Genomic DNA, 57,671 nt, shown 5'->3' on the forward strand with positions numbered 1-57,671 from the left:
AAATCACCTTCATTTACATCGAGATTGATATTTTCAAGGGATGGTGTAGTCGCCTTAGGATGATAGTAATTTACGTGCTCAATGGATATTTTAGCTTGGCGCTCAGGCAAAATAGTCAAGCGACTATGATCAGATGTCAATTGATCTGCATTTGGCAACATGCCACGTTTAGAGAATAAACGTTGTGCCGGAATATACAAGATTGGTGTAATGGCACCATTCAAGGCCCCTACAATGAGTACCAATGGCCACATGCCGTACATGTACACATTATTTGGCAACCCAAGCACTTGCCACAAAATAGTAACAAAGATACCCCCAGATACAACAGTTGCTAAAAAGCCAGACACGACAGGCGTTAAATCAAAACCACCAATTTTACGGAACTTCACAGACAACATAGCGCGCGTTACGAGAGCCGCCGTCAAAGCACCACCTGGCTCAGACAACAAGTTGCCGTAAGGGAACGCTGACTTAGACGTCAATACATTGATGAGGGCCGCCACGAGGCCAATCCCCAAGGTTTGACTCAAACTTGGACGAGTCAATAAAATAGCTACGCAGTACGTAGCAATCGTCCAGTTCGGCGTTACCCCAGCCACACTAGGGCTCACCAAATGCAAAATCGTGCCCAATGCGAGCATCAATGTGCTAACAGTAACCCATCTAAACTGGCCACCCTGCACATGCGTGTACACAAGATCCTGAATCCGTTCCATAATAGCCTCATTTCTATAAAAATATATATGGATTTATTTTATCATTCTTCGAGAATTTGTGAAAGCCTAGAGGCTATCAAGGGACGTCAAGTAAAGCCCATAAAAAAAGCACCATCTATTAATGATAGTGCTTTTAAGAACTAATGTACTTCATCTAATAATATTCTAAGATAATTACGTCTACTGTTTAATATTCTATCAATATAGATAGTCCGATCTAAATAACGGTAAAAACTTAAATAATTATGACAAAGTAAATATCTGTATTCAATTTTACTTCCTAGATTAATCAATAATCGCTGCCCCATTTCTGGAAATATACTCAACGAATCATTCGCAGTTACTATATCCAAAACGGTTTTCTTAGCTAACTCAATATCACCGGTTTCTTCTTCTATAAAAGATTTTATTTCTAGCAAATCTTCTCGTGCTTTTGGTGCATAGCTAATTTGATTATTCATAATTAAATCCCCAATTCAGTCTTTAGTTGCTCTGATGAAATCCAGCCTTGTTCTTCACCAGATTTACGACCTGTCTCTAAAGCGCCCATAAGTTTTATCGTAGCCATTAGACGTTCATAATCTTGAATATCCATAATTGCATATCGGCCTCTACCATTTTTAGTTAAGAATACGGGACTATCTATAGTAACATCACGTAAAACTTCAGAATAGTTTCGTAAATCTGAAATAGGTTTTATATTCGGCATACTATCACCTCCAGAGTACTTTAGTGATATACTACTCATTTTTCTAATATCTTATTACTATTGTAGTTAAATTATCGCGTAAATTCAACATTAAATTTTACAGTACCCTTTAAAATTACTATCAACATCTATGATACTTATATCTTCCTTTTCTTGTTATATACATATGATATAATGCGCATAGATACTTATTTACGAATAAAAAAGGAAATATCATGGCACAGGCATTAATCGTAATCGATATTCAAGAAGGCTTAGTTAAGGAAAACCCTTACAATGCGAAAAACTTTATCTCAAATACAAAAGCAATCATTCAACATTTTAGAGATCAAAATATAGAAGTCATTTTTATCAGGCATTCTGAAGATGAAGGCTTATTAGCAACGGGTAGTGATAATTGGCAAGTCTATCACGAATTAAAACCGCAAGAAAACGAAAAGATTTGGCGGAATCAATTTGCACAGCTAAAAACAACAAATGAAATGTTAAGCATCAATTAAATTACGAAAATAATACAAAGATTTTTATAATTTTTTCTCACGTATTTGTCATATATGTATGTTAAAATTTCATTAAATATTTATGCCCGAACATAGGAGGTCTTTTTTATGTATAAGTATATTACGATTTTAGGAGCTGCGGGCCAAATAGCTCAAAAGTTGACTGCTACACTATTAACATATACAGATATGCACATTACATTATATGGTCGTCAGTTGAAAACACGTATACCTCCAGAGATTATCGACCATGAACGCGTTACAGTGATTGAAGGTTCGTTCCAAAATCCTGGAAAATTAGAACAAGCTGTAACAAATGCGGAGATTGTATTTGTAGGTGCTATGGAGTCTGGCAGTGATATGGCGTCCATCGTGAAAGCGTTGAGCCGCAAAAATATACGCCGTGTTATCGGTGTGTCCATGGCTGGGCTTTCTGGTGAATTCCCTGTAGCACTTGAAAAATGGACCTTCGACAACTTACCGATTAGCTATGTTCAAGGTGAGCGCCAAGCACGCAACGTATTGCGCGAATCCAATTTAAATTACACCATCTTGCGCCTCACATGGCTCTACAATGATCCAGAGAAAACCGATTACGAACTCATCCCTGAAGGGGCTCAATTCAACGATGCCCAAGTTTCACGCGAAGCAGTGGTAAAAGCTATCTTTGATATCTTACACGCTACGGATGAAACGCCTTTCCACCGCACAAGCATCGGTGTAGGTGAACCAGGTACACACTATGACAAACCAAGCTTTCACTAATATATAGTTATATTAACAATAAAGGTCTGATAGATTATGAAAATAGATAAAAGCTACAGTAATACAATAAATATTGACGATAATGCAACTAATATTTTACAAGCTAAGGTAGATATATTATCTGCTCTTGTACAAGGCCAAAATGACATCATTCAAGGTCGTATTCTATCTTTAGAGAAATCTTTTGATAGTATAGATAAAATGTTAGATAAAATATAAATAGTATAATATATTAATTCTTTAATAATAAGGTATATCCAAGATCTAAAGAGTACATTTTTACTCATGTAACATAGATTTTGGGTATACCTTTTTTATTCCTACATTTTATAGATATTTATATAGATAAACTCACGTATTTACGCTATACTAATAAATGATTAATATACACTTATAGGTATGTGAAAGCAAATGCCTCTTAGATTATCAGTTATATTTATATATACATTTCGTTGTATAAAATACGCAAGATTCTATGTATAAAAATAAATGATAGTTATTTTTAGTCCCAGTTAGGGCAGAGGCTTATTAAGGAGTTATTATGAATCGCATTGTTGTTATTGGCAGTTGCAACATGGATATTGTAGTCCTCGCGGATAAACGCCCTACTGCGGGCGAAACAATTATGGGCAACGAATTACACATCGCGCACGGTGGCAAGGGTGCAAACCAAGCGGTGGCTGCGGCTCGTCTAGGTGCAGAGGTCACGATGGTCGGCTGTATCGGTGAAGATGCATACGGCCAAATGATTTTAGATAATTTAAAAGAAAATTTCATCAATACAGATTACATCGTTACGGTACCGAATACTACAACCGGTACAGCACACATTACATTAGCTGAAGGCGATAATAGCATCATCGTGATTGCAGGTGCTAATGCTAAGGTAGACCAGTCCGTAGTAGATAACGCTTGGTCTGCTATCGAGCAAGCCGATCTCGTAATGGTGCAAAACGAGATTCCTATTCCAACTATTGAATACATCGTTCGTCGTTGTCACAAGGCGAATGTGAAAGTCCTCTTAAATCCTGCTCCTGCAGCCAACCTCGATTCGGAATGGTTAAAATTAGCAACCTATATTACGCCAAACGAACATGAGCTATCTGCGCTCTACCCTAACCAATCTACAGAGGAGACATTACTAGTTAACGAAAACAAAATCATCGTTACCCTTGGTAGCAAGGGCGTAAGATATGTGGACAACGGTGAAATCCACATCGTACCTGGCTTCAAGGTTGAGCCCGTAGATACAACAGGCGCTGGCGATACTTTTAACGGCGCCTTTGCAACGGCTATTGTTAATGGCAAAAGCTTAGCCGACGCTCTACACTACGGCAATGCAGCAGCGGCCCTCTCCATCCAACGCTTGGGAGCTCAAGGAGGCATGCCAACAAAGGACGAGGTCGCCGCATTCCTAGCAGAACACATATAGATTGAAAAGGAGATTACCATGCAACGACACGGCATTTTAAATAGCCATATCGCTAAGGTATTGGCAGATCTTGGTCACACAGATACAATTTGTATCTCTGATTGTGGCTTACCGGTACCTGAAGGGGTTCAAAAAATCGACTTAGCCTTAGATTTTGGTGTACCTAGCTTTGAGCAAGTAGTATCCATCATCGCTAAGCATATGAAAGCCGAAGCGATTCATGTGGCTACAGAAATTAAAGAAAACAATCCTAAGGCTTATGCCTTCTTGGAGTTCACCTTCCCATCCGATCAATACGAATGGATTGAAACGAGCCATGAAGCTTTCAAAGAAGCCACAAAACAATGCAAGTGCATCATTCGAACTGGTGAAGCATCTCCGTATGCAAACATTATCTTGCGTGCCGATTGTATTTTCAGCGATCGTCCATAGAATAATAGATTAGAGATACTTTTACCAATCATATAGGAGTAGTTATGGAAATTGTTATGTCAGGCATTGCGAAGGCATTTGGTACGAACCAGGTACTGCGCGATGTGAGTATTACCCTCAAGGAGGGCGAGGTTCACGCCTTGATGGGCGAAAACGGAGCTGGCAAGTCCACCCTCATGAACATCCTCACTGGTATTCATAAGGCGGATGCCGGTACGATCACCATCGACGGTGTAGAGCGCACCTTCTCGAACCCAAGAGAGGCCGAGCTGAACGGTGTTGCCTTTATTCACCAAGAGCTCAACATTTGGCCTAATCTAACATTGTTAGAAAATCTGTATTTAATGAGACCAAAGCGCAATAAATTCGGTATGCTCGATAAAAAGGCGATGCTCGCCGAGGCAGAAAACACCTGCCGCGAGTTGGGCATCGAATTACCGCTCACAACGGAAGCAGGTCTTTGCTCTGTCGGTCACCAACAGATGACAGAAATCCTTCGTATCTTGATGTTAGATGCCAAGGTTGTCATCATGGATGAACCGACAGCAGCCCTTACAGAGCGTGAAACGGCAACATTGTTCAAAATGATGCGTAAAATGAAAGCCCGCGGCGTTGCTATCGTATATATCTCTCACCGTATGGAAGAGGTATTTAGCGAATGTGACACTATAACGGTTATGCGTGATGGTCACACAATCATTACAAAACCAACTGCTGAAATTTCTGTAGACGAAGTGGTACGCCACATGGTAGGTCGTTCTATCGACGAGTTCTACCCTGCTCGCACGACAACACCGGGCGACGTGGTTATGAGCGTGGACAACCTCAAACCTGAAGGTTTTGACAACGACATTTCCTTCTCCTTACGCAAAGGGGAAATTCTCGGCGTAGCAGGCCTTATGGGTGCTGGCCGTACAGAAATTATGCGTGCCATTTTCGGTGTAGATAAACACAAAGGCGGTACTGTAACAGTTAACGGCTCCGTTCTAAACTGTAAAAAACCAGAAGATGCCATCAAAGCCGGCATTGCTTTCATCACAGAAAATAGAAAGAGCGAAGGCTTGATCCTCGATTTCTCCATCGGTTCCAATATTACATTGCCGAATCTTGGTGACATTTGCCCATCTCATGTACTAGATAAGGGCAAGCTCAATTCCTTTGCTGACGAATTGTCTAAAAAACTGGGCGTTAAAACACAATCTATTCACGAACCGGCATCGTCTCTATCCGGTGGTAACCAACAAAAGGTGGTTATCGCGAAATGGGTTGGTAAAAAGCCATCCATTATCATCATGGACGAACCGACACGCGGTATCGATATCGGCGCGAAACGTGATATTTATGATTTAATGAACGAATTAACGAACGATGGTGTGTCCATTATCATGGTGTCCTCTGAGTTACCTGAAGTGCTGGGCATGAGCGACCGCGTTATGGTCATTCATGAAGGCCGTGTAGCAGGCATCTTGGACCGCAGCGATGCAACACCAGAATCAATTATGACATTAGCCACAGGAGGACAATAATGGACAGCAAAGCTCTGCAATATGTAAAAAAATTAGGCCCCCTCATCGGCCTCATCCTATTATTTGTAATTATCTCTGTCATGAACGACAGTTTCCTTGAATTTTCTAACTTGCGTAACTTGTTACGCCAAGTATCCATCAATGCAATCATCGCCTTTGGTATGACTTTCGTCATCTTAACTGGCGGTATCGACTTATCCGTTGGTTCCATCCTTGCCCTCTCTAGTGCAGTGATGGCAAACCTCATCGTAACTGGTACTGACCCTGTATTGGCTATCGTATTAGCCGCAGGTGCAGGCCTTGTATTGGGCGGTATTAACGGTCTCGTTATTACTTATGGTCGCGTAGCTCCATTTATTGCTACCTTGGCGACCATGACCATCTACCGTGGTGCGACATTGGTATTCACCGATGGTAACCCAATCTCTGGCCTTACGCAAGATCCTCTATTCCACGGCTTTGGCCAAGGGGATATTGCAGGCCTTCCAGTTCCAGCTATCACAATGTTCCTGGCTTTCATAATCCTCTGGTTCGTATTGAGCCGCACATCCTTAGGCCGTAAAACATACGCCGTAGGTGGTAGTGAAAAGGTTAGTTACATTGCTGGTATCAAAATTGACCGCGTTAAAATCTTCGTGTATGCCTTAACTGGTATGCTCTGTGGTATCGCTGGTGCAATCATCACATCTCGTCTTAACTCTGCACAGCCTACAGCAGGTGCAGGCTACGAACTTGACGCTATCGCAGCGGTAGTTCTTGGCGGCACAAGCCTTGCTGGTGGTCGTGGTCATATCGTTGGCACATTAATTGGTGCCCTAATTATCGGTACCCTCAACAACGGGTTAAATATTCTCGACGTTTCCAGTTTCTATCAACAAGTTGTAAAAGGTATTGTCATTTTATTGGCGGTTCTTGCAGACCGCAAGAAAGCCTAGGAGGTTTCTATGAAAAAACTATTGTTACTGTTGGCGATGGCTATCATGGTTATCGGTCTTGTAGCAGGCTGTGGTAAAAGCGCTGATAACGGCGGCGACAAAAAATCCAGCACAATCGGCTTCTCTGTTTCCACATTGAACAACCCATTCTTCGTAACTATGAAAGAAGGAGTTGAGGCTCAAGCTAAAGCGCTTGGTCTTAAAGTTAAAATCGTTGATGCTCAAAACGACCCAGCTAAACAAGCAAATGATATTTCCGACTTGCTTGAAAGCGGCGTTTCCGTATTGATCATCAACCCTGTAGACTCTGCAGCTATCTCTACTTCCGTAGAAGCAGCAAATGCTAAAAACATTCCTGTAATCACTGTTGACCGCTCTGCTGACAAAGGCAAAGTAGTAGCTCATATCGCTTCCGATAACGTAAAAGGCGGAGAAATGGCAGCTCAACTTATCGCTGATAAAGTAGGCAAAGCTGCAAAAGTAGCTGAAATCGAAGGTATCCCTGGTGCTTCCGCAACTCGTGAACGCGGCCAAGGTTTCCATAACGTAGCTGACAAAGACTTAACCGTAGTAGCAAAACAAAGCGCTGACTTCGACCGCACAAAAGGTTTAAACGTAGCAACAAATATCTTGCAAGCTAACCCAGACGTACAAGCTATCTTCGCTCATAACGACGAAATGGCATTGGGCGCTATCCAAGCAGCTAAATCCGCAGGCAAAACAATCTTCATCGTAGGCTTTGACGGTACTGCTGATGCAGACAAAGCTGTTAAAGACGGCACATTGGCTGCAACAATTGCTCAACAACCAGACCAAATGGGTAAAATCGCTATCGATACAGCTCAAAAAGTTATCAAAGGCGAAACTGTAGAAGCTAAAATTCCTGTAGATCTTAAAGTTGTTACAAAATAATCGTAAATAGAAACTGGGTACAGAAAAAGAGTCGCATCCTTTGATGCGACTCTTTTTATTTCAGCTCTTTCTCTAAAAATACTTTAAAAAACTCAATAAACTTTGGCAAATACGTTTGATCTAAACTTTCAATAATCATATGACATTTATAATTATAAATGGTACAGATGTTAATCTCCATCGTTAGAGCACCCTTTTGATCTAACGAGAATGTAAGCGTATCCCCTTCTCCCGTCAGAATATATGTAAAGGTTGCTTTGCCTTTACAGTTTTCATACAAGGCAACTAATTCTTTATAACCAACGCGAATTCCAGACCAATCACTAGGGTCAATATATCCAGAACAGATATTATAGCCCTGTTTAATATATATGCCAAACACACCAAATTGAGATAACTCTGTATCCATATCAAAGGCAATTATTAAATTTGGTTCATTTACGATTTCATACATTCTATGTCACACTCCACAAACAACAATTTTTATTTATTATAACACTGTGTTTGTGAATAAAATAGAAATTATAAGTTTTTCCGGAAATTAGACAGAACCAATCCATCCATATCCTTGTACTGCCATATCCATAAAATGGTTCATAAGTAAAGACACCTTAGAGTCAAAAGATACTTTATCATAACTTTCAGGCAAATCATCATTTAAGGATAGTTCCACCTCATATTTTAGCTTAGCAATTGGCTGTTCATCCTTATACCAATCTACTACAAGAAGATTATTACGATTATCGACTAGCTTCTTATAAAGATTCTTGGCAGAGAGTTTTACTTTTTGCTCTTCATCCTTTGTCACCTTTTTTCCAGCAATAAGCAAATCAAAGATTTCTAATTCTTCTTCTGTAAGGCCTTCTGTATTTGCACGATTATCTTCCTGACGAAGTTCTTCAAGAAGTTTTACAAGCTGCTCATAGTAATCCTCATTTTCAGTGCCACCTGCATTATAGGAGTCAATAATTCGCTTAAAACGTTCGGAGAATTTAGTTCTCGTGCAGTTTCTATTAAGCATCTGTTCGAGTGCTTGCTCAATGTATTCCTTCAAATCATTAATCTCAATAGCTTTATACTGAGCAACCTTGATTTCTTTTCTCAATTGCTCAACATCAACCTTAGAAAGATCAATAGCCTTTGTGCCTTTTATCATGTACTGTGCAGGTTTTTCACGTACATAGTTAACGAACTCTTGACTTGCTGTAACACTGCCATCCAGAATCTGATTCATTTTTTGTCTAGCACGAGCAACCTTTTCATCGTTAACAGTGTTATATAAAAGACCATGCAAATACACAAGCGGTGCGAATTTATCATTATTCCAGTTCTTTTCAAAGATTTCCGGCTTGGATGCTTCGTAGAGATTTGTCAAAGTATTAAGGATAACTTTAAACTTCTCTTTGTCATCATCTTTTGCAACGATATTGTCATAAGCACTTCTTAATGCATCTAATTGATCCAGTGTATTAGAATCAGCAATTATCTTTTCTAAATCAATATCAAGAGACAACAAGAAAGAATCTGCTTCATCAATTGTACCGTCAATGTAGCTGATTAATTGATCAATATCTTTTGCAGGGAATTCTGTTCCATCATCACCAGTGGCATATTCTGTTAATGCCTTCTTCATGTATTTAAAAACATTAACATAATCTACAATGATTCCGGCAGGTTTTCCCCGATACACTCTATTAGCACGAGCAATTGCCTGCATCAGCGTGTGGCCTTTCATTGGCTTATCAAGATAAAGTGTAGATAAGTTTTTTACATCAAATCCTGTCAGCCACATGGCACAAACGAACACAAGTTGTAGTGAGTCATCAGGATCTTTGAATCTATCCTCAATATCTCTACCGTCCGGTGTGATTTCTTTCATCTTTGCACGATGTTTTGTAATATCTAATCCTTGCTTAGCAAACTTCGTTTCTTCATCATTTTCCTCTGAAATGATAACGGCCTTTTCAACCTTATTCATATAAGCAAGAATACGTGTAAGCTGATCACATTTTTCCTTAGTGTCAGCTGTATTTCGCTCTTTCATGATGTTCTGCTTTTCTATAGCCCAATAATGCTGAACCTTGTCATACATTTTGACAGCAGTATACTTATCAACAGATACAACCATACCTTTTCCAAGGAATCCACGTCTTGGGAAGTGGTAAGCAATATCCTGTGCCACTTTATCTAAGCGGTCATCTCGCTTGATAACTTCAAGGATACGTGATGATGCATTCTCTAAGAGGCGAGTTTCATCCTCGTTAAGATTTTCCTCTTCGATAATATCCACGACATCATCATCAAGGAAATCATTCTCTAGCCCTACTTCCGGAACTCGTCTAGAATAGAACAATGGTACAGTAGAGCCATCTTCGACAGATTGTGCAAAGTTATACTCTGAAACATACTCACCAAACCATTGATTGGTAAGGCGTTTAGATCCAAGAAGAGGTGTCCCTGTAAATGCGACAAAATTTGCGTTAGGAAGTGCAGTTCTCATGTTCTCTGCTAAATCCTTATACTGTGCTCTATGTGCTTCATCAACAAGAACAATAATATCGTCACGAGTAGAAAGCACTGGATATTTCTTTGTCTTATCATACCTGAACTTATGTATCAGCGTGAAGATAAAAGCCTTATTGGTAGTCAAGAAATCTCTTAACTGCTTGCTGTCCTTTGGCTGGCATTCTTCTTTAGAGCCAATAACCTCTGTACGCACAAAGTTCTTATGAATCTGTGTATCCAAATCTTCACGGTCTGTGATAATGAGGAACGAAAAGTTACCTTGAATCTTACGCTTCACTTTACGTGCAAACATAACCATAGAATAGGATTTACCTGAACCCTGTGTATGCCAAAAAACACCAAGTTTACCGTTAAGCTCTTTTCTGTTCTCCACTGATTCCATTAGATTATTTACACCTAAGTACTGGTGGTTCTTAGCGATAATCTTTATTCTCTGGTTTTCAAAGAGAATGAAGTTTTCAATATAGTCAATCAATCTATCTTTGTTGAGAAGACCATCTACAAAATATCTGACAGAGCTATCCTTAACATTATCCGCAGCAAGAATGGTTTCTCTATCCAGTTTTTCTTTTTCGCTATCAATTTTAAGCCATTCAAAGAAATAGTCATAAGTTGCATTAAATGCACCAAGCTTCGTCTCCAAACCATTTGAAAGCACACAAATCTGATTAAATGCAAAGATATTAGGAATGTCCCGCATATAATCTTTGAGATTCTTGTTGTAGGCTTCTTCAACCTTAACAATGCTATTTTTCAGTTCAATAAACACAAGGGGCATACCATTGACAAAGATAAGAATATCCGGTCTTCTGTAGTAGACCTTTCCCTGAATCCACATCTGAGATACTGCTGTAAAAGTATTATTCTCCGGATGTTCAAAGTCTATCAATTTTACAAAATCGAAATCTTCCTTACCGTTTCTACGAACTGTGATTTTTATATTATTACGGATTTGTCTATATAATTTGTAGTTCGTATCTACAATGTCCGTTCCTGTAAAATCTTGCTTTAACGTCTTTGCGATCTCTTTAATTTTATTTTCTTCGATAGTGGGATTGATACGCTTCAGAGAGGTCAGCATCACATCAGGAAGGATACATTCCTTCTTAGAGTTTCTGCCTGTACCATCAGGCAATACATCTCGTTTATCCGGTGAAGCATCACAGATGAGGATATCATATTTAAACGGTTCAGCTTTTAATTTTGAAAGTATAGCCTGTTCTATATCGTCTTCAGATATAAAATTACGCATATGAACACCTCCTTAAACTTCAAGTTTTCCACTCATCAAGCGTGGTAATAGCGCGTCTCTTTGTTTGATAAGTTTATCATTTTGCATCATCAATGCTCGGATTGTTTGATATAAGGGTTCTTTTTGCTTATCAAATTCTTTTATTAACTCAGCTGGCGGAATAACTATTTTTACTTTTTTTATTAAATCCTGACTTAGATTCTGTTGTGCAGCTCCAAATCCAATGAGCAACAAATAATCACGAATCGAATAAAGATAATGAAACAAATAGTGCCTAGAGTTAATTTCATTTTTATCGTTAAAGACACAGCAAGCCTGATTGCAAGTCATTTCAGAATCCAAATATGCTAACATTCCAATGTTTACTCCGTACATTGCCATAACAACCGAACCTTGTGGTAACAACTTTGCGGATGACCCTTTTACTCCTGCTTCTGTTATACATTCGTCAGTATGAATTATTATTCCGTCTTTTATTTCTCCAGTCTTCACCCAAGGAATAGTTCCCTCTGTATAATATTCCTCGTGTGTTCTACTTGGAGTTCCACCGGAGCAGGTATTATAATGAAGACCAATTTTTTCTCTTACCCAACCTCTAGGCATTCCATCTTCAAACTCCGTATCCTCATATCCCGGAAAGCGAAATCTTATAAACCATTCCTTGTAAAGACTTTCAGCCATTCGCTCTAAGAGGTGGATACGTTTGTTATTGTTTTCGATAAGATTGTCGTAAGCTGAAAGAATATCAGCTATTCTTTTCTGCTGTTCATCGGTGGGAAGTGCTATTTGCAAATTACCAATTTGCTTAAGGTTAATATTGGGTTGTGCTGCTTGAGCACTCATACAATTCACATAGGCATTGAAACTTTTTTGAACCATAAAGTAATATAGATAGTCAATATTTACACCTTTGTTAAATCGAATAAGTGCTACTGCTTGATTAATATTAGCTGGAACATCTTCATCTTTTACAATTGCAAGTTTGCCAAGGTAAATTCCTGCCATCGAAAATAAAATATCATCCGCCTCAATTTGAGATCTTTTGAGTTTATTATGTGTGCTCTCTGAAATGAACATCATTCCACTAGACTTATCCAAATACTTAGCCTTTCCTAACATTTCAGAGCGAAAATAATTTATTCCTTCATCTGTAAAGCTGGCACCTATATTAGATGGTGTTGTTCCCTTTGTTATTTTCGTCGTTATATCCTTAAGTTTTACATATTCCATATCACTCACCCAACAATTCTTTCAGATTATTTGCGATGAGTTCTTCCAAGGATTTTGCCTCGACACTTAATGTAGTGAACTCAGAATTTAAAGAATACATTTCTTCTTTGAATTCTTCATATGTTAAACCATCATCTTCAATAACTACTCCGACATAACGTCCTGCATTAAGAGAGTAGTCTTGGTCAATAATTCCATCCTCTCCATCCATCGGTGCAGCTTTGCAAAGGCCGATAACATCAGTATACACACCATCAGGGAATCTTTCAGTTAACCAGTCAATTTGTGACTGCCAATATGCTTTTGTAAGAACTTCCTTATCATCAGAAGATTCTAGAGCATTGGTAAGTTCTGCTTTATACTCATCAATCAAGTCAACAAGAGCTTGTGTATCTTCTTGATAAAGCTTGGTAATAACACCTAAGTTCTTAATCTGCTCATTAGAAAATTTTCTGTGGGCACGGTCAATCTGTGTAAATACATTTCTTGCATCAATAAATAAGATTTCATTTTTCTTATCACTGTTTGGCTTCTGCTTATCAAAAAACCACAGAGTCGCAGGAAGGGTAACTGATGAGAACATATTAGAAGGAAGGGTTACCATCTGTGAGATGATACCTTCTTCAATCATTTTCTTTCTGATTTCATATTCTGAACCAGATGCATCAGATGCAGAATTAGCCATGACAAGTGCCGCCTTACCATTCTCATTTAACGCAGTAGCAAAGTAGCCAATCCACAAATAGTTGGCATTTGGTACAGTTTCTTTCTTGTCAGATTTTTTCTTTGTTGATTTGCTTTTGTTTCTTGGTACTCCATATGTATTGAAACGTGCATCGTCAGAAACCTTCTCAACCACAACCTCATCGACGTTAAAGGGTGGATTCGCCATTACATAATCAAATTGTCCGAATGCATTATATGGATCAGAATAAAATGAGTTAGCTTGTATAATATCACCTCGGATATTATTAAGGAGCAAATTCATCTTTGCTAGTTTTACTGTATCAGGTTCCTTTTCAACACCATAGCAACGGAATTTCATTTGCTCACTCTCGCTGGCATTGTGATTATGCATGTATCTTGCGGCCTGTACGAACATACCACCAGAACCACAAGCCGGATCTAAGAACTTCTTTTCACCGGGCTGAGGATTTAATACTTCAACCATATATTTTACAACAGTTGCAGGTGTGTAGAATGTTCCTCCATCCTTACCTTCTGCAAGTGCAAAGTTACCTAAGAAATATTCATAGATTTCACCAAAGATATCGACTGTACTATTTTCTGGAATATCTTTGAAAATACGTACGATATTAGAAAGAAGTTCTGGCTCTTCTTCTGGTACAAGCTGAGCATATACTTCTTTTGGTAGGACACCATCCATTTTAGGGTTTTCAGTCTCAATTGCTTCCATAGCTTTCTTTACAAGAGTAGCTTTACTAGCATCATCTGGTGCATCATTGATAAAATCATAATAAGCACATTCAGGAAGATAGAATCCGCACTTCTCGATAGAGATTTCTTTGATGGACTTTTCCATACGTCCGCCTTTAAGACGATTATACTCTTCCTCAATATTTTCCTTATGTTGTTTGTATAAAATATCTGCATATCTAAGGAAGATAAGTCCAAGAATAGGCTGACCATATTTATTCGCAGCTAAATGAGCACTAGCTCGAAGCACATCAGCAGAGTGCCATAGCGTATCTTTTAACTGTTTTAATTCTTTATCTGTCATAACAATAGTGCTCCTTTATTTTTCTATTTTATAGTCAAACCAAGACTCTTCTAGTACTTCATAAGGAATGTTATTATCTACGCAAAATGTATTGATACTTTTCATCGCTTTTAGGTTTGGCTCTGAACGTCCAGATTCCCAACGATTCACAGTAGAAAAAGCCACACCTATTACATTTGCAAATTCCTGCTGTGTTAAAAATGAACGTTGTCTAATTCTTTTTATTTCTTTAGGAAAATCCATATATATGCATCTCCTTTTCATCCATTAATATAGCATTATTATAGCAAACAAATATATATTTTTTTAATATCTATCCACTAGGCATTCTAATCTATCGGTATTTATCGGTATTTACCAATATCAAAATTAGATAATATGATAACCATATATGAATAACTCCAAAGTAATCTTGAAATTAATACTGTGATAGTAATATCTTATAGAACAACAAAGAGCCGCACCAATTAGGTGCGACTCTTTTAGTTAGAATATCAAATTAATACTAATTTTCTTATCTTTATAACGTTTTCTTAAAGAATATAGTGGTATGTACTTTCCCGGGCAGTTGTACTCGCTTATATTCTTTAAAGCCAAAGCTTTCGTACATTTTCGCCAGCCACGGGTGTTCTGCGGCAGTACCGAGGGTTACAGCCGGTGTCTTATATACATTACGCAATAAGTCTTCTGCTTCGGCGAGAACTTCTCGAGCATAGCCCTTCCCCTTGTGTTCAGGGGCCGTTACAAAGTGTGCAATGTGCGGATATACATCAGGTGTAGCCTTTGGAATCCAAGGCATGCGGAATGAAATAGAACACACCAAGGAGCCATCTACGTAGAGGCCGTATACAGGATATTTTAAGATCCACGCGCGAGACTCTTCTTGGCTAAAGTTGATAGCATCAAAAGATATAGGGTAGTTCTTATTCTCCGCATATCCTGCAATTAACACCTCGTGATATTCAGCCGCATCATCTACGGTTAATTGTCTAAATTCTTTCATATGTACCTCGTTTAAAGCGACCTAATTCTAAAAATATTAGGTCGCCATGAATTTCTATATTACTATGATAGCACGTATTTATAGAGCAGTATTTTTATAGAGCAGTACTATTTATAAAGCTGCGCTATCTAGAGGCAATTCGCTATCGAGTGTAAGGTAACGGCTCAAAAATTTACGTGTTCGTTCTTCTTTTGGATGTTCAAGGACAATCTTAGGATCCCCTTGTTCTACGATGACGCCACCTTCCATGAATACGACTTGGTCTGCCACTTCTTTAGCAAAACCAATTTCATGGGTTACGATGATCATGGTTACTTCTAACTCTTTAGCAATCTTACGGATAACAGCCAATACTTCCCCTACGAGTTCTGGATCGAGGGCAGATGTAGGTTCGTCAAAGAGGATAACCTCTGGGTCCATCGCAAGGGCGCGAGCGATGCCAATACGTTGTTGTTGGCCCCCAGATAATTGTACAGGATAGTAATCATCATACCCTTCCATGCCTACTTCCTTAAGGAATCGTTGAGCAATGTCACGAGCCTCAGATTTTTTCATTTTCTTAACTGTTACGAGGCCTTCCATGATGTTTTCAATAACTGTTTTATTAGAGAACAAGTTATAGGACTGGAATACCATGGATGTATTGCGACGTATGTTTAGGATTTCTTTGTTAGACGCTTTATGTAAGTCTACAGAAATATCATTTAACTGCATTGTTCCTGCATCGGCCTTTTCAAGGAAGTTAAGCGTTCTAAGGAACGTCGTCTTACCACTACCGGATGGGCCAAGGATAACCGTTACAGACCCCGTTGGTACATGTAAGTCGATGCCCTTTAAAATTTCACTGTTCCCGAAAGATTTGTGAACTTGTTTAATATCTATCATAATGCATTACCTCGTTTATACTTGCTTGCATAGATTTCTAAACGATGGAAGATGAATTCAAAGACAATCCCCATCACCCAGAATAGTCCGGCCACTACAATGTAGGCCTCAAAATACTGCGAATTTTCCTCTGTATATAACTTTGCAGCGCCAAACAATTCAATAACCGTGATGACGAATACGATACTAGTACTCTTCATGGTGTTAAGGAATTGGTTCGTAAATAGTGGCAACGCAAAGACTGTCGCTTGCGGCAATACGATGCGACGGAACGCTTGGAACCAAGTCATACCGATGGCTTGAGCCGCTTCCATTTGACCTTTCGGTACAGATTGCAAGGCAGCCCGGAAGATTTCACTCAAATACGCCCCTGTATGCAAGGTTAAGCCTACAACGGCTACGAATGTAGCTGGCACCTTTTCAAAAGGTACATGCACCCCTGTTTGATCCTCTACGGCGAGGAATAGAATTGGCAAGCCATAGTATACGAGGTATAAGAGAACCATGTTCGGAATACTACGGCACAACAATACGTACAAGTAGCTGAGCTGACTGAGCACGGGTACTTTATTTTGTTGTAGCACGCAACTTAATAACCCTAGGATTGTACCCAAACCAACGCTGAGGAAAGTAATCATGAGGGTTACTTTCACATAAGGAATGACAGCAAAGAAGGTGCCATAAATATAGGTTGAATCGATTATATGTCCCATACGCCCCTACTCCTCACTGATCAAAATGCGTTGCGTTTCCTTGCCCGCAACGGTAAAACGTTTTTCAAGCAATCGGCCCAAGAGGGACACGATGATAATTAGAATGCCATAAATGATGGCCGCATCGACGAATAACTCAAGATAGCGCTGACTATTGCCGCCCATAAGATCCGCCTTACGCATCATATCCACAACGCCGACGTTAAAGATGAGCGCCGTTCCTTTCAACATGCCGATAACGAGGTTCGTCAACGGTGGAATACTCATGGTGAAAGCCTGCGGCAAGATGATGCGCACATAACTTTGGAACTCGGTCATACCAAGACTTTTAGCGGCTTCTTTCTCACCAGGAGAGACCGCATCGATACTGGAGCGCATGATTTCAGCGCTGTAAGCTGCAATATGTAAGGTAAACACGGCATACACAAATACGAGGCCTGGCACATTTTTCATGTTAAGCCCCATGTGGGACATGATTTCTGGTACCCCAAAGTAAATGAGGAAGAGCTGTACCAAGAACGGCGTACCGCGCATAAAGGAGATAAATACAATAAATAATTGGTTTAATACTGGTACCTTCTTGAGGCGAATGATGGCTATGATAGAGCCCAAAATAACACCTAAGATGGCAGAAATAACGGTGATGAGTACCGTTACATGTACATAATTCAAGAGCTGTGGAAATGCTTGAATCATGTAGGACACATCAAAATACTTGCCCACAGTAGCACCTCGCTTCTAGACATAATAGAATAAGGCCGCCAAGGCGGCCTATTCGTTATTTTTGTGTTGGATCGAATGTGTAATCCCCACCAAGATATTGTTCAGAAAGTTTTTTCAACGTACCATCTGCACGCATTTCTTTCATAGTTTTATCGATTTTTTCGTTTACTTGTTTCATGTCATCTGTACGTTTAGACAAGAAATAAGTTGGTACTACGGCCAATACATCACCTACAGCTTTGAGTGGCAAGCCACGGTCTTTAATAGCAGAGTTAATTACGTATTCATACTCACCTGCTGCATCAGCACGGCCTGTAGCAACGAGGTTTAATGTTTCTGCACCTGCTTTATCTGTATAGATAACTTCGATTTGAGGATTTGCTGTTTCGTTGAATTGTTTTACTAACTCGTTGAACTCAGAGGATGTAGTAACGGCGATTTTCTTGCCTTTCAAATCATCCAATTTAGAGATGTCGTTGCGATCGTTTTTAACTACTAATTTACGTGTAGAGTAGTTGTTAACCTCATTTGTGTAGTAGTATTTTGCTTCACGTGTCGGGTTGCGACGCATTTGGTTTGCAATCATGTCCACTTGGCCTGCATCCATCGCTACAAAGGCAGCATCAACGGCCATTGGTTTGAAGTTGAAATGAAGGTCAGGATTACGACGTTCAATTTCTTTCAACAATTCTACGTCAAAACCAGTAAGGTTGCCGTTATCATCTGTGTAGGAATACGGGCGAACTGTACCGCGTGTAGCTACGTTAATCACTTTAGCATCTGGATTTACTTTCGCTTCCTTAGATGTGTCGTCGCCACAACCAGCTACAACGAGCACGCCTAGTGCCAATGCGCCGATGGCGAATAATTTCGTTAATTTCTTTGTATTAAACATGTAAAACTCCTTCTTTTCGCAATGTTTGCAGGAATGACTCTACCTTATCTGTATTGGTAAAAGCCACAATAACTCTATCTATTTGGTCAGCCTCCAAGGTGAGGCCTAATTTAATGCGTATATCCTCCATAGTAAGAGGATTCTTCGGCGATCCTTTAGGATTATTCACCGTTTCTGTGAAAGTATCTCCATTTTTCAAGGTAACGGTTACTTTCGTAATCCGCTCTGTTTGAGATACCTTCGGCAAGTCATAGACACGCTCTATGCGCGACATACAGTCTCGCACTGATTGGTCTATGGCATCTATCTTAAACAACTCGTCCTGTACCTCCCCATAAGCGAGGACTTGGTACACGACATACTCAATAGAAAACTGCCCTTCTCGACCTGTTTTTGGCAATGTGTAACGCAATGCCGCATCAGCACCAGGTGGAAAATGAACAGTCACTCGATTTATCTCATCCCACAAGAACGAATCAGATGTATATAGTCTATGTGCCACGATTTCTGCTGCTTCAGCGCCACAAATGGCTGCCGAGCAATAAGGGTGGACTTTCATCCACAAACCAGGATCAATGAGTTGTCCTGGTGCTAGCCAACGGCTAGCGATGTCATTTGATGTAACGGTAATATTACCGATAGTTTTAAACCAACCCCGTTCGGGGTCAAATGGTTTTGTACTTGTTCGCAGTGATGTATGTTGTAACAGTTCGTAAGCCCATACGCCATTGCGTGCCGCCAGTCCCGCATGGAGCGGCTTACCATCTGTGCCACTTTGAAAGAACATGCCCGCCGATTGAGTAGCAGCCAAAGACAGGAGCTGAGCCAAGCTTTCACCATGAAGGCCTCGCAAAGCGCCTATAGCGGCCGCCGCCCCAATAACACCAACGGTCCCCGTAGAATGCCATCCTTGGGTCCGATGGGCAGGATTGATAAGGGAACCAATAATCCCTTCTAACTCGGCACCGATGATATAGGCCCGAAAGAATTCGTGCCATGTATCCGTCGGCTCGAGCACTGCCAGTAAAGCAGAGTATAAAACAGTACTGAAATGACCTGCTAGATTTGCCTGGGCGTCATCAGAATCTAAATAATGGGAGGCAAAGCCATAATATAAGGCCTTATCAACCTTAGATACATTCTCTATTGCTAAGCCAGTATTGCCCGCTGATATAACCTTGCCACTGAAAACAGAGGAGTTCATATGACGGCCAACATCCAATCCTATAGATGACTTAGCTCCTATGAACCGAGCCAAGTCTCGAACGGCTTGTTTGTTCTCTGCTGGTGCTAAGGATGCTAGATAATCTAGGAAGGCAATGCGAGCCACTGACAGGAGGTCCTCACGGTTCGTCACATCCGTTTGTTCTATGTAGTTCACAATCGTCTGTGTTACGGAATCCATGGAGCCTTCCTTTCAGTTATCTATAATTAAATATATTGATCGATTCGTCAGTAATGTATCAGATTTCATAGTAAAAGATGTACTAAATACGGCTCATCCAACATATGAATTTACCGTCTATTTTATTTACCAAATTTTTCAGCCCGGTCATTTGGTTCTAACCAAATGGAATCGTCTGGTCCTTTTGGAACGAGGCGTGGTAGATCCTCAAATGGCGTATGATCTACATAGTAGAAGCGTTTGCGCATGGAGTCGAAGTCCGTTGTGCCACCGAAGGCTGGATTGGAGTACAAGTCCTTCGCATAGTTCCAAAGATTGGGATAGTCTACGAGGCGTTTCTTATTCACCAAGTATTTTTGGTAGAATACAAGGTCAAAACGAGCCAATGTAGGGAAGATACGAATATCTGAGTCTGTAATGGTATCCCCCATCAAGTAACGTTGCTTGCTAAGGCGTTCTTCAAGCCAGTCTAAGCGAGCAAAGATACGGTCGTAGTAGTACTCGTAGTCTTTTTGATTTGTTACGAGGGCTGCTAGGTTTACAGCCAAGTTGAAGTCAGCGTAGATGATTACATTCAATGCGTCTATGTCGGCACGCAATTCCTCAGGATAAATATCTGGCGCATCAGGGGACACAAAATCTTTAAAACCTAATGCTAATTCTGTAGTCAACGCATGGTAGTCATTATTTACAACAGCACCTGTTGTAACATCTACGATAGCTGGTACTGTGGAGCGTGCATCGTAGTTAGGGTCGCCTTTGCGGTACGCTTCACCTAAGGAGTGAATACCCAATACAGGGTCCTTTTCATCCTTATCAAGGGTAAAGAACCAGTCTGCAATTACACCTGCAGGACGCAATGGATCAACCGTGCCTTTTGAAATCACTTTATCTAAGCCAAGTAAATCGATGGCAATTGCAATGCGATGGGCCCAAGGACAATGCTTAGACCATACAAGACGATAACGGTCTTTCTCTACAGGTAGAAACCCTGGTTCACTGCCAAAAGGTGTTGTGAATTGAGGTTCTTCGCTATCAGAATATTTTTGACGACGGTTAAAATTCGATGCATCTTTACCTTCATACTCCTTCTGCTCCCCTTGAGAACGAGGGTTACTAGATTGAAACTCAGAAAAATCGATAGGACAAGGATTCATAGCGCGTTGAAACTCAACTTCTTTTCGAGCCGCCGCAATGGTAGGATCCTTGATTTTACTTACATCTACGTGTTCACTCATTCTATACTCCTTATAAAGGTCATCTCCATTAGCTTTATTCCACTTTTCATGGTGAAAGCTTCTGTGATATTCCTCAATTATTCCTACTAACTTAATATGAATATAAGCCTATATTATATTATTTAAAAACCTATGTCAATAGTGGGTATTTAAAATTTATAATATCTATTACAAACAAAAATCTCGAGTTATATCGTTTCTAGATATAACTCGAGCTTTATTTAAATTATGTGTATTAAACAAACACTAGTATTGGTAATATTTTTATTCGTGAGGTGTTGTATAGTTAATATCTTGTGCCTTGTAACTTTCACCATGAGCTAATACATGAACGATGGTTTCCAATGTGGCACGTACAGTTTCAACAGCCATGCTTGGTTGATTTGGTTTATCCACCACTTGGGATGGCAAGTATGGGATGTGCATAAAGCCCGCCTTAATATTGCCCTTTTGCGCGGCATAGTGACATACACCATACATCAAGTGGTTGCATACGAAGGTTCCCGCTGTATTGGAGACCTTAGCAGGAATACCGTTTTGATGTAACGCATTGACGATATTTTTTATGGGCAATGTCGCAAAATAGGCACTAGGGCCATCGGCTACAACAGGCTCATCTTCCGGTTGGTTGCCCCCATTATCTGGGATGCGAAAATCGTCGCAGTTAATAGCAACGCGTTCCACTGTAATATCAGGACGACCACCTGCTTGACCTACACACAGGATAAAATCTGGTTGGCACTGTTCAGCTGCTGCTTTTACAGTATCAACAGATTTATAACGAATGGTAGGAACCATTTGTGTCACTACCTTGTAATCACCATCGGTATAACCATCCATTGTTTTGACCGCTTCCCAAGCCGGATTAATAGGTTCACCGCCAAATGGATCAAAACCGGTAATTAAAATTGTTTTCATCACACTACCTCATAACGATATCTTATGGTTCATTAGAATAATCAAGCATGATACATAACCTTACAAGATATATCATATAGTTTCATAAGCATATCGTACTTTCACAAAAGGGTTAAATAAAGTAATACATTAATAGAATATTCAATACGAGCATGATTAATGCAATTGGAAGTTGTGCTTTAATAACGCCGTATTGGTCGCGCATTTCAAGGAGCGCTACCGGTACGATGTTAAAGTTGGCAGCCATAGGTGTCATCAAAGTACCGCAATAGCCTGCAAGCATTGCTATAGCACCGACAGCTGCTGGGTTCGCACCATGAGCTACAACGAGCATTGGGATACCGATGGCACTTGTAATCATCGCAAATGCGGCAAATGCGTTACCCATGATCATTGTGAAGATAACCATACCGATGCAGTAAGCCACAACAACGAGGAATACATTATCTGCTGGTACTACACTTGCGACTGCACTGGAGATAAGTTTACCAACGCCAGCCAAATTAAATAGATACCCAAGAGCCGCTAATAACTGGGACAAAATAGCAGTCCAACTGATAGCATCGATAAGTCGACGGCCTTCATGGAAACCTTGGTTAAGTTCGCCCTTTGTAATAAAAAGAGCAGCACACATAGCTATGATTGCGGCAATACCTAGACCAACAAGAGCGCCTAACTTAGTAAAGAAACCAATGAAGAATGTAATAATACCAACAAGTAACGCTGGTACGAAGATAACATTACCAATGCGAACCGCTTCGCCTTTTTTAAATTCAATAGGAGATTCAAAGTAATGGCCTTTGCCGAGTTGTTTTACTAATACAATAGCCGCCATAGCAATGACAAGCCAACCATTAATTTCCTTGGAGAGATAAGAACCAAAGATAAAGGATACGCTATATAAGAGCCAAAATAAGCCTGTACCAATGCGATATTTATGTTCTTTATCTAGAAATGATTGAATAGCAAAGATAAATAGAATAATCCCTACGAGAAGATATACATAATCTAAGGGCTGCATTTTATAGAATATTTCTAACATATTATTCAGCCTCCTTCTTCAATTCTTCTGGTGTAACAAGAATATTTAACTCATTAGGTACTAATTTACCAGCTTTCATATCCGCTTCGTCACGAGCTACAGAGGCTTGAATTGTTTTATCAAAGATAATAAAGCGAATAAAGTTAACGATATAGGCACAAACAGCAGTTGGCAATCCGTACAATACCATATCTGTTAACTCTACAGAATAACCTAATTGTTCCATAACGCCTTTGATGAGTAATAACCCACCAGCAGCAAGGAATAAGTTTTGACCGAAGAAGTTACCTATATTATCTGCAGAAGCAGCCACACCGCGCACCTTATCAAGCGTACGTTGAGATACTGGACGGCCTTGAGCTACCGCAGCTTCACTCATAGGAGCAATCAATGGACGAACCATAGCAACCATACCGGACATGTTAATGCCAAAGGCTACAGTTACTTGACGCACAAATAAGTAAATCATAAAGATACGACCTGCCGTAGCAGCGTTGATCTTGCCAATCAAAATTTCTGCCCGTTCACGCAAGCCGTGACGTTCCATAAGACCGATAACAGGTAAAATCAAAATAAATAATGACATATAACGATTTTTAACAAAGGCCTCTCCAATAGCACCAACGATATCGTTAATACTGAGACCACCTGCCAGGCCCGTTACAAAGCCTGCGGCTACAACAACTAACAAGGCATTAAAGCGCAGCATCAGACCGATGACCATCACTAAAATACCAGACAAAATCAACATATGGACACATCCTTTCTACAAATCATCCATAACACATATAACCATAAAGATACGTTATATGTATATATTATATACTGAATAGTCATAATCTTACACAAAAAAATACCTTGTATCTAAATTTAGTGAATGTCCCTGATCTGCGATCAGAGCATAAAACACTCAAATAGAGTACAAGGTAATTTACGTAATTAATATAACGCTTTCTTAATTAATTTAATTCTTTCTTGAATAATATAGTTGTATGCTGTTTTCCTCTAAAATGAACCTTATCATACGCCGTAAACCCAAAGGATTCATACATTTTAGGCAACCACGGATGCTCCTTAGCCGTTCCTAATGTAACAATATGTGTTTTAAACTGTTCTTTTAAAAGCTCCTCTGCATAGCCCAAGACTTCCCGTGCATATCCTTTGCCTTTGAAAGCTGGTGCCGTTACAAAATGAGCAATATGCGGATATTTATCCGGCGTTGAGTATTTCACCCACGGCATACAAAACGTAATAGAACTAACTAATTGCCCATCAATATACAAGCCGTATACAGGATAATTTTCAATCCACTCCTTAGATTCCTCTTCCGTAAAATCAATAGCGTCGAAGCTAATAGGATAGTCTTTTATAGCTGCATAACCGTCGATTAATACCTTATGATATTCTGCTGTGTCTGCTACTGTTAATTGTCTAAATTCTTTCATGGTCTTTCCCTCATATCTATATTTTATTCACAAACTACGTATATTAATTCACTTTGTGAAAGTAATTATACACCTATATGTATTTATTTGCAATATATTTACATAAACATTATATGAAATCATAATATCTATAAAGGAAATCTTATATGCAATAATGTAATATATAGACCAACCCTCAACCATACTAAGTATCAAATAAATAAAAGGTCCAAATTCTCAACCGAAAGAGTGTTTGTATAAAAATAAGCAGAATACAATTTAAATTTCAGTCAATGATTTCATTCCGTCTAACCATAATTGACGAATTCCTATAAAATAAGCACAATACCACAAAAAAATTTAGACAAAAAAACAGGATGTATCAAAGATACATCCTGTTTTGAACTTTTACAAACGCTAGAAAAGTTAATTCTATTGATTATTGTATATACGGGAACCGTATACGTCACGTTCGTTTTTAGGTTCGTTGTTAACGCGAACACGTTCAGTTTTATGACGATCGTTATCATCACCAGAAATACGGTCAACACGGAAGTGGTTAAGACGAATATTTTGTAATTCAGGACCGAATTCATTCAATGCACGTTTCATGTTTTCGTCAATAGGAGCACCATTTTGAAGTGCACGGTACAACATTGTAGCGAATTCGTAACGAGTCATCTTAACATCGCCTTTGAATGTGCCATCAGGGTAGCCAACAAGGATACCATTACCAGCCAATTGGCTAATATATTGGTAAGCCCAGTGGTTACGAGGAACGTCTGGGAATTCAGCAGTTTTGCTTGGATCAATTGCATGTGGAGTCAAGATTTGTAACAAGTTATTATATTTGTTTTCCATATCTTGAAGACGTGCGTTCAATTCAGCAATTTCACGACCCATAGCTACGCGGGAACGGGATTCAGGGGAACGTTTACCAAGGCGAATAGATACACCTGCGTTCAATTGAGTTTCACCAGTACCTACAGTGCCACCAACGGAGAACATTGTATCTTCGTTAGGACGGTAGAATGCGCCCAATGCAGCGGAGTTAGCATTATGGTAGTGACCATAGCCAGCAGCAATTGTCCATTTGTCATCTGGGTTGAAGTCCAATGGATGCAATGCAGCCAATGCAGCGGAACCTGCACCTACTTTGTTAACCCGTCTTTCAACAGTACCAACACGATTAGTCAAGATTTTGATATTGTTATTAATTTGACCAGGTGTGGAATTGTTGATTTGTGTTTGTAAATCATTGGCTACGGAATATAATTGGCTACCGTTTACAGCATCTGTAGAAGTAGCGGAGATTTCCCCAGCCGCAACATTTTTAACTTGACGTTCAGCACCAGCTTTACCTACGGACACGGAACCATTAGCTGCGGAACCTACGCCAGCAAAGCCACCGAATGTATGACCAGCAATTGTCGCACTACTTTGTGCTGTAGCTTCACTTGTAGTGGAACCTGCACCTAAAGCGATAGAGTTCAAATGGGTTGCATTTGCATGATCACCAATTGCCATAGCATAATCTGCTGTAGCCTTTGCATCGGAACCAAACGCATTAGAACGCACGTTAGTTGCCTGTGCACCAGCACCAAACGCTTGAGCGTGGTCACCAGATGCAAGGGCAGAGGAACCCATAGCAACAGAATGATTATTAGTTGCTTGTGCGCTAGAACCAATCGCATTAGATTTATAGCCAGATGCTAACGCTTCATAGCCAATAGCTTGTGAGCGAACTTCGGAAGCCTTTGCACGTGTACCAATAGCAGTAGACCATGTACGTTGTGCTTCAGCAGAATGACCAATAGCAATAGATTCATTCATCAACGCTTTGGAAGAATTACCCATTGCTAATGCAGAGGTACCTGCTGCAGTATTATTAACACCAATAGCGACAGAATTACTTTTCCAGTCACCAGTTTTCTTTGTAGCATCATCTGGCTCATTTTCATAATCACGATCACGGAAGTTTGCATCAGATTCTTTTACAGTATTACCGCTACCATACGCAACTGCATTATTAGCACCTGTAACAACATTAGTGTTGTCCATTACAACAGAAGCAGCGTCTACCGGATTAACATTCGCACCAACAGCAGTGACAGCAGCTAATACAGCAAACGCTAATTTTTTGGAATGTTTCATTTCTCTCATCTTACACCCTCACTAAATTAAAAAATCATCCAAATTACAATACAATTTTTCATTCTCTCTATGTTCCGTCTCTCACCTCGGACTGAACAGGTGATATTCTAAATTAGCATAAAGAAATACCCCTATATCAGTTTAAGAAAAATTTATATTGTCGATTACTCGCATAGAATATCAAAGTTTTACGATATACACAACCCTTTTTTCTAACACAAATCAAATTAACAAGTTTCTATACCTATCAAAATCCGCTTTATTCCTAGCTTTATAGGGAAATAAATTTTACTCATTATTTTCCCTTATGAGTTAAATTTTTCGCAACTTTGTAAACTTTTCTCATGTAACAAACTGTATAACTTATAAATAAATAACCACCTTATAAGTACGCAAAATATACCTTTTACCCTTATTATATCCCATTCACGCTTAATTCATGAATTATATGTGAATTAAACTATTTTGTATATTTAATCAGTAACTTTTCATTTTATTATAATTTTATATTTCTATAGTATCAGCATCTATCAATGCAAATCGGTGCCCCAAAAAACGCTAACGAGAATGTTATGAGAATAAACATGACAAATACAATTTATATTGACTAATATTTTATGTATATGTTTAAAAAAAGAAGGCCCCTATTCTTCATGAAAATACCCCTTTTACTGATTATCCAGTAAAGGGGGTACATATCAAAAATAGGGGTTTTATAACAAGAATCTTTCTTTATTATATGTAATTATGCTAATAAGGCGCTTACAAGTGCTTCTGCTTTATTAAAATCGGATTCTTCTGGGTTCCAGTTGCATTTGATTTCAGGTTCTACTACAGAGAATCCATATTTAGTCAACTCTTCACGGAGTACCTTTGTAGATTCACCAGACCAACCATAGGTACCGAATACAGCGGCTTTTTTATTTTTAAATTTCAACTCACGCAAGAAATCGAGCCAACCAGCTACGGAAGATAATACGCTATTACCTACTGTTGGAGACCCTACAGCAATAGCTTTAGACTTAAAGACTTCTGTCATGATGTCATTTTTATTGGTTTTACTAATATTGAAAATCTTAACACGTGTATCAGGGGATTGTTTCGCAATTTCTTCAGCAATCTTATGTGCCAACTTCTTGGTGCCGTCCCACATAGTGTCGTATACTATTGTGATTTGATTCTCTTGATATGCTTGCGACCATTCATAGTATTTTTCTACGATTTGCATTGGATTTTCACGCCAAATCGCTCCATGACTCGTAGCGATGATATCGATTGGCAAATTAAGCTTTTGAATTTCTTCAACTTTAGCTTTTACCAATGGAGAGAACGGATTCAAGATATTCGCGTAATACTTCATCGCCTCTTCCCATAGACGGCATTGATCGGCCTTATCTGCCCATAATTCCTCTACGGCAAAATGTTGACCAAATGCATCGTTAGAGAACAAGATATTATCCCCTGTCATATAAGTCGCCATGGAATCAGGCCAGTGGAGCATGCGCATTTCTACGAACACCAAGGATTTTCCGTTTCCAATATCTACGGAATCCCCTGTTTTAACGGTTTTAAAGTTCCATTCAGAGTGATGATATTGACCAACCAAGGACTTAACAGCATTTTCTGTACAATAAATAGGCGTATTAGGGATTTTTTCCATCAATGCAGGCAAGGAACCGCTGTGATCTACTTCGCCGTGGTTACATACGATAAAATCAATCGTATTCAAATCAATTTCAGATTCCAAGTTATCGATGAACTCAGAGGAATGAGGTTTCCATACAGTATCGATGAGGACCGTCTTCTCCTCTTCAATCAAATAGGCATTTTGGCTAGACCCATTATTAATGGTGTAATCAGAACCGTGAAACTCTTGCAATTCCCAGTCGATTTTACCAACCCATGATACGTTGTTTTTAATGTGCTTTCTCATAATAACCTCCATGTTCTGTGAAAGTAAATATACTCACCTCATATCTTTTAATGAGTCTATAAAGGCCCACAGATGAGAGGCGCAACTTTCACCGGTATTACCCAATATATGGCCCCATGTTGTATCAATAGATACAACACAAATCGGTCATTAACTATGGTTCTATTATACGGACATCACATAATGAAGTCTGTACCTGTAGGTACAGATTTGAGAATTATTATAAAAATCACTCATAGGTAATCACATGCCGTACATTAGTACACATCGATTTCCCATGAGTGGTTACGAGTATATGTAATTATATGATTATTTATTACCCGATTTAGATAGTCCAGGGATAGCTTTATAGATATATAATGCAATATATCCATCAACCAAACTATGAACGATGGTGCCGCCGCCTACAAGAACAAATACAACGTAGATGAGATCAATGTTCGGCATCGTAGTTGTAGTATAGAACAATAGGCATGCTAGTACCTCACCAATAGCGTGAACGATAGCACAAGCAAGGTTAAACGCAACAAAGGATAGAGCCCCTGTTAATACTCCTGGATGATGTTTAATATAGTAAGCCCCCATCAAGGCAAAGATGATATGAGATGCAGCACGCATAACGATAACAATTGGGAAGCCTGCTACAAAGAAGCCGAGTGTAGAACCTATGACAACACAAGCCGCCATCTTTCTAGATAAGAACATAGCCAGGAATATAGGAACGTGACTCGCCAATGTATACGATGCCGGTGGAATCACAACTTTCAAAGGCATCACAATAGGAATCATAATGGCTAATGCCATCAATAAAGCAGTAATGGTTAAATTTCGATACATCGAAGAATTCATAAAGGCCTCCTTAAAGAATATCTTGCCATACATCTACCAATATAGCACTCTAATATATGAAGAGCAACTACACATACCGCTAGGCGTCCCACAAAAAAGAGAGGGCCTTACAACCCTCTCTTATTTAATTAGACAAATATATTATAATATCTGTATTTTAACACTTATGGTACGATTTTGAAAATGACGTAACTCACGTTAATAACTTTGAGGAATCTTAATTCATTGCTTTTATAAACGTTCGATTACGGCTTGTGCCATTTCTGTGGTACCAACTCGTTTTAAGCCTTCGCGGTAGATATCTCCTGTACGGTAACCATCAACGAGCACTTGTTCTACAGCTTTTTCAATAGCGTCAGCCACTTGAGGTAAATCAAGGGAGTGACGGCACATCATCGCAGCGGACAAGATTGTACCCAACGGATTCGCCAAGTTTTTGCCCATGATGTCCGGTGCGGATCCGTGGATTGGCTCGTACAATGCAGTACCTGTACCCATAGATGCAGATGGTAAAAGCCCGATGGAACCAGAGATAACAGCACCTTCGTCGGACAAGATATCGCCAAATAAGTTCGTTGTAACGATAACGTCAAACTGTGCAGGATTTACAACGAGTTGCATTGCTGTATTATCTACATAAAGGTAATCTGTTGCGATATCCGGATTAGCAGCGGCTTTCTCTTGAGCGATTTTACGCCATAAACGAGAAGAAGCCAATACATTTGCTTTATCTACGGATACAACCTTTTTGTTACGTTTACGAGCTGTTTCCATAGCGATGTCCATGATGCGCTCTACTTCATAACGGCTGTACGTTTCTTTATCCCAAGCGAACTCGTTAGCACCTTCACCTTGTGCCTCTTCCCGTTCACCGAAGTAAATACCGCCAGTTAACTCACGAACGATAACGAAATCTACATCTTGCACGAGTTCCTTTTTAAGTGGAGAATACTCTTGCAAGGATGGATAGATTTTTACAGGACGCAAATTACAGAACAAACCAAGCTCCTTACGAAGACCTAGAATTGCTTTCTCAGGACGGATAGAAGGATCGACATTATCCCATTTAGGACCGCCTACAGCACCGAGCAATACAGCATCAGCCGCTTTACAAGCCTCAATCGTATCCTCAGTCAAAGGCACACCATACGCATCGATAGACGCACCGCCCGCTTTCTTATCAATCCAATTAACCTTTACACCGGCTTTCTCAAAAGCCACACCACACACAGCCTTCGCTGCCGCAATAATCTCAGTACCGATACCATCACCAGGAATCAATACGATACACTTTTCGCTCATCTTACCTCTCCATATAGTAAAAGATTGTAAACCTCATGCTCTTCCCCCAGTGTCCTTTGCGAAGAAATCGCAATAGAACTTAATGGGACAAGAGCTGGCATATGCCTTGAGACCGACTTAGCTCGCTCCTCATTCCCCCTCTGCCACAAATCCATTCAAATATTGTTAGCTAGAGGAATTTTAAGTTTTGCTACACAAAAGTAGAATGATTGGAAACGAAACACGTGTCGAAACCGACTTAGCTCGCTTTGGAGGCTTGAGATACGTGTTTCGTTTCATCCTGCTACTTACGGTTTTTAGCAAAACTTACAAGACCACCGGCTGCCGCAATATCTTGAATGAATTGTGGCAACTCAGTCCCTTGGTATTGTTCGTTTTTCGTCAAGTTGTACACGATACCTTTAGACAAGTCTACGCCTATAGCATCGCCTGCATCGATACGATCAACTTGTTCACCGATTTCCACAACTGGTAAACCGATGTTGATAGCATTACGGAAGAAGATACGTGCAAAGGAGTGTGCTATGATAACAGGCACGCCTTTGGCTTTAATAACGCCTGGTGCGTGTTCACGGGAGGAACCACAGCCAAAGTTTTTACCAGCTACCATGATTTCGCCAGCTTTCACATTGGGAGCGAAAGTAGTATCAATATCTTCCATCGCATGTTCCGCCAATTCGTTCCAATCGGCAATCGCCAAGTAACGAGCCGGAATGATTACGTCTGTATCTACATCGTCGCCGTAGCGCCAGATTTTCTTGCTTTCAAAATCCATATTAAACCTCCTCAGGGCCTGCAATGCGGCCTAATACAGCACTTGCTGCTGCCACGTATGGGCTTGCCAAGTATACCTCAGAATCAACGTGACCCATACGACCACGGAAGTTACGGTTTGTCGTGGAAACGGTGCGTTCCCCTTCGGCCATGATGCCCATGTAACCACCTAGGCAAGGACCACATGTTGGCGTAGACACTGCGCAGTCAGCTTGAATGAAGATATCTAAAAGGCCCTCTTTCATAGCTTGGTCGTACACATCTTGGGAACCAGGGATTACGATACAACGAACGAATGGAGCCACCTTGCGACCTTTGAAGATCTCTGCAGCTGCTACCAAGTCTTCATAACGGCCATTTGTACAAGAACCGATGATAACTTGATCGATTTTAATATCCTTGTCGATTTCGTTGATGTAATGCGTATTGGATGGCAAATGAGGGAATGCTACAACTGGCTGCAATTTGGACAAATCGATTGTAATAGTTTGGGCATATACCGCATCAGCATCTGGAACGATTGGCTCAACAGGGCGATTTACGCGCCCTTTAATGTATTCTTCAGTAATTGCATCGTAAGGGAATACGCCACATTTACCGCCCGCTTCGATAGCCATATTACAAATTGTAAGACGGTCAGCCATAGTCATATGCTGTACGCCATCGCCGGCGAATTCAAGAGCCATGTAACGAGCGCCGTCTACACCGATTTGACCGATTAAATCGAGGATTACGTCCTTACCAGTTACCCATTTATTAGGTTTGCCGATAAGTTCAACCTTGATTGTTTCAGGCACTTTGAACCAAGTTTTACCTTCTGCCATAGCAACGCCCGCATCAGTGGAGCCTACGCCTGTGGAGAATGCATTCACCGCACCATAGGTACAAGTGTGGGAGTCAGCGCCAATCATCATTTCGCCAGGACCGATAAGACCTTTTTCTGGCAAAATAACGTGCTCGATACCCATTCTACCTACTTCAAAGTAGTTCGTAATGCCATGTTCGCGTACGAAATCGCGCATTACTTTTGCTTGTGTAGCGGATTGAATATCTTTATTTGGTGTAAAGTGGTCAGGCACCAAGTAGATTTTATGACGATCAAATACAGGTTTGCCGATTTTTAAGAACTCTTTGCGAGCCGGTGGGAATGTGATGTCGTTCATCAATACCGCATCCAAATGACACTCGATGATTTGGCCTGGCTTTACAACATCAAGACCCGCATGACGAGCCATATTCTTTTCAGTAATGGTCATACCCATATTATTCTTCCTCCTGTTGTTCTAGCTCCATAGCTAGGAATACTGAGTTTACTGCATTAATATATGCATTTACACTTGATTTAACAATATCGGTGCTGATACCACGACCATGGTACAAACGACCGTTATATTCTACCTTGAGAGTTGCTTCCCCAAGGGCATCTTTACCAGCTGTTATAGCGCGGATTTGGTAATCTTTCAAACTGATTGGCAAGCCAACCACACGTTCAACCGCTTTAAGGGATGCGTCTACTGGGCCATCACCAACGGCTGCATCGGCTTTTTCACCTTCTGGAGTCATGAGACGAACATCAGCATAGGCATAGCCTTTTTCGCCCAATTTGTAGTATTGAGCCACGAGTTCAAATGCTTTTTTGTGGTGAAGATTATCTACTACAAGGGCTACGATATCATCATCGTATACTTGTTTTTTGCGGTCCGCCAATTCTTTGAATTTACCGAAGAGGTCGTTGATTTTCTCTTCTGTGAAAGATTGGAAACCAAGTTTTGCCAAATGATCAGCAAAGGCATGACGGCCAGAGTGTTTGCCTAATACGAGGTCTGTTTTTTCAGCCCCTACGGACTCAGGAGTCATAATTTCGTAAGTTTCAGGGTTGCTCATCATACCATGTTGGTGAATACCAGACTCATGAGCAAATGCATTGGAACCAACGATTGCTTTATTTGGAGGCACCGCTACGCCTGTCAAACGGCTTACCAATTTGGACAATTTAGTGAATTGTTTTGTATCGATGTTCACTTGAAGGTCGCCGAAGTATTCATGGCGAGTTTTAAGCGCCATTACTACTTCTTCGATACCTACGTTACCAGCGCGTTCACCAAGACCATTTACTGTACATTCAACTTGACGAGCACCTGCTTCGATAGCTGCCAAGGAGTTTGCATTAGCAAGACCTAAGTCGTCATGACAGTGAACTGAGATGATTGCTTTTTCGATACCAGGTGTATGTTCTTTGATGTAACGAATTTTGTTAGCGAATTCGTTAGGGATCATATAACCTACTGTATCTGGTACGTTAAGAATAGTAGCGCCACCAGCGATAGCTACGCCAAACACTTCGCACAAGAAGTCTAAATCAGAACGAGCTGCATCTTCACCGGAGAACTCGATTTCGTCGAATTTGCCTTTTGCAAATTCCAAAATAGATTTAACGCGGTCCAATACCTCTTGGCGAGTCATTTTCAATTTATATTTCATATGGATTTCGGATGTAGCGATAAACACATGCAAACGGCTGCGTTCTGCATCTTTCAATGCATCAACTGCCTTTTGAACGTCCTTTTCATTAGCGCGTGCCAACGCACAAATTGTTGCACCTTTCACTTCACGTGCAATCGTTTGTACTGCTTCAAAATCCCCAGGGGATGCTGCTGGGAAGCCAGCCTCGATTACGTCGATGCCGAGGCGTGCAAGGCCTTTCGCAATTTCAACTTTTTCTGGTGTTTGCAATGCTACGCCAGGTGTTTGTTCCCCATCACGAAGGGTTGTATCGAAGAAATATACGCGATTTTGATCCATAATCTTCACCTTTTCTGTACTAATAAAACATAACGCTGTATTATATCTATCTATTGTGAAAGTTTAGTAAAATCGCCGATTCCAACGCTATTTCGGCTGAAGCCAACGTAGATACATCAAATCAGTAATTTTACTAGACTTTTACAATAAAAAAAGCCCCTCAGAACAACTGTCGTTGCTCAAAGGGGCGTTATATTCATAACACGGTACCACCCTAATTGGGACTCGTTTCGGGTATAATGGAACCACCGTCAATGACTACTGCTGTATTCGCCATCAAAGCTCACGGGAGAGTGTCAGCGTACAACCTCTATTGCCTCGCACCAGCCGGCAACTCTCTGAAAGCAGGATTTGTAAACCTTTATACCCGTTCATCGCTTGATTTAAGATATAAAAGTATTATACGGCATTCTATAGAACTGTGTCAACAGGATGGACATGTGAGTTTTGTGAAAGCACAGTTTTATCGTTACAATTTGACATTCCCCATGATTTCACGCATACTGAAAATAGGCAGTACCAATGATTGGAGGAATTATTATGAGTGGTTCAAGCAAATTCTTCTTTATTGTATCGGGTATTGTAAGCATTATCCTGGGGATATTCTTACTATTAAACCCCGTTATTAATCTCATGGCTTTTGCCTGGCTTTTTTCTATTATCTTTTTCGTCAATGCGGTCAGCTCCATTATAAATTATTTTATGTTACCGGCTGAATTACGTAGCGGCTGGTATCTCATCAGCGGCATTATCAATGCTCTATTCGGTATCTTTCTCGTATGCGGCGGATTTGCATTCCTACCGTTAGTATTCCCGATCACAATCGGCATCTGGATGGTATTTGAAGCCATCTTTATTTTCATTAAATCAAGAAAGTCCGACAGCATGGTATCACTCATGGGACGTAATGCAAAATGGCTTGCACTAATTCTTTTACTATTAGGCCTATTACTTATATTCGAGCCGATCGCTTTTGGTGAAGCATTTATCTATTGCATCGCTTTCGGCTTCTTATTTGACGGGATTTATTCCATCGGTGAGGCTTTCAGAAAATAAAATAACAATACACTGTTAGATTGACCATGTACTGCCAAAGCAGCTGTCATAAATTACGATGTCTATTTCGTATTTGTGACAGCTATTTTATTTGAAAATATCTATCCAAAAGCATACCTCTAGGCAATCAATCTTAAAAGCGTATCCACTCTAAATTCACAAAATTTTTTAGAATTCGTTTATCCACTTTTACAACTTGATTAGTAAGCTCTATTCGATTATTAACAAATGAAATATCTGTATACCATCCCTTTAAACTAGCATACACTTCATTCTCTAAATCAATAATGATGGATTCTATGGGATTCCATGTTTTGCATCTTACAGACTCTACCATAACCATACTACCTATGAAAGTAACATCTCTACCATAAATCCAAAATGGCAATACTTTGCCCTTTATAGAAATAGAATATATAGCATCTCCATGAGGCGGTTCTGTTTCATATTGCGCTTTTATATTGTACTTTTCCATTATCTCATTGCTAGCATTTTCTATATATGGCAACGTTGAAATCTTATAATTATCTGCGTTCATATAAGCTCCGTTATTTTTAATATGAAGCACACCAAAGAGGACTGTATATCGCTATTTGTGTAAAGAGTATTTTGCTATACTTATTACGAAGAGAGTCTGTTGACGTGAGTTAGGTTCATCTCCGCGAGGAGGTGATACTATGACAAATCATGAAGTTACCTATGTAATTATCATAGTTCTGTTATCAGTAGTCACTATCATTGCACTAGTTAAGTAGTACAACGATAAACGCCTAACGTATAGAGGAGTGCAGTCCTCTAACACGTTAGGCGTCATCATAATTTTGTTCAGTTTTAGATGAGCCTAACGCCCTAATCACGTTAATGGGCTCTCTTTATATGTATATTATAAGCTAATCAGGCTTAAAAAGATAGTACAGCAATAAACTTAATTAGTACCTACACTGTTAATCATTTCTCTAGCACGCTCAACAGAAACTGGCTCATTAAATAAGAACACATGATTTTGTCCTTCATGTTCCCAAGATGCTAAGTAAACAGCGTCATCTACCATTCGATAGGTTATCGTCATCCCATTTATAATCTCTGTTTTCTGAGGTACATAATCCTTATAGTCACCTGCGATATTACCTGATACGGTAGATACTCGGTATTTAATATACTGCGGCATATCATCTACACGGTCAAAATATGTTCCTTTTAAAAGCTCATGATAGGCATACACAACTTGTAATACATCGTGATCCACAATAGATACATGTACGGGACGTAATCCCTCTAAACCACTTGGCAACTGCGGTTTAAAGTTCAAATGTTGCTTAGCCTCATATAGGGTATCAAACACCTCTAGAGATTGACCTTTACGAGTGCTTCTATAATCCTCATCAGTTATAGTACAACTACCAAGTCCATTGGGACATGGGAACTCATTTCGATCACCATAAGGCTGATCATAAATAGAATTACCATTAAGACGGAATCTCATCAACTCATCTGCGGACACAACATTGATGGAACCTATAAAAGCTAGCGTAGCTAACATACATACAACCTTTTTCATGATACAATCCCCTGCAAACAAACTATATATAGTAAGTTAATTATATCACCTAAAAAGCTAATATTTTTTATATTCATAAGTATTTTTCGTCCAGGAAAAGATATATATTATGCTTGCAATTCGCAGTTATAAGATTGCAATTATATAGCATGTGCATTACAATAGAAGTAACAGGAGGTGATACTATGGCAAAAACAGCCTCTATCAGTTTGCGTATCGAGCCAGCTGTAAAAGCACAATTAGAAGCACTATATGCTAGCTTTGGCATATCCGTAACTGATGCGATTAATATTTTTCTCCACACATCACTAATGGAAGGCGGATTTCCATTTCAACCTAAACAACCTCGTTATAATGCAGAAACAGAAGCTGCTATTCAAGAAACGAAAGATATATTGGCAGGAAAAGTAAAAGCAAAATCATATGCTAATGTAAAAGAAATGATTGAGGATTTAGGATTGGAGTAATCAGTTATGTTGAGATTAGTGCTTAGCAGTAAGTTCAAAAAGGACCTAAAGCGCTCAAAAAAACGCGGTAAAGATCTCAATAAACTCTATTCAATCATCAATAAATTACAGAATCAAACGCTATTAGATCCTGGTTATAAAGATCATCCATTAACAGGAAACTACGAAGGCTTTAGAGAGTTACATATCGAGCCAGATTGGCTTCTAATTTATGCAATTAAAGATGACATATTAGTATTATCTTTAACTCGCACGGGTAGCCACTCAGATTTATTCTAACTAAGCTTAAGAGGAATGTGAAAGCATTCCTCTTTTCTATTCCCCAAAAAATTTATACCAGTTATTATCATAAATCTATCCTATTTGATAGTATCTATCGCAAATCATTCTACTATTCAAAATTATTGTAAGTGCTATAATGAACTTATAAAAATGAACAGGTGTTCCTATGATAGTAAGTGCATCTTTCGAAACTCATATTTACTAGTTATATTAAGGAGATTATCATGACACATACACAATTAACACAACTCGTACAAGCTTTATTAGATGCACCTACAAGCAATGAAACAGTAAAGGAATTCGCTCAATCTTGGATTAATGCAGAAGGTACACCTAAACAAGAAGAACTCACGAAACAACTCGTATCTGTAGCAGAACAAAATATTGCACTTATCGACGAAACAATTGGCTTTGCTGGCTCTGAACTCGCTACACAAATCCTTGGCGCAGAAAGCGCAGCTAACCTATTACAACACGCTAAAGACATCAAAGCTGAAGGCGCCAAATTCTGTGACTGTGATGCATGCGTAGCTGCTAAAAACATAATTGATTTGAAAGCGGAAATTGAATAATATAAATGAATAGAAAGAGGCTCCTTAAAAGGAGCCTCTTTCTATATGTTAACTTATTTATACCCTTATATAATCACCTTGAGCTTCACCATTTTCATAAATTTTAGCTTTATCGTCTAATCTACTTTGCTCAATAATTAAACTCAATCCGTATTTATATTTAAATTCATTATCCTGGTTTGTCAAATATGCTAGCTTATCCTCATCTTTTATCACATCATCACGGTTCCACCAAGGCTTTATCTTTATAACAACAAAATTTTTCTCATTATTGCCACGTTTATGAATAATAATATCTGGTCTAATACGACTCTCCCCCATACTTTTTTTATCAGCTACATTTCGATTATATTCACAATCTACATGATATTCAGTAACAAACAACTCCAAATAATGACTAAGTTTATGTGAAATAGATAGTTCACTAACATGTTCATCATTCTTCACCGGTTCATCAGCCTCATAATTTATTAAATACTGATCATTATTATGCAACATATCTAATGACTCCCTCAACACCGCTAAGAACTCATCTATCAGCTCCATCATATATTCTCCTAACAATATAATCTCTCCAACAACAATTTAACTTATATTATTTATTATTCTCCCCTTTTATATAAACTCCTCTATCAATACAACTAATTTATTGATACCAACAATTTTATCTTAATCTACTTAAATAAAAAGACCCTTTATTGTGATATGTCCCCCTTTACTGGACAACCAGTAAGGGGGGGACATATCAAAGCATAGGGGCTTTTTTTCTACTCACTCGCTTCCACAAGTGATTTTGTATATGGGTGTACCGCTTCTTTAAGTCGTTTTGATTCGATAGTTTCTACGATTTGCCCATCTTTCATAACGATGATTCGATCTGTTACGGCTTGTAACAGGCCAATATCATGGCTGACGAATACGTAGCCGAAGGGTTGTTCCGAATGGAGTTTTTGTAATAGGTCTAACACTAGTTTTTGATTCACCGCATCAAGGGCTGATGTAGGTTCGTCAAAGAGTACTAGCTTGGGGTTCATCAACATGATCCGTGCCAATACGACACGTTGTAACTGACCACCGCTGACTTCGTGAGGGTATTTATACACCGTATTTTCTGGCAAGTCTACTCGTTGCATCCATTTACGGATATCGTCCTTTGCTGACGCCACATCCATAAGCCCATAGTTGATATATGGCTCTAAGAGAAATGCTTCTAAGTTCATCCTTGGAGGAATAACCGCCAAGGGATTTTGGAACATCATCTGCATAGAGCGATATATTTCTGTATGATTTTGAATGGAATGGATTTCCTCACCAAAGAGTCGCAAGGTGCCAGATGTAGGTTTTTCTAACATAGCAATCAGCCTAAGCAGCGTACTTTTACCGGAACCACTGCCACCAGCAATACCTACGCGTTCATTGGGAGCCACGGAAAAGGATACGTTATCAACGGCGTGGATCGTATGATTGTGGTTCGTATATTGTTTACATATATTCTCGAGTTGAATCATACTACACCACTTTCATTACGGAATCTAACAAAATACGAGTATACTCATCCTTCGGATGGGCCATAACCTCTGTGGTGGATCCCACTTCAACGAGTTGCCCCTTATTCATAACACCGATGCTATTGGCAATGCGCGCCGCCGCCTTGATATTATGGGTTACAATAATCACCGTTGCCCCAAGAGCCTGTGTTACTTCTTTCATAAGGTCCAATACAGAGGCTTGCACGAGCATATCTAAGGCGCTAGTCGGTTCGTCGGCAAATACGATACTCGGCTTCAAGATGAGGCTCAAGGCTATTGCTAACCGTTGTTGCATACCACCGCTCAATTGAAACGGATAGGACTGCAAGATACGCTCTCCGTCAGTTAAGTGAACAAGATTAAGCATATCTATAACACGGCTTACATCATAGCTTTCACCATGAGCACGGAATAAATCTTTGAAGTGATTTTCTACGGTGCGATTTGGATTTAGATAGGCGCTGGGATTTTGAAAGATCATAGAAATCTTCGCGCCCCGCAATTGTCGCCAATCACCATCACTCAATGTAGAAACATCGGTGCCATTTAGCAAAATTTGGCCGCTAATGCTAGCTTGTTTTAACATGCCAAAGGTGGCACGAACTAACGTAGATTTACCAGAGCCGCTTTCACCAACGATGGCAAAGACCTCACCATTTGGCACGGAGAAGGATACATCGCGTACCGCTTGCTCCGCACCATATGAAATTGTAACCTTATCAAATACGATACAATCAGATTTATTCAATAGTAGAATCCTTTGTTAATAAGTAGTAATCGATTGGATGTACCGGTACATTTTTAACTTTTGTAGTAAATACAACTGTTGCACTTGGATACAACAAATAGATATCTGCTACGTCATCAACTAAGATTTGTTGCGCTTGTTTTGCAATATTAGAGCGTTCGTTTTGATCAAATGTTACTGATAATTGGTCGATTAACGCATCTACTTGAGGGTTAGAGTAGCCACCAACGTTTGCTTTCGCACCAGTTTTGTAGAACAAGCTGAGGAACCAGTAAGGATCGTTTGTAGACATAGTAACTACATTGCGTTCTACCAAATCGAAACCATCTGTACCAAGTGTATCTACTTCATCAGGGCTTTGTAATTTCTTAAGAGTTACAGCAATACCTGCTTTTTTCAATTCTTGTTGAATTTCTTCGTATAAGCTTGTGTCTTTACCCCAAATAGCAATAGTAATCGCTAATTCTTTGCCATCTTTTGCATACATGCCGTTTGCATTCTTAGCGTAACCAGCTTGAGTCAAGATTTGGTCAGCTTTTGCTACATCTGTCATCGGTTTATTAGCAATTGCATCATAGCCTAAGTTGGCAGATGGCGGGAATGGTGCCGCCCCTGGTGTAGAGCCATTGCCAATGATTTTAGCCATGGAATCATAATTAATGATATGAGCAATAGCGGAACGCACAGCTTTATCATGTAATGGAGATGCTTCTGTGTGGTTTGCTTTTAACATAAATACACGAACGCCAGCAACGTCTTGAATATTGAAGCCATCTTTGAACAAGCTGCGGTTAGCAGAGTCCACTTTTTGAATTACGTCTACGTCTTTAGATTGCAACGCCATAGCGCGTTTGTTATTGTCTTCGATGTCTTTTACAGTTACAGAATCAAGACCTGGTTTGCCGCCCCAGTAATCTGCGAAGGCTGCGAGTTCAATTGTTTCACCTTTTTTGAAAGAAGTGATTTTATAAGGACCTGTAAGAACCGGTTTAGATGCTACATCTTTAAGATCTGCAGTGTCCATGATAACAAAAGCAGGTTCAGTCAAGCTAGATAACAAAGAACCATTAGGTTCTGTTGTTTTAATAATCAAGTTTTGACCATCTACTGCGATGGATTCAATCTTAACAGCTTTTGCAGAACGAGCACTTTGTTTCATTGTGTACTCGATGGACTCTTTTACCTTTTGAGGCGTCATCGGAGTACCATTGTGGAATTTAACGTTTTCACGGATGTGGAATTTCCATGTTGTAGGGTCTACATTTTCCCAAGAATCTGCCAATTGTGGAGTAAATTTCATATCTGGTGTTACTGTTGCCAATGTTTCACCAGCGCCGATACGAGTCAATGTCCACGCATCCCATTCGTGAGTTGGGTCTAATGTTTCACCAAACCAATACAAACCAACATTCATATGCTTCCCTTGTTTGCCGTCTTTAGCAGTATCATTGCCACAGCCGACCAAGAGAGCTACCATACATAGCATGGACAAACATGCTAACAACCAACGTTTCATAATATCTCCTTTAAAATACATCGCCTCGTCGAGGCTTTCACCATAAAAAATCTATATACAGCACAGTTAACGAGATACATCGAGGGCATCGCGCAACGCATCACCAATATAGTTAAATAAAACAACGGTAATAAAAATGGCAAGCCCCGGGTAAATTAATAGCCACGGTGCCGTTTGTAGAAAATCTCGGGAGCTCAACAAGATAGCGCCCCACTCCGGATCCGGCGGTTGCACACCGATGCCAATGAGCGAGAAACTGGCTACCAAAATGATGGCATCCCCTAGATGTTGAATAATAACAATCACCAACGGTGGCAATACATTCGGCAGAATATAGCGCCACAGAATTCGTAGATTTGAAGCACCTGACATGCGAGCAAAGGTAATATACTCCGCGTGGCGTTCAATCTGTACGAGGCCTCTAGTGATACGGGCATATTCCGCCCATTTCGTAATGCACAAGGAAATGATTACATTCGTAATGCTAGGGCCCATGATACCGATGAAAGCAATGGCGATAACCATATTCGGGAAGCCAAGTACTAAATCGATTAAACGAGATAACCAACGGTCAACGCGAGGTGTAGAGAACCCTGCTAATCCACCAATAGCGATACCGATGGCCCCACTAATGCCAATGATGGTGAAAGCAATCCCTAAAGAAGCTTTACCACCGTACAGAATACGAGACCACACATCACGACCGAGTTGGTCAGTACCTAATAGATGGGTACTACTAATATCTTGTAAGCGGTCCGCGATACTCGTTGTTTCAGGATCAAAGGGTGCTATATAGGGAGCGCATAAGAAAAATACGATCCACAGAGCTGCTAATACCAACATAGCGTATAAAGTATAGGGCTTTTGTCTATTCATAGGAGCCTCCTTTTATGGCGGCTCTTCGCTTCGGATTCAGCCAAACACTCAATACATCAATGATGATATTTATCACGATGAACACCATAGTAATCCAGATGATATAACCTTGCATCAACACATAATCGCGAGCCATAATACCTTGTACCATCATGTAACCAATACCTTTTATGGAGAATACCGTTTCAATAACGGCAGAGCCACCTAGCATAGCGCCCATAGTTACCCCCATCATAGGCAACAACATAAGTCCCACATGAGGGAATATGTAACGGGTGTAGACCATCCATTCTGGCAATCCTAATGCTCGCGCCCCCTGTACAAAGGGCTGTCGCGACACTTCTAAAATAGCATTGCGCAATCGACGAATGTAGAGACCACATATCCATAAAGCAAGGGTTACCGCGGGCAATACATAGGCAGAAAAGCCATTGGTATTCGTTACCGACACTAGCTGTAATTTAACACCGAATAAGTACAGTAATAATAAACCGACCCAGAACCCAGGGATTGCTAATGCTAGGAATGTAACGAGACGAACCCCATGATCAATCCATGAGTCTTGATACTTTGCAGATAACATACCGAGTGGTATGGTCACCACGATTCCCATAACAAGAGCTAAGGATACGAGCCCTAAGGTATTAGGCAAGGCGCCTCCAAGAATGGTCACCACTGGTAAAGCATACAGAATAGACTCACCAAAGTCCCCTTGTACAATTTGACCTAACCAACGTAAGTATTGCTGCCACCAAGGATCATTGAGCCCTAACTGCTCTCGTATCTGCGCAACCACAACTGGATCAGGTGTAGCCCCTACAAGATTAAACTTCATCGACACGGGGTCGATAGGAGATAATTTTATCAATACAAATGTACCGATAGTAACCACCAATAAAATACCTACAATACTCGCTAAACGCTGTAGTATTAATCGATACAACACATCACCTGCCTTCTTTATCACAAAATAGCTATATTTATATTCTATCAATGTAATACTTAGATAGATATACCTATATGGGTATTTAGAATCATTATCATTATGAAAGTTTTGCATAGCAACAAAAACGGCCCCTCATATGAGGAGCCGTTCCATATAAAACCCTTACAGTGTCCATGCGAGTGCTTCACCACAGCTCGCATGCCTATTCCATTAGGCCTGGACTTTTATATTATTTTGTATGTTGTTTTGGGGCTACCGTATTAGCAACGATTGCTTTAGCCATGTCACGAGTTACAGGGCGTTCGAAGTACATCCCATGAGTTTGTCCGTCTTTTGTCCAACCTATGAGATATACCATTTTATTGCCACCTTTGAAAACAACCTTTGTGCCGTTTACTTTTTCATTAGCTGTTACACGAAAATCGTTATAATCGCCGCTGATATCTTCTTTTATTTCATTGGCTATGCGATGGACGATGCGTTTGCCTGTAGCTTGATTACGAGTAGCATCTTCACCAGCTTGGTAAACATAAACCACTTGCAATACATCCTTATCAATAGTACTTACAGATTCAATATTGTAACCTACAGGTAATACCTTAGGCATTTGAGGTGTAATGTTCATATATCTAGCCGCTTCATCTACAGTAGAAAACTCATGAAACGGACTTGGCATACCAACCATTGGCGCTTCTTGTTGAGCTACCACAGATTTAGGTTGATCTGATTTTACATCAAGAGTACCTTGAGCACCAGCAACAGTATAAGAACCTACACATGCACAAGCAACTGCCATCAATACAAATTTCTTCAACATTAATATAATCTCCGCTCTCTTACAAATACATCTCTACAAACACAACAAATGTATTAAGAATATTATAATATAAAAAATACATTTTACAAAATATTCTTTATCAAAACTTATTTTATAATTATATCCTAAATGATAGGGAATTTCAAGTAATTATTTCCTATGTAAAGCGATGAGTTCTATATCAACTTTCACATTAAATCATAGGATGTTTTATTTCTTATGTACCATAAATCCAGCTGCTTGTTGATTTGCCATGATTGTGACATCAGAAATTTGCAAGCGTTTAGGTTGGTTTGTTACGTATAGCACAACGTCCGCCACATCCTCAGGTTGGATTGCATCGATGCCGGCATAAACGGCTTTAGCTTTTTCCGTATCACCGTGAAAGCGCACTTCACTAAATGGAGTCTCTACGATGCCCGGTTGAATGGTTGTGACCTTAATATCTGTAGCAATCGTATCCATCCGAATACCATCGCTTAACATCTTAACGGCCGCCTTTGTAGCGCAGTAAACAGCGCCACCAGGATATGCGTATATACCAGCAGTAGAGCCCATATTCACAATATGGCCTGCGTTTTTATCAATCATATAAGGTAGTACAGCCTTTGTTACATATAAAAGGCCTTTCACATTCGTATCGATCATAGTCACCGCATCATCGACAGCACTATCTTGAAAAGGATCCAAACCTTGCGCAAGACCTGCGTTATTTACGAGGACATCAACACCACCAAACGCTTCAATTGCTGCTGGAACCTTGCTTTCAACATCCTCACGACTACGCACATCAAGTAGTAAAGTCTCAACGCGCACGCCATATTCCTTAGATAAACGAGCCTGTACCTCAGCCAACACCTCAGCGCGACGGCCAGATATCAAAACATTATCGCCATACTTGGCATACACCTCGGCAATACAAAGACCAATACCAGACGTTGCACCAGTAACAAAAACATTACGAGCCATAAGAACCTCCTTATCAATCCGAACTATATCTATAGCCTAATTATACCACTTTAATATGTAATGGACTCTAGGCCGCTACGCATGCCACGCTCTCCCACTCCCCAAAATGACATATTGACGCATTTGAAGGCAAAACGCATAGAAATGAAAAAGGATTACCGTTCTGGAAGCGACTTAGGTCACTATGGAGTCTTTCGGAACGGTAATCCTTTGTAATCAGTTATATAGTTTTATTTCAAATGCGCCAACATATCATTTAACACTTCCATGCAATCCCCCACTATCCCATAGTTAGCGTGTTGGAAGATTTCTGCATTTGGATCGTTATTGATAGCTACAATTGTGTCAGCACCAGAGATACCGCTCACGTGTTGAATAGCACCGGAGATACCGAATGCCAAGTATAATTTAGGGCTTACAGTTTTACCTGTTTGGCCTACTTGGTATGGTAATTCGATCCAGCCCTTTTCTACAAGGGGACGTGTAGCACCTACTACGCCGCCAATAGCTTCAGCCAGTTCGTAGAGCTTATCAAAGTTCTCCTTGGATCCCACGCCGCGACCGCCGGCTACGATGATATCCGCTTCTTGGATGTTGTAACCATCTTTGCTGAACGGAATGAAGTCAAGACGCTTCATGCGAATATCTTCAGATTTAAGATCGAATTGTTCAATTTGAATACGGCCCCAGCTATCTGCAATACGTTCTGGCTTCTTAAATACATTAGGACGGACAGAACCCATTTGCGGACGATGATTTGGAGAGATAATTTCAGCTAAAATATTGCCACCCAAGGCAGGACGCGTCCATTCTACAAGGCTTTCTGTAGTATCTACAGTCAAAATGGTACAGTCAGCTACTACGCCGTTTTGCATGCGACCAGACATACGAGGTGCAAGGTCTCGACCATTGTTCGTAGCGCCAATCAAAAGAATATTAGGCTTATGATCTTCAAAGAAATCTGTCAAAACCTTTGTATAGCCGTCTGTTGTATAGTATTTCAAAAGAGGGCTTTCAAAAACGTGAACAATATCCGCACCATGTGCCACAAGTTCCTCCGCCTCGGATTGAACATTCTCACCAAGAAGCATAACTTGAACGAGTTGCCCCAATTCCTTAGCGATTCGACGAGCTTGACCGATAAGTTCGTATGTAACCGGATGCACTACGTCATCGATGGTATCGGCTACGACAAAGACATCTCTATATTCATCAAAATTTGTCACTCCCATTATCGATCACCTCCTTTGGAACCTTTTTCACCTTTAACGGCCGCTAAAGCCTTAAACTCACTAGAGGATACACTTTCAACAGTGGCAGCTCGCTGCACAGGATCTTTTACATCCACGCCCTCATCGTTGTTATCTACAGGCTCATCCACGGGTTCTTCGCTCGGTACCAACAGATGAGAGAACTTTTCTGGCTTGATATTATAGGCCAATTCAAGAACCTTTTTAGCCCCTTCTTCCACGGATGAAAGCATTTCTACCTTGCCCCGAAGCGGTGGTTGATATACCTTACGAACGCGCGTAGGAGAGCCATTGAGACCAATACGGCTTTCATCAATATTAGGCATATCACGCAATGTAATATGGGAAATTTCATAACGTTTCGCGTAAATAGAGCTCCAAAGCCCTGGTTGACGAGGCTCATTGAGTTCAGCCGTAGCTGTTACCAATAATGGTAATGGAGCCTCAATCACTTCATAACCATTTTCATGCTCTCGTTTCACAATCGCCTTTTGAGCCGCCTGATCTACGGTCAACTCACAAGCATACGTAGCTTGCGCCATGCCTAGTTCCTCCGCAATTTGAGGACCTACTTGCGCCGTATCCCCATCGATAGCCTGCTTGCCGCAGAAAATCATTTGGAACTCGCGATTCATGGTACGTTGAATATGACGAATGGCAGAGGCAATCGTATAGCTTGTAGCCAATGTATCAGCACCGCCGAAAGCACGGTCTGTAATAAGCACCGCATCATCTGCACCGAGGGATAAACACTCGCGAAGTGCCGCCTCAGCTTGAGGAGGCCCCATAGTGACAACGGTTACACGACTACCTTCATATTGGTCTTTTACCGCAAGAGCTGCCTCTAACGCATGCATATCGTAAGGGTTTACAATACTAGGCAGACCTGTGCGGATGAGATTATTCGTTTCCGGATCCAGCTTAATCTCAGATGTATCTGGAACCTGTTTGATACATACTAATAACTCCATACACTCACCCCTGTCTAAATTCTACGCCCTTAGCGTTACGCGGATATTTCCAAGTTTTTACGATTGTTTCGCCACAAAGAACACGGCAGGTGCCGCACTCAAGACACCCAGCGAAATCAAAGGCTAAATCACCATTTTCTTGTAATGTATATAGACCGGCAGGACAGCCGTTTACGAGTTTCATTTTCTCTTCCAAGCTAAAGCCAGCGCCATCCACAATAATATGAGGAGACGTTTCATCTACATAGTATTTATTGGCGCCCAAGCGCTCTTCTAGTTTCATAGGGAACGCACCCCTTTCCAAGCATCACGAATCAAGGTAACTAAACCAACGTCACTTACACTACCCATCAATTTCTTCATCATTGGTACTGCACCATCACCATTTACAGTGAATACATCGCGCATCACATGATTCACAAGAGCTGGATACTCTTTGAATATGCGAGGATTTGATGCGAGGAAGGCAGGCATATTTTTATAAAGCTTCATGTCCTTATATAACCAAGAATTCTTGATTTGACGTTCATACAATTTAGCAACGCGCTCCATGTTTTCATCGCGCAATGCTACGTTAACCGCATCGGCTGCACACATGCCAGATTCGATGGCAAGGTCCATCCCACGAATGGTATACCCCAAGTTCATACACATACGCGCCGCATCACCAACGATAACATACCCATTACCGCCCAATGTAGGCAGAGCTTTAAAGCCGCCTTCTGGCACGAGATGCGCACTATGCTCCTTCAATTGACCATTTTTCAATAATGGTGCAATTCTTGGATGGCTTGTGAAAGCTAGTAGCATTTCATCTACCGATTTATTTGCTTTACCGATATCTTCAAGGCCTACAACCATACCTACGGAAAGGCTGTCTTTATTCGTATAAATAAAGCCACCGCCCAATAAGCCATCGGTCATATCGCCCAAAGTAAGCCACGCCATCCCCTCATCGCCAGATAGCATGAGACGATTTTCAAGATCCTCTTTTTTGAGTTTATATACTTCTTTCACCCCTACAGCCATTGTTTTTGGATCTGTAGGACCTGTAAGACCAGCTTCTTCCAATAATAATGTGTTAGAACCTTCTGCGATGATAACTAGTTTTGCATATACTTCGTCATCGTGACAGCGAACCCCTATTACACGGCGACGTTTTCCTTCACCTTCGGTAATAAGCTCAGTTACCTGTACATTAGACACGAGGAGAGCCCCTTTTTTCTCCGCCTCTTCTGCTAACCATTTATCAAATTTAGCACGCAATACTACGTAGGATTCTTCATTAGGTTCACCATCTTGGTAACTATACTCGATAGTGGTCATTTCATTGCCTGTACCAATAGAAATACGCTCTTTTGTCACCTTTCGTTCCAACGGCGCACGGTCTCTAAAGTCCGGAACAAGACGTTCCAAAGAATGTGTATAAATGCGTCCCCCCATCATGTTTTTAGCGCCTGGTGCGGTACCGCGTTCGATGAGTAAAACTTTTACCCTCTGCTCCGCAAGGCGTAATGCCGCCGCAGAACCTGCTGGCCCTGCGCCAACAACGATAACATCAAATGTTTCATTGCGATCAATTGCCATATACTCAGCTCCTTTAAATGAAAGCTTAGACTTACATAAGTTCATATAGTATATATATTTCTCTATTTAGAACCAAAATACCTTTAAAAATTATCACAGAAAGATGAATATATTCTATATTTTTCAGAAATATATTATAAAAGTCTATACATGTTGTATATATACTCATTATATATTAATACTAATGTATACTTTCTGTTCTAGATGAGTGCAATAAAATTCATCAATTCGTGAATTTTATAAGTAAGTCTAGCTTTCACGGTAAAAGTAGCGTATGATAAAGGTAGCAAAAACCCTATACGGAGCAAGACGCGTATAATACGACCGCATAATGCAAGTCCACGGTCAAGGTTGGGAACTCGTTATTTTTTAATTAAGAGGAGGCCCTATGGACCCGTTAAAAATCTTGAAAGCATTATCAAATCCGCATCGGTTAGATATTATATTGTGGCTAAAACGCCCAGAGAAAGAATTCGGTGTACAAGTACACTCTAACACTCTTATCGATTTCCCTCATAGTGTGAGCGTTAAGAGTATCCAAAAGCGCTGCGGTGTATCGCAATCTTCTATTTCTACATTTATGAGCATCTTAGAGAATGCTGAACTTGTGGAATCGCGCAAAATCGACCAATATACCTATTTTCGTCGCAACGAAGAGGTTATTCACGAATTTGGCGAATGGTACAACAAAGAAGTATCCATACAGTCTGACGAAATTGACAAATTATTAGAAACGGTTATCTTAGAAGACACATCATATCCATCAATTGATGAAAGCTCCATACCTAGCGAGCAACTGGCAGTCGAAATACGTACTAAGGGACCGCAGCATGATGAAGAAAGTAAATAAAAGCCCTTCCCTACTTACCATATCTAGGGAAAAACGAAAAGAGCTATAATATTCAAAATTATAGCTCTTTTTTATGTGATACTATACCACTTATAGTATATATACAACTCATAACGTAAAAAGAGTGCCTTCCCATTTGGGAGGGCACTCTTTACTTTTATACATTTCGTTGTGCTTCGTAAGCTCTGAATAGTTTAGATAATAATTCAGGAGCCAAACGCAATAAATCTGGGTTTTCACAGAAAGACACACGCAATTGTGTTTTACCAGGGTTGTTATCGCCATTTTTACCGCTATAGAAACCATTGAGCGGTGCCATGAGAAGTGTATATTCCTTGCCGTCATCAAGGCTTACTGCACCGTGTTCGGCACACCAAGAAGCAAATTCTACACCATCAAAGCCAGGTTTTGCAACCTTTCTCACGTCGATTACAAAGTAAATAGACGCTTCAGGGCGAGACACGATAAAGTCCGGTTCTGCCTCTTTAAAACCTTTGTGGAGTTCAAAGATCATTTGACGATAGTAGTCGCGTTGTTGCTCATACCAGTTGTGCAATTGCGCATAGGACTCATGTTTCAAAGCACCAAAAATATATTGGCCCAATGTATTAGCGCTGAGGTTTGCCGTATATTCCGCAACAGATTTTTCATAACATAATTTATTATCCGTAATGATAGCTCCAATGCGAAGTCCACAAGCATTCCAAACCTTACTTGCCGTTTCAAGACTGATACGACGGCCTTCAATGCCAGGCACATCTTTATCGGTTAAGGCCCAAATGCTAGATGTTTCTTTCCCTTTTTCATAAGCTAATTCACGGTACGCTTCGTCAGAGATGATCCATAAATTATGTTTAACGCACAATTTAGTATATTCAATAAGCGTTTCTTTGCTAAATAATTGACCTGTAGGATTATCATAAGGAATGATAAGCAACGCCCCAGGTTTTGTCTCGATAATACGTTGTTCGACAGTCTCTACAGAGGGCAATTCGAACTCACCATTTTCATTGAGCTCCCGTTCTACAGTAACCGTTTTACGACCAATGCGAAGACCTACTGCATCATAGTTTGTATAAGAAGGATTGAACATCAAAAGAGGACGTTCTTCTTCGCCAGCACCACCACATACGCCGAGCATGATGATTTCCATCGCCATGGATGCACCGTCTGTTACAAGTACATCAAGCCCTGTTGTATCAAAGCCTTGGCTGCGCAAAATGTGGAGAAACGCTTCTCGACACTCATCAGTGCCCGTAGTTGGTACATATGGCACAATCCCATTATGGAACGGGCTATTAACACCGCCCAAATCAAACAACCTACGCTGCATGGCGGGATGCATAGGACGCATTACATTGCCAATAGAACCATTCACCAAGATAGGCGGGTTCTTACGTTCCAAGAATTTAATTTGTCCTAGGCGAATGCCAGACGGCTTCCGAGCCATCATATACGGCGATAATTCTGGTTGTTTCATTTCGATCCAACTCCTCTAAAAATCAACCTTCTCCATTGGAAGGTTTTGATAACTGTGAAAGTAACAAAACACTTACTATACAAGCAAATATACAAGTACATCACAAAACATAAACTATGAATACCTATAGATAGATACATAATATTATAGAGCTTTTACTATAGAAAATCTATAGTTTTATAATATATACTTATTTACCTATGCTTAATTTATTGGTTATTGAAAATAACTCTCATGGTACTTAGTGCGGTCTCAATATACCATCAAAAACTATAATAAAAATGAAAGAGCCCCACGAGAGGCTCTTTCACCATGATATAGATTACTTTTTGAAGCTATACAAATAACTACGACGTAATTGTCAATTATTAGTATAACTTTATAATCGAACCATTGCAGTAGTTATATCTATTAGATAGTCACTTCTACACCTAGACGGAAGTTGCGACCTTGACCTGGCCACCAGTCACCAGGGTTGCCCCAACGAACGTTAGATTGTTCCGCATAGTATGTATCAAAGATATTATTAACACGACCAAATACAGTAACATTTTCACGTACGCGATAGTTCGCACTAATATCAGCAAGCCAATACGTTGTGCGAGGGAAAATATTATCAGCAGGGCCTGGACGGTCGATGACACCACGAATATCTAAATGGGCATCCCATTTCGCATTGTTGTAATCGAGACCTGCATTAACAGCATGTTTAGGCACATAACCATCACGATTAGCTTTGCGTGTAGGTGTTGCATCGATATGAGTATATGTATAGCCAAGTCGTGCAGACAAATGATTGTTGATTTGTTTGCGCACTTCTGCATTCACGCCACGGGCTTTTTCTGTATCAAAATTGCGATATTGACCTGTGAATGTTGCAGGATCCGTCATAACCCAACCGATCTTATCCTTTGTACTACGGCTAAAGAAGCTGAGATTACCATTCCAAGTTTTACCGAATTTATGGTGTACACCTAAATCAAATTCATGACCTGTTTCAGGTTTCAAGTTGCGGTTACCGTTATAGCCATCGAACAATTGGTATGGTGTAGGTGCCAAGAAGTACTCTTTATACGCAGCATACACATTTGTCTTCTCATTTACATCATAGCCGAGGCTGATGGATGGAGATGTATGAGTACCGAAAGAAGAATGGTGGTCAACGCGGATACCAGGCGTTACAGTCCACTTAGGAGCAAATTTCCATTCATCTTGAATAAAGTAAGATGCGTTCGTAAGCTTCACGCCGCCCATGTTAACCACTTTATCTTGACGCCAGTCAAAGCCGACTACTACAATATGGTCTTTTGCTTTATACGTAACTTGATCACCAATACCACGAGTCTTCACATCCGTTAAGTACCCATCATATGTTGTTTTATAATGATTGTTCATCAAGTATAATTGATGGCTCCAACGATTGCTGATTTTATTGTTCCAAATCGCGCGTAAGGAGTCATTTGCTTCATTACCATAACGAATGTGATTAAGGGCACCCAAATGGTCGGAGTACATTACATCACCACGATATGTGTCGTAAGCTATTTTTACATCGTTCTTATCATTGATTGTATTGCCCACCATGAAGGATGCAGTATGGCTGTTGCCATGTTGAGGAATGCGCACGCCATGACCATCTTTGTAGGACCCAATGATATCTTTTTGTACGCCTACACGCCAGTACCAATCTTTTTTGCTACCTTCGTTTGTAATAGCGTATTGCTCTAAATCATTACTGCCACCCATTACGCGAAGTTTAGTTTGTACACCTTGCTCAGGTTTTGCAGTGATTACGTTTACTACACCACCGATGGCACCGGAACCATACAATGTAGAGCCTGCACCACGTTGAACTTCAATGCGATCAATGCTAGACATATCTTTCAAAATAGTCATCGGCGGGTTTACACCAGCTGCGCCCATATTAATGCCGTCTACCAAGTATAATACTTGGTCGGAACCATTGATGCGGAACGCATTGGAGTTCGTGTAACCTACGCCACCACCGTACGTATTAATATCTACGCCCGGTACGATGTTCAAGGCTTCGTTCATATTCGTAGCATGGCGCTCACGAATATCATCACCTGTTACTACGCCTACACTAGCTGGCACTTCTGAAAGCTGTTGTTCACTACGAGTTGCGGTAACAACAATGGTATGCGATTCTTTCGCATCCCCACCCTCAACAGCTAATACATTTGGTGCACTCAAAGTGCTACCAAATACGAGGGCTAACCCTACGTACATAGATAATCGTTGCATTCTTGATACTTTCATAAAAACCTCCACTCACATTAACCTACATACCATATATATATTGTGCCATAGAAACCATTGCCCGTGTCATAAATTGAGAATAACTCATGACCTGCGAGGAATCTACAAGGAACACACGACGATTAGCAATGGCCTTAACACCTTGCAAAGCAGGGTCAGAATAGAGCTGTTCTGCCGTTGCCGGCGTAGTACCATCCGAAGTATAGGCCACCGACGGGATGATAATAATGTCCGGATTTGCTTTAATTAAATCCTCTCTCGTTCCATTATCAAAAGGTCCTAAGCCTAATTGAGCAGCTGCATTGGTAACCTTCAGATATTTAGTCATATCATCAAAGGTTGACCCCTTGCCGCCGGTTAAACCAAATTGCGTATAAAATGCCACTACAGGGCGTTCACCGGTATGTTTATTTGCTAGTTCTTCTATAGTTTTCAGATCTGCATCCATACTAGCAATCATCTTTTCATCCGATGCATGTAAAAGACCTGCAATTTCATGAATAACAGCCTTTGCTTCTTCTACCGTAGTAGGCGTCTTATAGACGTAAACAGGAATTTGCATATTTCGCATTTCCCCAATCGCATCTGGAGACATCCAGTTTGGAACTAACACTAGATCAGGTTGTACAGAGAGCATGGATTCAGCAGTTGCTTTCACATGTTTCTCAACCTTGGCAGACTCATCAGGCACATTATTAGGCACCGTGCCAACAGCTGCCACTCGGCTCGGATCAACCAAAGATAACACAATATCCTCTGTGCTCGCAGCGATGGGAACGATGCGCTTCGGCTCGTTAGGCACCGTAACGGTTACACCTGCGCCATCCGTAACTTGATGTGTGGTGCCCGTAGTCCCTGTTTGCGTAGGACCACAGCCGACCACCAGAAGTACCATCATTAATATGGTACATATAATAGATATTCTTTGTTTCATATTAACGACCTTCTATAACACCTTCCATGGAAATATATAGGGACTGCAATTCCTCCAGCATATCTGGAGCTGCATCCCAATAGCCACGTTGAGCAGCTTCTAACAAAATTTCTGCAATCCGCTGTAAGGCCCAAGGGTTTACATTGCGCATCCAGTCTTGCACCACTTTGTCTAAAGCATATTTGTTAGCATACCCCTCATAAACCCAGTCAGGCACCACATCACTGGTAACATCCCAGCCAAAACTATGAGAAACCACATTAGACATATCCGATGCCCCTTTGTAGCCATGGTTCATCATAGCCTGAATGAATTTCGGATTCTGCGTTTCTCCTTGTACAACGCGGCGAAACTCATCTGATAAGGACCGCATCACGACGCGGCTGCGATCTGTACTATCCCCCACATAGGCACGAGGGGCACTACCTTTTGCATTTCGCACTGCCGCAATGAGACCACCATGATAACTATAATAATCATCAGCACTCAAAATGTGCGTTTCCCGATTATCTTCGTTCTTAATGGTTACATCCATCGTAGTTAATCGCCGTTGGAATAGCCTCATATCCTGAGGAATGTCCTTGTGCAGGTGAAAGCTACTCCACTTGCTGTAAACTTGTGCAATGTCGCTTAAGGACTCCCAGTTTTTCCCTTCAATCAGGGCACCCACACCCGTGCCATAGGCTTGTGGTGGGTCACCAAAGATACGAAGGCGCGCCTTTTTAGTGGCTAGCATAGGATCTTCACCTTGTTCAACGAGCCAATCCACATCATCATGAATGTGCTTTTTCACGTAGTTGTCTTCCAAAGACTCATCTAATTCTGCCACCATTTCAACAGCCTTGTCGAGCCAACTAATGGCAGTAGGCATCATATCTCGAATAAGACCACTAATGCGGCCCATCACGTCGATACGAGGGCGTTGTAATTCATCTAGTGGAGTGACCTCGAGCCCTGAAATACGACCGTTAGATTGCCATTTAGGGCGAACCCCCAATAAGTAGAGGAATTCACCTAAACACTGACCATGACTTCTAGAGTTGCTACTAGCCCATAAGATAATCCCTATCGTCTCAGGATAACGCTGTTCATTTAAAATATAATCAGCCATAACTTGATCTGCAAGCTCTATACCTAATTGGTAGGCTATCTTTGTAGGCAAGGCTCTTTCATCTAAACCATAAAAGTTACGACCCGTAGGTAATACATCGACTTGACCACTCGATGGGGCTCCACCGGGGCCAGGTTCAACATAGGTTCCTTGTAACGCTTTAGAGATAGAGCTGAGCTCATTTTTGGTTTGACCTAATTTAGGTATATACTCACGAATTATGGCATCTACCAAACGCTCTAAACTTTGAGGCGCCTTATAATCTGGTTTATGTATAATATTAGACACAAACGCTCGTAATTCCTGCCAAATTCGATCGATAATCACATTATTACGAATTCCGTCATCATTGATTTCGCCAGCATGTTTTTCTAGATACGACCAATCATACCCTAACTCAGCGGCTAGCGTTTCAAGACCTGATGCAATATCCCCTTGAGGGGTCCGTATGATAGCAGTAATAAATTCTTCTAAATCTGTCCCCTCAGGGCCTTGACCCAAGATATGTAAACCATTGCGCATTTGCATATGTTTCAAATCACTTAGCTTTTCGTGAACTTCTGTAATTATATCGTCCACCACCATAGTAGGCCCCTTTTCTTCATCGATAAGATGACAGACCAGGGCCTTTTCGCGAATCACTTCGCCTATGTCAGCTACACTCTCAGGATGCTCCTGTTCAAAATGACTATGCTCATCTAGTAAAGCTTCTAGCTCTTCAAATTCATCGTAGAGCCCCGCCGTTGTCATCGGTGGCGATAAGTGGCCCACTAAACAGGCTGAACTACGCCGCTTAGCCTGTATGCCTTCCCCAATGATGGTTGTCCAGTACGAGTAGATATTCGGCAAACTAGAAATACCGATTTCAGGATAACAGCTAGCACTGAGACCAGCCCCCTTACCTGGTAGCCATTCTAAGGAGCCATGTGTGCCTACATGAATGACCGCATCAGCTTGAAAGACATTCCGAACCCAGTGGTAAAAGGCCAAATATTGATGCGGTGGAGGTAAACAAGGATCGTGATAAATGGCAGATACATTCTCCCCGAACCCGCGCGGTGGTTGCACCGTAATCCACAGATTGCCATTGGAAAAACCTGGTATGATGACTTCATCATCGTAGACAAATACAT

At 40.5% G+C, this 57,671-nt stretch carries 57 protein-coding genes and 1 other annotated feature (2 of these 58 running past the window's edge); of the genes, 13 read left to right on the forward strand and 44 right to left on the reverse strand.

Translation table 11 applies throughout. The features are described 5' to 3' along the window. The 3 genes from KH286_RS04415 to KH286_RS04425 all read right to left on the reverse strand — a co-directional run. Nucleotides 1–719 carry the beginning of a tryptophan transporter gene (locus tag KH286_RS04415; protein WP_278617676.1) on the reverse strand. It extends 907 nt beyond the left edge of the window, so the window shows 719 of its 1,626 coding nt (coding positions 1–719); it begins with the start codon at nucleotides 717–719; its stop codon lies off the left edge, out of view. Between the two features lie 140 nt (nucleotides 720–859). Then, nucleotides 860–1,180 (reverse strand): type II toxin-antitoxin system RelE/ParE family toxin, encoded by a 321-nt coding sequence (locus tag KH286_RS04420; RefSeq protein ID WP_008715166.1) that lies wholly within the window; start codon nucleotides 1,178–1,180, stop codon nucleotides 860–862. A gap of 2 nt (nucleotides 1,181–1,182) precedes the next feature. Further along, a complete protein-coding gene (locus KH286_RS04425; protein WP_004694224.1) occupies nucleotides 1,183–1,428 on the reverse strand; it encodes a type II toxin-antitoxin system prevent-host-death family antitoxin in 246 nt (81 codons plus the stop codon). Nucleotides 1,429–1,643: 215 nt separating this feature from the next. On the opposite strand from KH286_RS04425, the gene KH286_RS04430 reads away from it, so the two are divergent. The 8 genes from KH286_RS04430 (at nucleotide 1,644) to rbsB (ending at nucleotide 7,930) form a co-directional block, all read left to right on the forward strand. Then, a complete protein-coding gene (locus tag KH286_RS04430; protein ID WP_278617677.1) occupies nucleotides 1,644–1,928 on the forward strand; it encodes an isochorismatase family protein in 285 nt (94 codons plus the stop codon). A 108-nt stretch (nucleotides 1,929–2,036) separates the two neighbouring features. Next, entirely contained in the window at nucleotides 2,037–2,693 is a 657-nt protein-coding gene (locus KH286_RS04435; RefSeq protein ID WP_101928639.1) for an NAD(P)H-binding protein, read from the forward strand. Between the two features lie 36 nt (nucleotides 2,694–2,729). Next, a complete protein-coding gene (locus KH286_RS04440) occupies nucleotides 2,730–2,912 on the forward strand; it encodes a hypothetical protein (RefSeq protein ID WP_012863713.1) in 183 nt (60 codons plus the stop codon). Nucleotides 2,913–3,234: 322 nt separating this feature from the next. Next, nucleotides 3,235–4,125, forward strand: a complete 891-nt coding sequence (rbsK, locus tag KH286_RS04445) for a ribokinase (RefSeq protein WP_278617678.1) — start codon at nucleotides 3,235–3,237, stop codon at nucleotides 4,123–4,125. 18 nt (nucleotides 4,126–4,143) lie between these two features. Then, entirely contained in the window at nucleotides 4,144–4,557 is a 414-nt protein-coding gene (gene rbsD, locus KH286_RS04450) for a D-ribose pyranase (protein ID WP_278617679.1), read from the forward strand. 44 nt (nucleotides 4,558–4,601) lie between these two features. Further along, nucleotides 4,602–6,083, forward strand: coding sequence for a sugar ABC transporter ATP-binding protein (locus tag KH286_RS04455; protein WP_278617680.1), 1,482 nt, complete (start codon nucleotides 4,602–4,604; stop codon nucleotides 6,081–6,083). After that, the gene (locus tag KH286_RS04460) at nucleotides 6,083–7,018 is read left to right on the forward strand and encodes an ABC transporter permease (RefSeq protein WP_004694241.1); all 936 of its coding nucleotides are present in this window, start codon (nucleotides 6,083–6,085) and stop codon (nucleotides 7,016–7,018) included. The genes KH286_RS04455 and KH286_RS04460 overlap by 1 nt, the downstream gene beginning before the upstream one ends. 9 nt (nucleotides 7,019–7,027) lie before the next feature. After that, nucleotides 7,028–7,930: a ribose ABC transporter substrate-binding protein RbsB gene (gene rbsB, locus KH286_RS04465; RefSeq protein WP_278617681.1), complete on the forward strand. Its 903-nt coding sequence runs from the start codon at nucleotides 7,028–7,030 to the stop codon at nucleotides 7,928–7,930. Nucleotides 7,931–7,985: 55 nt separating this feature from the next. Here the strand turns inward: rbsB and KH286_RS04470 are convergent, their stop codons facing one another. From KH286_RS04470 to KH286_RS04580, 23 genes are all read right to left on the reverse strand, one after another. After that, the gene (locus KH286_RS04470) at nucleotides 7,986–8,384 is read right to left on the reverse strand and encodes a hypothetical protein (RefSeq protein WP_278617682.1); all 399 of its coding nucleotides are present in this window, start codon (nucleotides 8,382–8,384) and stop codon (nucleotides 7,986–7,988) included. Nucleotides 8,385–8,471: 87 nt separating this feature from the next. Next, the gene (locus tag KH286_RS04475; protein WP_278617683.1) at nucleotides 8,472–11,708 is read right to left on the reverse strand and encodes a type I restriction endonuclease subunit R; all 3,237 of its coding nucleotides are present in this window, start codon (nucleotides 11,706–11,708) and stop codon (nucleotides 8,472–8,474) included. A 12-nt stretch (nucleotides 11,709–11,720) separates the two neighbouring features. After that, nucleotides 11,721–12,938, reverse strand: coding sequence for a restriction endonuclease subunit S (locus KH286_RS04480; protein ID WP_278617684.1), 1,218 nt, complete (start codon nucleotides 12,936–12,938; stop codon nucleotides 11,721–11,723). 1 nt (nucleotide 12,939) lies between these two features. Next, nucleotides 12,940–14,679, reverse strand: coding sequence for a type I restriction-modification system subunit M (locus KH286_RS04485; protein ID WP_278617685.1), 1,740 nt, complete (start codon nucleotides 14,677–14,679; stop codon nucleotides 12,940–12,942). Between the two features lie 15 nt (nucleotides 14,680–14,694). Beyond that, on the reverse strand, nucleotides 14,695–14,922 hold the full coding sequence (locus tag KH286_RS04490; protein WP_278617686.1) for a helix-turn-helix domain-containing protein: 228 nt from the start codon (nucleotides 14,920–14,922) through the stop codon (nucleotides 14,695–14,697). Nucleotides 14,923–15,199: 277 nt separating this feature from the next. Next, on the reverse strand, nucleotides 15,200–15,682 hold the full coding sequence (locus KH286_RS04495) for a GNAT family N-acetyltransferase (RefSeq protein WP_278617687.1): 483 nt from the start codon (nucleotides 15,680–15,682) through the stop codon (nucleotides 15,200–15,202). Between the two features lie 111 nt (nucleotides 15,683–15,793). Next, nucleotides 15,794–16,567: an amino acid ABC transporter ATP-binding protein gene (locus tag KH286_RS04500; RefSeq protein ID WP_278617688.1), complete on the reverse strand. Its 774-nt coding sequence runs from the start codon at nucleotides 16,565–16,567 to the stop codon at nucleotides 15,794–15,796. Continuing rightward, on the reverse strand, nucleotides 16,564–17,280 hold the full coding sequence (locus KH286_RS04505) for an amino acid ABC transporter permease (RefSeq protein WP_227283405.1): 717 nt from the start codon (nucleotides 17,278–17,280) through the stop codon (nucleotides 16,564–16,566). Before KH286_RS04505 ends, KH286_RS04500 begins: the two co-directional genes overlap by 4 nt. Nucleotides 17,281–17,286: 6 nt before the next feature. Next, a complete protein-coding gene (locus KH286_RS04510) occupies nucleotides 17,287–18,003 on the reverse strand; it encodes an amino acid ABC transporter permease (RefSeq protein ID WP_004694255.1) in 717 nt (238 codons plus the stop codon). A 55-nt stretch (nucleotides 18,004–18,058) separates the two neighbouring features. Beyond that, entirely contained in the window at nucleotides 18,059–18,898 is an 840-nt protein-coding gene (locus KH286_RS04515) for a transporter substrate-binding domain-containing protein (protein WP_004694256.1), read from the reverse strand. Continuing rightward, the gene (locus KH286_RS04520) at nucleotides 18,891–20,303 is read right to left on the reverse strand and encodes an MmgE/PrpD family protein (protein WP_118091123.1); all 1,413 of its coding nucleotides are present in this window, start codon (nucleotides 20,301–20,303) and stop codon (nucleotides 18,891–18,893) included. The genes KH286_RS04515 and KH286_RS04520 overlap by 8 nt, the downstream gene beginning before the upstream one ends. 122 nt (nucleotides 20,304–20,425) lie before the next feature. Next, the gene (locus tag KH286_RS04525) at nucleotides 20,426–21,541 is read right to left on the reverse strand and encodes a glutathione S-transferase C-terminal domain-containing protein (RefSeq protein WP_118091124.1); all 1,116 of its coding nucleotides are present in this window, start codon (nucleotides 21,539–21,541) and stop codon (nucleotides 20,426–20,428) included. A gap of 264 nt (nucleotides 21,542–21,805) precedes the next feature. Next, nucleotides 21,806–22,459 (reverse strand): pyroglutamyl-peptidase I, encoded by a 654-nt coding sequence (pcp, locus tag KH286_RS04530; protein WP_004694263.1) that lies wholly within the window; start codon nucleotides 22,457–22,459, stop codon nucleotides 21,806–21,808. Between the two features lie 112 nt (nucleotides 22,460–22,571). Beyond that, nucleotides 22,572–23,501 carry a DUF979 domain-containing protein gene (locus KH286_RS04535; protein WP_004697680.1) on the reverse strand — a complete coding sequence of 310 codons (930 nt, stop codon included), beginning with the start codon at nucleotides 23,499–23,501 and terminating at the stop codon, nucleotides 22,572–22,574. A 1-nt stretch (nucleotide 23,502) separates the two neighbouring features. Continuing rightward, complete coding sequence (locus KH286_RS04540; RefSeq protein ID WP_004694268.1) at nucleotides 23,503–24,252, reverse strand: DUF969 domain-containing protein; 750 nt, start codon at nucleotides 24,250–24,252, stop codon at nucleotides 23,503–23,505. A gap of 208 nt (nucleotides 24,253–24,460) precedes the next feature. Beyond that, nucleotides 24,461–24,946: a GNAT family N-acetyltransferase gene (locus KH286_RS04545; protein WP_004694271.1), complete on the reverse strand. Its 486-nt coding sequence runs from the start codon at nucleotides 24,944–24,946 to the stop codon at nucleotides 24,461–24,463. Between the two features lie 411 nt (nucleotides 24,947–25,357). Then, nucleotides 25,358–27,088, reverse strand: a complete 1,731-nt coding sequence (locus tag KH286_RS04550) for an S-layer homology domain-containing protein (RefSeq protein WP_118091125.1) — start codon at nucleotides 27,086–27,088, stop codon at nucleotides 25,358–25,360. Between the two features lie 736 nt (nucleotides 27,089–27,824). After that, entirely contained in the window at nucleotides 27,825–29,012 is a 1,188-nt protein-coding gene (locus tag KH286_RS04555) for a flavodoxin domain-containing protein (protein ID WP_024062044.1), read from the reverse strand. A gap of 309 nt (nucleotides 29,013–29,321) precedes the next feature. Then, nucleotides 29,322–29,861 (reverse strand): hypothetical protein, encoded by a 540-nt coding sequence (locus KH286_RS04560; RefSeq protein ID WP_119562495.1) that lies wholly within the window; start codon nucleotides 29,859–29,861, stop codon nucleotides 29,322–29,324. Between the two features lie 231 nt (nucleotides 29,862–30,092). Next, entirely contained in the window at nucleotides 30,093–31,163 is a 1,071-nt protein-coding gene (leuB, locus tag KH286_RS04565; RefSeq protein ID WP_278617689.1) for a 3-isopropylmalate dehydrogenase, read from the reverse strand. Between the two features lie 283 nt (nucleotides 31,164–31,446). Then, complete coding sequence (locus KH286_RS04570) at nucleotides 31,447–31,938, reverse strand: 3-isopropylmalate dehydratase small subunit (RefSeq protein ID WP_008603290.1); 492 nt, start codon at nucleotides 31,936–31,938, stop codon at nucleotides 31,447–31,449. Between the two features lies 1 nt (nucleotide 31,939). Further along, entirely contained in the window at nucleotides 31,940–33,199 is a 1,260-nt protein-coding gene (leuC, locus tag KH286_RS04575) for a 3-isopropylmalate dehydratase large subunit (RefSeq protein WP_278617690.1), read from the reverse strand. 1 nt (nucleotide 33,200) lies between these two features. Then, the gene (locus tag KH286_RS04580) at nucleotides 33,201–34,739 is read right to left on the reverse strand and encodes a 2-isopropylmalate synthase (RefSeq protein WP_278617691.1); all 1,539 of its coding nucleotides are present in this window, start codon (nucleotides 34,737–34,739) and stop codon (nucleotides 33,201–33,203) included. A 180-nt stretch (nucleotides 34,740–34,919) separates the two neighbouring features. Beyond that, nucleotides 34,920–35,123 (reverse strand) — a binding site (T-box leader). Between the two features lie 156 nt (nucleotides 35,124–35,279). Between KH286_RS04580 and KH286_RS04585 the strand changes: the two genes are divergently transcribed. After that, nucleotides 35,280–35,795: a DUF308 domain-containing protein gene (locus KH286_RS04585; RefSeq protein WP_021147564.1), complete on the forward strand. Its 516-nt coding sequence runs from the start codon at nucleotides 35,280–35,282 to the stop codon at nucleotides 35,793–35,795. Nucleotides 35,796–35,928: 133 nt separating this feature from the next. Here KH286_RS04585 and KH286_RS04590 read toward each other — a convergent pair whose 3' ends face one another. Together KH286_RS04590 and KH286_RS04595 are read right to left on the reverse strand one after the other, a co-directional pair. Continuing rightward, entirely contained in the window at nucleotides 35,929–36,333 is a 405-nt protein-coding gene (locus tag KH286_RS04590) for a hypothetical protein (RefSeq protein ID WP_278617692.1), read from the reverse strand. 387 nt (nucleotides 36,334–36,720) lie between these two features. Next, a complete protein-coding gene (locus KH286_RS04595) occupies nucleotides 36,721–37,353 on the reverse strand; it encodes a hypothetical protein (protein WP_215676168.1) in 633 nt (210 codons plus the stop codon). A 185-nt stretch (nucleotides 37,354–37,538) separates the two neighbouring features. Between KH286_RS04595 and KH286_RS04600 the strand changes: the two genes are divergently transcribed. The 3 genes from KH286_RS04600 (at nucleotide 37,539) to KH286_RS04610 (ending at nucleotide 38,674) form a co-directional block, all read left to right on the forward strand. Then, nucleotides 37,539–37,820, forward strand: coding sequence for a type II toxin-antitoxin system RelB/DinJ family antitoxin (locus KH286_RS04600; RefSeq protein ID WP_004697933.1), 282 nt, complete (start codon nucleotides 37,539–37,541; stop codon nucleotides 37,818–37,820). 6 nt (nucleotides 37,821–37,826) lie between these two features. Further along, entirely contained in the window at nucleotides 37,827–38,099 is a 273-nt protein-coding gene (locus KH286_RS04605) for a type II toxin-antitoxin system YafQ family toxin (protein ID WP_008603303.1), read from the forward strand. 227 nt (nucleotides 38,100–38,326) lie between these two features. After that, nucleotides 38,327–38,674 carry a hypothetical protein gene (locus KH286_RS04610; RefSeq protein ID WP_278617693.1) on the forward strand — a complete coding sequence of 116 codons (348 nt, stop codon included), beginning with the start codon at nucleotides 38,327–38,329 and terminating at the stop codon, nucleotides 38,672–38,674. 57 nt (nucleotides 38,675–38,731) lie between these two features. On the opposite strand, the gene KH286_RS04615 is transcribed toward KH286_RS04610, so the two are convergent. The 12 genes from KH286_RS04615 to KH286_RS04670 all read right to left on the reverse strand — a co-directional run bounded on the left by KH286_RS04615 (nucleotide 38,732) and on the right by KH286_RS04670 (nucleotide 49,883). Continuing rightward, the gene (locus KH286_RS04615) at nucleotides 38,732–39,223 is read right to left on the reverse strand and encodes a hypothetical protein (RefSeq protein WP_232192017.1); all 492 of its coding nucleotides are present in this window, start codon (nucleotides 39,221–39,223) and stop codon (nucleotides 38,732–38,734) included. 218 nt (nucleotides 39,224–39,441) lie between these two features. Then, a complete protein-coding gene (locus KH286_RS04620) occupies nucleotides 39,442–40,182 on the reverse strand; it encodes an ABC transporter ATP-binding protein (protein WP_278617694.1) in 741 nt (246 codons plus the stop codon). A gap of 1 nt (nucleotide 40,183) precedes the next feature. Then, a complete protein-coding gene (locus tag KH286_RS04625) occupies nucleotides 40,184–40,951 on the reverse strand; it encodes an ABC transporter ATP-binding protein (RefSeq protein WP_195213565.1) in 768 nt (255 codons plus the stop codon). After that, nucleotides 40,944–42,467 (reverse strand): ABC transporter substrate-binding protein, encoded by a 1,524-nt coding sequence (locus KH286_RS04630; protein WP_195213566.1) that lies wholly within the window; start codon nucleotides 42,465–42,467, stop codon nucleotides 40,944–40,946. Before KH286_RS04630 ends, KH286_RS04625 begins: the two co-directional genes overlap by 8 nt. Nucleotides 42,468–42,533: 66 nt before the next feature. After that, on the reverse strand, nucleotides 42,534–43,343 hold the full coding sequence (locus tag KH286_RS04635; protein ID WP_008603309.1) for an ABC transporter permease: 810 nt from the start codon (nucleotides 43,341–43,343) through the stop codon (nucleotides 42,534–42,536). Then, entirely contained in the window at nucleotides 43,336–44,286 is a 951-nt protein-coding gene (locus KH286_RS04640; RefSeq protein WP_316584336.1) for an ABC transporter permease, read from the reverse strand. The genes KH286_RS04635 and KH286_RS04640 overlap by 8 nt, the downstream gene beginning before the upstream one ends. Before the next feature lie 232 nt (nucleotides 44,287–44,518). After that, nucleotides 44,519–45,106, reverse strand: a complete 588-nt coding sequence (locus tag KH286_RS04645) for a hypothetical protein (RefSeq protein WP_195213569.1) — start codon at nucleotides 45,104–45,106, stop codon at nucleotides 44,519–44,521. Nucleotides 45,107–45,316: 210 nt separating this feature from the next. Continuing rightward, nucleotides 45,317–46,075, reverse strand: a complete 759-nt coding sequence (locus tag KH286_RS04650; protein WP_195213570.1) for an SDR family NAD(P)-dependent oxidoreductase — start codon at nucleotides 46,073–46,075, stop codon at nucleotides 45,317–45,319. A 230-nt stretch (nucleotides 46,076–46,305) separates the two neighbouring features. Then, nucleotides 46,306–47,307 carry an electron transfer flavoprotein subunit alpha/FixB family protein gene (locus tag KH286_RS04655; protein WP_195213571.1) on the reverse strand — a complete coding sequence of 334 codons (1,002 nt, stop codon included), beginning with the start codon at nucleotides 47,305–47,307 and terminating at the stop codon, nucleotides 46,306–46,308. Next, a complete protein-coding gene (locus KH286_RS04660; RefSeq protein WP_278617696.1) occupies nucleotides 47,307–48,296 on the reverse strand; it encodes an electron transfer flavoprotein subunit beta/FixA family protein in 990 nt (329 codons plus the stop codon). Before KH286_RS04660 ends, KH286_RS04655 begins: the two co-directional genes overlap by 1 nt. A 4-nt stretch (nucleotides 48,297–48,300) precedes the next feature. Next, nucleotides 48,301–48,579: a ferredoxin family protein gene (locus tag KH286_RS04665; RefSeq protein WP_004694335.1), complete on the reverse strand. Its 279-nt coding sequence runs from the start codon at nucleotides 48,577–48,579 to the stop codon at nucleotides 48,301–48,303. Then, nucleotides 48,576–49,883 (reverse strand): FAD-dependent oxidoreductase, encoded by a 1,308-nt coding sequence (locus tag KH286_RS04670; RefSeq protein ID WP_118091139.1) that lies wholly within the window; start codon nucleotides 49,881–49,883, stop codon nucleotides 48,576–48,578. Before KH286_RS04670 ends, KH286_RS04665 begins: the two co-directional genes overlap by 4 nt. Before the next feature lie 388 nt (nucleotides 49,884–50,271). On the opposite strand from KH286_RS04670, the gene KH286_RS04675 reads away from it, so the two are divergent. Then, entirely contained in the window at nucleotides 50,272–50,733 is a 462-nt protein-coding gene (locus KH286_RS04675) for an ArsR/SmtB family transcription factor (protein WP_118091140.1), read from the forward strand. A gap of 157 nt (nucleotides 50,734–50,890) precedes the next feature. On the opposite strand, the gene KH286_RS04680 is transcribed toward KH286_RS04675, so the two are convergent. The 4 genes from KH286_RS04680 to cobN all read right to left on the reverse strand — a co-directional run. After that, on the reverse strand, nucleotides 50,891–52,213 hold the full coding sequence (locus tag KH286_RS04680; RefSeq protein WP_119562512.1) for a pyridoxal phosphate-dependent aminotransferase: 1,323 nt from the start codon (nucleotides 52,211–52,213) through the stop codon (nucleotides 50,891–50,893). 411 nt (nucleotides 52,214–52,624) lie between these two features. Continuing rightward, nucleotides 52,625–54,493: a TonB-dependent receptor plug domain-containing protein gene (locus KH286_RS04685; RefSeq protein WP_278617697.1), complete on the reverse strand. Its 1,869-nt coding sequence runs from the start codon at nucleotides 54,491–54,493 to the stop codon at nucleotides 52,625–52,627. Nucleotides 54,494–54,515: 22 nt separating this feature from the next. After that, nucleotides 54,516–55,427: an ABC transporter substrate-binding protein gene (locus KH286_RS04690; RefSeq protein WP_278617698.1), complete on the reverse strand. Its 912-nt coding sequence runs from the start codon at nucleotides 55,425–55,427 to the stop codon at nucleotides 54,516–54,518. Nucleotide 55,428: 1 nt separating this feature from the next. Then, nucleotides 55,429–57,671 carry the 3' portion of a cobaltochelatase subunit CobN gene (gene cobN, locus KH286_RS04695; protein WP_278617699.1) on the reverse strand. Its footprint extends 1,381 nt past the window's final position, so only the last 2,243 of its 3,624 coding nucleotides appear in the window; its start codon lies off the right edge, out of view — the gene reads right to left on this strand; its stop codon occupies nucleotides 55,429–55,431.

The organism is Veillonella parvula, assembly GCF_018378075.1.
GTDB lineage: Bacteria > Bacillota > Negativicutes > Veillonellales > Veillonellaceae > Veillonella > Veillonella parvula_K.

Bases quoted from the DNA above. Each gene is read 5' to 3' on its own strand.
- KH286_RS04420 (WP_008715166.1), bottom strand. From the start codon at position 1,180: ATGAATAATCAAATTAGCTATGCACCAAAAGCACGAGAAGATTTGCTA.
- KH286_RS04505 (WP_227283405.1), bottom strand. From the start codon at position 17,280: ATGGGACATATAATCGATTCAACCTATATTTATGGCACCTTCTTTGCT.
- KH286_RS04500 (WP_278617688.1), bottom strand. From the start codon at position 16,567: ATGATAGATATTAAACAAGTTCACAAATCTTTCGGGAACAGTGAAATT.
- rbsB (WP_278617681.1), top strand. From the start codon at position 7,028: ATGAAAAAACTATTGTTACTGTTGGCGATGGCTATCATGGTTATCGGT.
- KH286_RS04490 (WP_278617686.1), bottom strand. From the start codon at position 14,922: ATGGATTTTCCTAAAGAAATAAAAAGAATTAGACAACGTTCATTTTTA.
- KH286_RS04470 (WP_278617682.1), bottom strand. From the start codon at position 8,384: ATGTATGAAATCGTAAATGAACCAAATTTAATAATTGCCTTTGATATG.
- KH286_RS04545 (WP_004694271.1), bottom strand. From the start codon at position 24,946: ATGAAAGAATTTAGACAATTAACAGTAGCAGACACAGCAGAATATCAT.
- KH286_RS04515 (WP_004694256.1), bottom strand. From the start codon at position 18,898: ATGTTTAATACAAAGAAATTAACGAAATTATTCGCCATCGGCGCATTG.
- KH286_RS04655 (WP_195213571.1), bottom strand. From the start codon at position 47,307: ATGGGAGTGACAAATTTTGATGAATATAGAGATGTCTTTGTCGTAGCC.
- KH286_RS04555 (WP_024062044.1), bottom strand. From the start codon at position 29,012: ATGAGAAAGCACATTAAAAACAACGTATCATGGGTTGGTAAAATCGAC.
- KH286_RS04590 (WP_278617692.1), bottom strand. From the start codon at position 36,333: ATGAACGCAGATAATTATAAGATTTCAACGTTGCCATATATAGAAAAT.
- KH286_RS04635 (WP_008603309.1), bottom strand. From the start codon at position 43,343: ATGAATAGACAAAAGCCCTATACTTTATACGCTATGTTGGTATTAGCA.
- KH286_RS04610 (WP_278617693.1), top strand. From the start codon at position 38,327: ATGACACATACACAATTAACACAACTCGTACAAGCTTTATTAGATGCA.
- KH286_RS04485 (WP_278617685.1), bottom strand. From the start codon at position 14,679: ATGACAGATAAAGAATTAAAACAGTTAAAAGATACGCTATGGCACTCT.
- KH286_RS04525 (WP_118091124.1), bottom strand. From the start codon at position 21,541: ATGAGTGAACACGTAGATGTAAGTAAAATCAAGGATCCTACCATTGCG.
- KH286_RS04615 (WP_232192017.1), bottom strand. From the start codon at position 39,223: ATGATGGAGCTGATAGATGAGTTCTTAGCGGTGTTGAGGGAGTCATTA.
- KH286_RS04675 (WP_118091140.1), top strand. From the start codon at position 50,272: ATGGACCCGTTAAAAATCTTGAAAGCATTATCAAATCCGCATCGGTTA.
- pcp (WP_004694263.1), bottom strand. From the start codon at position 22,459: ATGAAAACAATTTTAATTACCGGTTTTGATCCATTTGGCGGTGAACCT.
- KH286_RS04440 (WP_012863713.1), top strand. From the start codon at position 2,730: ATGAAAATAGATAAAAGCTACAGTAATACAATAAATATTGACGATAAT.
- rbsK (WP_278617678.1), top strand. From the start codon at position 3,235: ATGAATCGCATTGTTGTTATTGGCAGTTGCAACATGGATATTGTAGTC.
- KH286_RS04560 (WP_119562495.1), bottom strand. From the start codon at position 29,861: ATGAATTCTTCGATGTATCGAAATTTAACCATTACTGCTTTATTGATG.
- leuB (WP_278617689.1), bottom strand. From the start codon at position 31,163: ATGAGCGAAAAGTGTATCGTATTGATTCCTGGTGATGGTATCGGTACT.
- KH286_RS04670 (WP_118091139.1), bottom strand. From the start codon at position 49,883: ATGGCAATTGATCGCAATGAAACATTTGATGTTATCGTTGTTGGCGCA.
- KH286_RS04475 (WP_278617683.1), bottom strand. From the start codon at position 11,708: ATGCGTAATTTTATATCTGAAGACGATATAGAACAGGCTATACTTTCA.
- KH286_RS04540 (WP_004694268.1), bottom strand. From the start codon at position 24,252: ATGTTGATTTTGTCTGGTATTTTAGTGATGGTCATCGGTCTGATGCTG.
- KH286_RS04680 (WP_119562512.1), bottom strand. From the start codon at position 52,213: ATGAAACAACCAGAATTATCGCCGTATATGATGGCTCGGAAGCCGTCT.
- KH286_RS04630 (WP_195213566.1), bottom strand. From the start codon at position 42,467: ATGAAACGTTGGTTGTTAGCATGTTTGTCCATGCTATGTATGGTAGCT.
- KH286_RS04520 (WP_118091123.1), bottom strand. From the start codon at position 20,303: ATGGATTCCGTAACACAGACGATTGTGAACTACATAGAACAAACGGAT.
- rbsD (WP_278617679.1), top strand. From the start codon at position 4,144: ATGCAACGACACGGCATTTTAAATAGCCATATCGCTAAGGTATTGGCA.
- KH286_RS04425 (WP_004694224.1), bottom strand. From the start codon at position 1,428: ATGCCGAATATAAAACCTATTTCAGATTTACGAAACTATTCTGAAGTT.
- KH286_RS04645 (WP_195213569.1), bottom strand. From the start codon at position 45,106: ATGTTGAAGAAATTTGTATTGATGGCAGTTGCTTGTGCATGTGTAGGT.
- KH286_RS04570 (WP_008603290.1), bottom strand. From the start codon at position 31,938: ATGGATTTTGAAAGCAAGAAAATCTGGCGCTACGGCGACGATGTAGAT.
- KH286_RS04690 (WP_278617698.1), bottom strand. From the start codon at position 55,427: ATGAAACAAAGAATATCTATTATATGTACCATATTAATGATGGTACTT.
- KH286_RS04480 (WP_278617684.1), bottom strand. From the start codon at position 12,938: ATGGAATATGTAAAACTTAAGGATATAACGACGAAAATAACAAAGGGA.
- KH286_RS04685 (WP_278617697.1), bottom strand. From the start codon at position 54,493: ATGAAAGTATCAAGAATGCAACGATTATCTATGTACGTAGGGTTAGCC.
- leuC (WP_278617690.1), bottom strand. From the start codon at position 33,199: ATGGGTATGACCATTACTGAAAAGAATATGGCTCGTCATGCGGGTCTT.
- KH286_RS04650 (WP_195213570.1), bottom strand. From the start codon at position 46,075: ATGGCTCGTAATGTTTTTGTTACTGGTGCAACGTCTGGTATTGGTCTT.
- KH286_RS04495 (WP_278617687.1), bottom strand. From the start codon at position 15,682: ATGAAAGAATTTAGACAATTAACCGTAGATGATGCGGCTGAATATCAC.
- KH286_RS04585 (WP_021147564.1), top strand. From the start codon at position 35,280: ATGAGTGGTTCAAGCAAATTCTTCTTTATTGTATCGGGTATTGTAAGC.
- KH286_RS04455 (WP_278617680.1), top strand. From the start codon at position 4,602: ATGGAAATTGTTATGTCAGGCATTGCGAAGGCATTTGGTACGAACCAG.
- KH286_RS04580 (WP_278617691.1), bottom strand. From the start codon at position 34,739: ATGGATCAAAATCGCGTATATTTCTTCGATACAACCCTTCGTGATGGG.
- KH286_RS04660 (WP_278617696.1), bottom strand. From the start codon at position 48,296: ATGGAGTTATTAGTATGTATCAAACAGGTTCCAGATACATCTGAGATT.
- KH286_RS04600 (WP_004697933.1), top strand. From the start codon at position 37,539: ATGGCAAAAACAGCCTCTATCAGTTTGCGTATCGAGCCAGCTGTAAAA.
- KH286_RS04665 (WP_004694335.1), bottom strand. From the start codon at position 48,579: ATGAAACTAGAAGAGCGCTTGGGCGCCAATAAATACTATGTAGATGAA.
- KH286_RS04460 (WP_004694241.1), top strand. From the start codon at position 6,083: ATGGACAGCAAAGCTCTGCAATATGTAAAAAAATTAGGCCCCCTCATC.
- KH286_RS04550 (WP_118091125.1), bottom strand. From the start codon at position 27,088: ATGAGAGAAATGAAACATTCCAAAAAATTAGCGTTTGCTGTATTAGCT.
- KH286_RS04595 (WP_215676168.1), bottom strand. From the start codon at position 37,353: ATGAAAAAGGTTGTATGTATGTTAGCTACGCTAGCTTTTATAGGTTCC.
- KH286_RS04605 (WP_008603303.1), top strand. From the start codon at position 37,827: ATGTTGAGATTAGTGCTTAGCAGTAAGTTCAAAAAGGACCTAAAGCGC.
- KH286_RS04435 (WP_101928639.1), top strand. From the start codon at position 2,037: ATGTATAAGTATATTACGATTTTAGGAGCTGCGGGCCAAATAGCTCAA.
- KH286_RS04535 (WP_004697680.1), bottom strand. From the start codon at position 23,501: ATGTTAGAAATATTCTATAAAATGCAGCCCTTAGATTATGTATATCTT.
- KH286_RS04430 (WP_278617677.1), top strand. From the start codon at position 1,644: ATGGCACAGGCATTAATCGTAATCGATATTCAAGAAGGCTTAGTTAAG.
- KH286_RS04620 (WP_278617694.1), bottom strand. From the start codon at position 40,182: ATGATTCAACTCGAGAATATATGTAAACAATATACGAACCACAATCAT.